Below are 57,671 nucleotides of genomic sequence, written 5' to 3'. Positions count from 1 at the left end.
TCATGGCGGCGTTTCTTTGCGGACGGCCACCATGGTTGATTCTTACGACGACTCCCTCGATACGGGAGAAAAAAGCAAATCCCAGGTTAAACGCGAGCTGCATGCTCTGGTTGACCTTGGCGAGCGCCTTACAACACTCAAGCCTGACTTGCTGGCAAAACTGCCCTTGACCGACGGAATGCGTCGGGCTCTGGCCGATGCGCCCAAGCACACCGCGAACATCGCGCGTAAACGGCACCTTCAGTTCATCGGCAAACTGATGCGCGATCAGGACACTGCCGCGATTCTGGTTTTGCTCGATCAACTCGATGCCTCCACCCGTCAATACAACGAACGCTTTCATAACCTGGAGCGCTGGCGCGATCGTCTGATCGCTGGCGACGATGCCGTTCTGGAAAAATTCGTCGTCGACTACCCGGACGCGGACCGCCAGCAATTGCGATCCCTGATCCGTCAGGCCCAGCATGAGGTTGCGCAAAACAAGCCTCCTGCTTCCAGCCGTAAAATCTTCAAGTACATCCGTGAGCTGGACGAGACTCAACGCGGTCTGCGCTGAGTAACGCCAATCCTCTGTAGGAGCAGCCTTCGGCAGCTCCTACAGAGGATGTCTTCATCCTTATGCGCCCGTGCCACCCACGGTGATCGCATCAATCTTCAGCGTTGGCTGGCCGACACCCACCGGCACCGATTGCCCATCCTTGCCACACGTGCCCACGCCGCTGTCCAGCGACAGGTCATTACCGACCATCGACACCTTGCTCATGGCTTCCGGCCCGTTGCCGATCAGGGTTGCGCCCTTGACCGGAGCGGTGATCTTGCCGTCCTCGATCAGGTACGCCTCGCTGGTGGAGAACACGAACTTGCCACTGGTGATGTCCACCTGACCGCCACCCAGGTTGGCGCAGTAGATGCCGCGCTTCACCGAGGCGATGATTTCCGCCGGGTCGCTTTCACCGGCGAGCATGTAGGTGTTGGTCATGCGCGGCATCGGCAGGTGCGCGTAGGATTCGCGACGGCCGTTACCGGTACGCGCCACGCCCATCAGGCGCGCGTTGAGCTTGTCCTGCATGTAGCCCTTGAGCACGCCGTTTTCGATCAGCGTAGTGCACTCGGTCGGCGTGCCTTCGTCATCGACACTCAATGAACCACGGCGACCGGCCAGGGTGCCGTCATCGACAATGGTGCAAAGCTTCGATGCGACCATCTCGCCCATGCGCCCGCTGTAAGCCGAGCTTCCTTTGCGGTTGAAGTCGCCTTCCAGGCCATGACCGACGGCTTCGTGCAACAGCACGCCCGACCAACCGGAACCAAGCACCACCGGCAAGGTACCGGCCGGCGCCGGAATGGCTTCAAGGTTGACCAGTGCCTGACGTAACGCTTCACGGGCATAGCCCATGGCGCGGTCTTCGCCGAGGAAGTAACGATAATCGGTCCGCCCGCCACCGCCATGGCCACCGCGCTCGCGGCGACCGTTCTGCTCGACGATCACGCTGACATTGAAACGCACCAGTGGCCGCACATCCGCCGCCAGACCGCCGTCGGTGGAAGCCACCAGAATCCGCTCCCAGACACCGGCCATGCTCACGGTGACTTGCTGGATGCGTGGGTCGAGGGCGCGGGTCGCGGCGTCGACTCGCTTGAGCAAATCGACTTTCTCGGCACGGGTCAGCACTTCCAGCGGATTGTCCGGCGCATACAACTGAGCGACGTCCTGGCTGGTGAACGCCTGTACGGTGCCGTGCTGCCCGGCCCGGGAAATCGAACGGGCGGCACGCGCCGCCGCGCCCAGGGCTTCAAGTGTGATGGCGTTGCTGTAGGCAAAACCGGTTTTTTCACCCGATTGCGCGCGCACGCCGACACCCTGGTCAAGGTTGAAGCTGCCTTCCTTGACGATGCCGTCTTCCAGCGCCCAGGACTCGGAGATCTGTCCCTGGAAATACAGGTCGGCGGCATCGATGCCCGGCCCGGCCAGATCGCCAAGCACGCCTTGCAGGCTCTCGATCGTGACGCCACCGGGCGCCAGCAGGTGTTCACTGACTGAGGACAACAACTCGCTCATATGCTTTACGCCTTAAATTCGTCGTTCTGATGCAGGTCGCTGGGCGCCCTGCGAGAAAAATCGCCGGTGACTGGACACCGGCATCCGCGCCCGGATGGACGCCTGTTCGCTGCTGTCGCGTTCGGCCAGCAGTACGGCCTCACCTTGATCCTGTTGCGCCAGCACACGCCCCCATGGGTCGACGATGGCGGCATGGCCAAAGGTTTCCCGCGGCCCCGGATGCGTCCCACCCTGGGCGGCCGCGAGCACATAACATTGCGTCTCGATGGCCCGCGCACGTATCAGCACATCCCAATGCGCCGCGCCGGTCACCGCGGTGAAGGCCGAAGGGGCAGTAATCAGTTCCGCGCCGGCGGCGCGCAATTCACTGTACAGCTCGGGAAAGCGCAGGTCATAGCAGACCGTCAGGCCAACCCGGCCGACGGGCGTGTCCGCCACGACCACTGCATTGCCATAAGCATAGTCATCGGATTCACGATAACGGCCACGATTGTCCGCCACGTCCACATCGAACAGGTGCAGCTTGTCGTAGCGCGCCACCGTATCGCCCTGGTCATCGACCAGCAACGAACAGGCATGGGCTTTCGCCGTCGGCTGATCCACCGGCGGCAACGGCAACGTGCCGGCCACAATCCATAACTTGAGGTCGCGTGCGGTCTGTTTCAACCAGGGCAGGATCGGGCCTTCGCCCAAGGCTTCGGCGCGCCCGATGTCGGCAACGTCGCGCCGGCCCATGGCGGCGAAGTTTTCCGGCAATACCGCGAGCTTCGCGCCACCGGCGGCCGCTTGCTCAAGCAGTCGACGGGCCTGGGCCAGATTAGCCAGCACATCGCTCTGGCTGACCATTTGAATCACCGCTACAGACATGGCGCACTCCTGGAATCGTATGCGGCCATGCTACTCCATAGGCTTGCCGAGTGCCTTTTGAAAAAGGACCTCAAAACGCCTTGTCGAAGGTGATTTTCGGTTCTTTCCACGGCCCTTGAACCGTGTACTTCACACTGGCGAAACGGGAGACGCGGTCACCGATCAGCTTGTCGATCAGGAACAGCGCTCCGCCGACCGCGGGTGCACCGACGATCAGTGCGGCAATCGGCAGGTTATTGGTCACCGGCAAGGTCACCAGCAGTTTCGCATCGATCTGATCGGCCACCATGTTCAGGGTGCCGTCGAGTTCAATGGTGCTCGAAGGGCCCGTCAGCCGGATCGGCTCACGGGTGACATACACGCCATTCGTCCCTATCAGCAGCCCCTTGACCCGGTCATAACTCAGACCTTTGCCGAACAGGTCGGAGAAGTCCAGGCGCAGGCGCCGGCCGATGGAGTTGAAGTTGAGCAAACCAAATACCCGCAACGCCTGGGCACTGCCTTCGACCTCGACGAACTGGCCCTGATTGAGCGTCGCATCGAGCGAGCCGGAGAAGCGTTTGGTCGCCACCCAGGCCGGCGAGCCGGGCCAGCGGCCATCGACATCCATATAAAAGTCCTGGCTGGTGACGCTCGGCGCAAACCCCCACCCTTTGAGCACATCGGCCAGGTTCTTGCCGCTGATGCGCCCCTTGTACCAGCTGTTGCTGGCGCCGGGCACGCCTTCCCAACCACCGCTGCCCACCAACAGTAGGCCCTTGAGGCCCAAGTCCAGCGAGTTGAACACGATGCCCTTGGGCGAAGGACGAATCTTCAGCGACCAGCCCCCTACCAGATCCTGTCCCTGGAATAACTGATTGATGGTGATGTCCATCGCGGGGATTTTCGTCGGGTCCACCGACGCCAGCGGATCCGGCGAGTTTTCATCGGCCAGCACGGCCGGGTCCGGTGCCGGCAGGCGCACGGTTTGCAGATTGATCGTGATCGGCGTGGCTTTCGCATCGGGCAGATTGGCACTGCCCTTGATCTGCTGGCTGTCGAGTTGCAGCGCCCAGGCGGAAGGCTTGCGCGCCAGCTGAATCGAGGCCTGGTCGAGCGTGGTGCCGACACCGCTAAGCTTGTCCACCTTGAAGTCCGCGCCGCTGAGCAATTGCCTGGCGCTGCCGCCGGGGTCCTCTCCGGCGTATTTATCCGCCAGATCCTTCCACGGACCAACGTCCAGCTCCGACAGTACGCCCCGTATCCGCAGGCCTTTGGCGCCAGGCAACACGGCTTCGCCGGAACCGAGGAACAATTCCCCGCGACCGTCAGCGAAATTGCTGGCCGGGGCCGCAAACGTGAAACTCGCCAGGTCCCCGTAGTTGACCCAATAACGCCGCTCGTCGCCCTGCAAGGTCATGCGCAACGTTGTGTCGCGCCCGGCATCGGCGGCCATGCCGAACGGTGCAGGCAAATCGACGGCTACGCCCTTGAGGTTGGAATTGACCAGCAATTGGCTGTCGGCGTCATTGAGGGTCAGTTGCAGTTGATAAGGGATCACGCCACTCACCGGCAGAGGCTGGGTCACCTTCAGCCAGTCGGTCAGTTTCCTGACCTCGACCTGGCCCGACGCGGTCACCCGGGTATTGAGCTTACCCGGGCTGCCGTCGGCAAAAATCCGTGCGGTGACCGGCTTGTCGAACGCCCGTGCGCTGATGCTCTGTCCACTCAGGCCCTTGGCACTGTCGAAACGGAAATCACCTTTGAGTTGGGTCAGCTCCAGCACAGGTTCAGCCAGTTTCAAGCGTGCCTTGGCGGTCTTGAAATCGACGAGGATCTTCGGCTCCTCGCCTTTGGCCAGCGCAATATCCAGCTTCAACTTGCCTTGCAGATCACCCTCGCCTTCCCATCCGGCAAAGGTTGCCCCAGTACCGATCGGCGCTTCCTGGAGGATTTTCAGGCCATCGCCCAAACCGCCGGCAAATCCGCCATCGAGGAACAAATGAACGTTCTGTCCGGCAGGCACATGGGGAATGTTGACGTAAACATCGTTGACCTGGGTATCGAGCAACTGGCCCTTGCTGGCCAGAATCCGCACGCCGCTGTCTTCGACAAACACATCGCCGCTGACCTTGCTGACATGGGGCCAGCCCGGCTGGAAGGCCAGTTCGGCATCGTGAACCTTGAAGTACAGGCTGATGCTGCGATCCTCTTCCGCGGCACCATGGTTGAGCGACCCTTGATACTGGAAGAAGCCTTGGTCCACCGCGCCCTTGAGAATTGCGGTACGCAGCCATTCGTCCAGCGCCGGGCTGAGGACTGTCGGCAAGTACTTGGCGGTGTAGCGACCGTCTCCGTCCACCATGCCAACCCGCAGGTCCATGTAGTCTTCCTGGGTGTGATCGAAATGCAGGCGAATCAGGAAGTCGCCGGCGATTTTGCCTTCCTCGCCCAGCACCTTCAGGTACGGCGCGATCAGGGTGAAACCTTCTTTATCGAGCTTCCAGGTCAGCCGCGCATTGGCCTGAATGTACTGCCATGGCTTGGCGAAAATCGGGTCCAGATGCAGCATGAAATCCTTGCTGTCCATGCGCAATTCGCCGCGACCCAGGTCACCACTGATGCTGCCGCTGACATTTCGCGCCGCCGGCGCACCGTGATAGGCATCGAAGCCTACCTGGTCGAGATTGGCGGCAAAGCCGAACTTGCTGTCGTCTGTCGCGTTGGGGCGCAAGTCGACCAGCACGTTACGCAGGCTGCCCGTGACTTTGAGCCGCTCGACGACCGTGGCCAAACCTTCTGGCAACGGCGCCAGAGCGTTGAGCAGCGGGGTCAGCGGAGTGAGATCGACCCGGTCGGCTTGCAGGTGCCAGAGCTCTTCGGTTTTATCAGTGGCCGCGTTTTGCTTGAGTTGCAAATGCGTTTCCCAGCGGGTCTCACCGAGGTTCATCGCCAGGGAATCGAGAGTAACCGACGCGCCTTCGGCACTGCGCTGAAAGTAGCCGTTCAGGGCCAGATTGTTGATCTGGATCTGCTTGCGCTCAGCGTAGGCACCCTTGAGTTGTGGTGCATTCAAACGGACCGCAGCACTTTGCAGGGCACCTTTGCCCCAGGTCAGCCAAAGCTCGCCGCCGGCTTTGATCTCAGTGAAACTCCACTCCTGGGTCACTCGCTCGGGCAACCATTTCGACCAGTCGCTTTGCGGCAGGCTCAGGTAGACCTCGGCTTCACCGTCCTGCCATTGACTGGCTCGAATGCGGGTGCGCAGACTCATCGCCACCGGCTGCCCGTCAGGCAGCGTCAGCCGCGCGTCGAGTCGCTGCCGCGACGCCCCGGTTTTCAGATTGAGGCCGACATAAGTCAGGGTCAGCGGCGACTGTGCAAACGGCTGCAAGGTCACCTGGCTGTCGAGCACCGACAGTTGCTGGATCATCTGCATACGATTGAGCAACTGTTCCGGATCGGTTGGTTGATCCTGTTGCACTGGCAAACCTTCCAGTGCCCATTGACCGTCGTTACCCTCCTTGACGCTGATCTTCAGGCCGCTGAGTTCCAGATGAGCGATGCGTACCTGTCGCGCCAGAAGACTGGCCCAAAGGTCCGGCACCGCACGCACCTGATCCAGGTGCAAGGCATTGGCACCCTCGCCGACCGTCACGTCGTGCGCCATCAATATGGGGGCGAATCCACTCCAGTTGCCTTCAAGCTCGCCGATCTGCAACGGCATGCCCAAGGCATCGCTGGCTTTGGTTTCGATGTCGGCACGGTACTCGGCGATTAACGGCGTCAGCTCCCGGCCGAGGCTGACGTAGAGCGCCATCAACACCAAAACCAACGCGCACAGGCCCAGACCCCAGCGGGTCAGTGCGGCCAAAATGCGTGTCAGACGGTCCATGTCAGGTGGCCCCCATGGCAAAAGTTTTGCAAAAAGCTGAGGCCAGCCATTGTCGAATAATCAAAGCGATAGGCTTCAGAGCAGCACCACGTCGTATTGTTCCTGGGAATACATGGTTTCGACCTGAAAGCGGATGGTGCGCCCGATAAACCCTTCCAGTTCGGCGACGTTGCCCGACTCTTCGTCGAGCAGGCGGTCCACCACTTTCTGGTTTGCCAATACACGATAGCCTTCCGCCTGATAGGCGCGTGCTTCACGCAGGATTTCGCGGAAGATTTCGTAGCAAACGGTTTCCGGGGTCTTGAGCTTGCCGCGCCCCTGACAGGCGTTGCACGGCTCGCACAACACTTGTTCAAGGCTTTCGCGGGTGCGCTTGCGGGTCATCTGCACCAGGCCCAGTTCGGTGATACCGATGATGTTGGTCTTGGCGTGATCGCGCTCCAGTTGCTTTTCGAGCGTGCGCAACACCTGGCGCTGGTGTTCTTCATCTTCCATGTCGATGAAGTCGATGATGATGATTCCGCCGAGGTTGCGCAGGCGCAATTGACGAGCGATGGCTGTCGCGGCTTCGAGGTTGGTCTTGAAGATGGTTTCTTCGAGGTTGCGATGGCCGACGAACGCGCCGGTGTTGACGTCGATGGTGCTCATGGCTTCAGCCGGGTCGACCACCAGGTAACCGCCGGACTTGAGCGGGACCTTGCGCTCGAGTGCCTTCTGGATTTCGTCTTCGACGCCATACAGGTCAAAAATCGGCCGCTCGCCCGGGTAATGCTCCAGACGGTCGGCAATCTCGGGCATCAATTCGGCGACGAATTGCGTGGTTTTCTGGAAGGTTTCCCGGGAGTCGATGCGGATCTTCTCGATTTTCGGGCTCACCAGATCACGCAGGGTGCGCAGCGCCAAACCGAGGTCTTCGTAGATCACGCTGGGCGCGCTGATGGTTTTGATCTGGGCGCTGATCTGATCCCAGAGCCTTCGCAGGTAGCGAATGTCCATGAGGATTTCATCGGCGCCGGCGCCTTCGGCTGCCGTGCGCAGAATGAAACCGCCAGCTTCCTTGATCCCTTCCTTGGCCACGCAATCGGTGACCACTTGCTTGAGGCGTTCGCGCTCGGCTTCGTCTTCGATCTTCAGGGAGATGCCGACATGGGCCGTGCGTGGCATGTACACCAGGTAACGCGAAGGGATCGACAGCTGAGTGGTCAGGCGTGCGCCCTTGGAACCGATCGGGTCCTTGGTCACTTGCACCACCAGGCTCTGGCCTTCGTGCACCAGTGCACTGATGCTCTCGACCGCCGGGCCTTCGCGCAGGGAAATTTCCGACGCATGAATGAATGCGGCGCGATCCAGGCCGATATCGACGAATGCCGCCTGCATCCCCGGCAATACCCGCACGACTTTGCCTTTATAGATGTTGCCGACGATCCCGCGCTTTTGCGTGCGCTCGACGTGGACCTCTTGCAGGACACCGTTTTCGACCACCGCCACGCGCGATTCCATCGGCGTGATGTTGATCAGGATCTCTTCACTCATGGCAGGGTCTCGTTCAGGCATGTTCACGATAATGGCCGCATCTGTTCAGGACGACGCTTAAAGCGCGTTCCGGGGTTGCCAACAGGGTATGCCGAAATGGCCGAGCAGTTCCGCGGTTTCGCAAAGCGGTAGTCCGACTACCGCTGAATAACTTCCATTGAGTCCGGCGACAAACACCGCACCCAGTCCTTGAATGCCATAACCGCCCGCCTTGTCCCGTGGTTCGCCGCTGGCCCAGTAGGCCGCGGCTTCATCGCGACTGATAGCACGAAATCGCACCCGACTGGTGACAATCCGGGACTCGCAACGTTCGCCATCGAGCACGGCAATCGCGGTCAGGACCTCATGCTCACACCCTGACAGCATCATCAGCATGGCGCACGCATCCGCTTGATCAACCGGTTTGCCGAGAATTTTTCCGCCCTGTACCACGGCGGTATCGGCGCCGAGCACGCAGAACGGTTCGTCAGACACGACGACGCCGCGCCCGGCCTCGGCCTTGTCGCGCGCCAGGCGCTCGACATAGGCCGATGGGGATTCTTGAGCTAAAGGAGTTTCATCGATGTCCGCACTGACGGCGGAGAACGGAACGCCGATCTGCGTGAGCAATTCACGCCGACGCGGCGAGCCAGAGGCGAGGTACAACCGTTTCATCAAGACCTCTCCCTGTCTAATGCCTGAGCGAATTAATTGATTTTGTAGCGTCGACGCAATCCGCGCAAACCGAAACTGATCCAGGGCCAGAGCAACGCGCTGACCAGTGCCGGCAGCACCAGCGCCAGCGTCGGCTGACGATTGCCGGTCAAGGCACTGAGCCATAGTTGTACAAGCTGGGCGAGGCCGAAGATCACCAGGATCACCAGGCTCTGTTGCCACATCGGGAACATCCGCAGACGTTGCTGCAGCGCCAGCACCAGATAGGTGATGAGCGTCAGGATCAAGGCGTTCTGACCCAGCAAGGTACCGTAGAGCACGTCTTCAGCCAGCCCCAGGCAAAACGCCGTCACCATCCCGACGGTTTGCGGCAGGTTCAACGCCCAGAATGCCAGCAACAAGGCCAGCCACAGCGGGCGCAGGATTTCCATGAATTGCGGCAGAGGCGAAACGCTCAGCAGCAGACCGACGGCGAACGTCAGCCAGACTATCCAGCCGTTTCGGGATGCTTTTACACCGCCCATTATTCTCTCCCCACTGGAGTGGCCGGCGCGGAGACTGGCGGTTTGGCGGCAGGCTTCGCGGCAGCGGGTTGCGCCGCTGGCGGTTTAGCCGCCGCAGGATGCGTGGCCGCAGGCTTGGCTGGCGTGGTGGTTGGCTTGGCTGGCGTGGTGGTTGGCTTGGCTGGCGCAGTGGCCGCGGGCGCCACCGTGGCAGGAGCGGCTGGTGCGGCGGGGGCTACCGGGTTGACCAGTTTCGGAACTGTCGCCGGAATGATCGGGCCACCGCCCTGTGCATCCAGGCTTTCCTGAGCCTGGGCGGCATCGTTGGCGCGCTCTTCGGCCGTACGGTTGTCGCTGAACACCAGCAGCAGGTAACGGCTGCGGTTCAAGGCAGCGGTCGGAATGGCGCGGACAATGGCGAACGGCTGGCCGGAATCGTGAATGACTTCCTTGACCGTCGCCACCGGATATCCGGCCGGGAAACGCTGACCGAGGCCGGAGCTGACCAGCAAATCGCCTTCCTTGATGTCGGCGGTATCGGCCACATGCCGCAACTCGAGACGTTCCGGGTTGCCGGTGCCGCTGGCAATCGCCCGCAACCCGTTGCGGTTCACCTGCACCGGAATGCTGTGGGTGGTATCGGTCAGCAGCAAGACGCGGGAGGTGTAGGGCATCAACTCGACCACCTGGCCCATCAGGCCACGGGCATCGAGTACCGGCTGACCGAGGACCACGCCGTCGCGCTCACCTTTATTGATGATGATGCGATGGGTGAACGGGTTGGGGTCCATGCCGATCAACTCGGCCACTTCGACCTTCTCGTTGACCAGGGCCGAGGAGTTGAGCAACTCGCGCAGCCGAACGTTCTGCTCGGTCAGGGCGGCAAGCTTCTGCATGCGCCCCTGCAACAGCAGGTTCTCGGTCTTGAGTTTTTCGTTTTCGGCGACGAGCTCGGTCCGGCTGCCGAACTGACTGGCAATACCTTCCCACAGTCGTCCAGGCAGGTCAGTGATCCAGTAGGCGTCCATCAGCACCAGCGACATCTGGCTGCGTGCAGGCTTGAGCAGACTGAAACGGGCATCGACCACCATCAGCGCGACCGATAGCACGACCAGCACCAACAGGCGCACGCCCAGTGAAGGGCCCTTGGTGAAAAGCGGTTTAATAAGCCGCTCCTTCCAGGCAAAAGTTCTGTTTATTCATGTGGCAGCAATCCGGCCTGGATGCAGACTGACAGAAGATAAACGCGAACAGGCAGCACCGCAAAGTGCCGCCTGCGCGCTCAACAGCATAGAGGCAATCCGGCGACTTATTCGCTGGAAAGCAGGTCCATGGTGTGTTTATCCATCATTTCCAATGCACGGCCACCGCCGCGAGCAACGCAGGTCAGCGGGTCTTCGGCAACGATCACCGGCAGACCGGTTTCCTGGGCCAGCAATTTGTCCAGGTCACGCAGCAAGGCGCCACCACCGGTCAATACCAGGCCACGCTCGGCGATGTCGGAAGCCAGTTCCGGAGGCGATTGCTCAAGGGCGCTTTTCACGGCCTGAACGATGGTCGCCAGGGACTCTTGCAGAGCTTCCAGCACTTCGTTGGAATTCAGGGTGAATGCGCGCGGAACGCCTTCGGCCAGGTTACGGCCGCGAACATCGACTTCGCGAACTTCGCCGCCCGGGTAGGCAGTACCGATTTCCTGCTTGATGCGCTCGGCGGTGGATTCGCCGATCAGGCTGCCGTAGTTGCGACGTACGTAGGTGATGATCGCTTCGTCGAAACGGTCGCCGCCAACGCGTACGGATTCGGCGTAAACCACGCCGTTCAGGGAGATCAGCGCGATTTCAGTGGTACCGCCACCGATATCCACTACCATCGAACCGCGAGCTTCTTCAACCGGCAGGCCGGCACCGATCGCAGCGGCCATCGGCTCCTCGATCAGGAACACTTCACGGGCACCGGCGCCAAGGGCCGATTCACGGATGGCACGACGCTCAACCTGGGTGGATTTGCATGGAACGCAGATCAACACGCGAGGGCTAGGCTGCAGGAAGCTGTTTTCGTGAACTTTGTTGATAAAGTACTGCAGCATTTTTTCGCACACGCTGAAGTCGGCGATCACGCCGTCCTTCATCGGACGAATGGCAGCAATGTTGCCCGGCGTACGGCCGAGCATGCGCTTGGCCTCGGTGCCGACAGCAACGACACTTTTCTGGTTACCGTGTGTCCGAATGGCCACAACGGAGGGCTCATTCAGGACGATACCGCGCTCGCGCACGTAAATAAGGGTGTTGGCAGTGCCCAGGTCAATGGAAAGATCGCTGGAAAACATGCCACGCAGTTTCTTGAACATGGGGAAAGGACCCTAGGCAACGCGTGGGTAAAAAAGTGCGGCAAACTCTAACAACGACAGGGATTTTGGGCAAGGCGCCAATATGTTAAATTGGCCGCTTTTCTGTGCACCAAGCCCCACAATCGCGGCCTTATGACCGTAGAAGTGCGGTAGTGTTCCGACAATCTAACACACGGACGCGGTCCGTTTTGTTTTCCACTGGAGAATCCCAATGGCGCTTGAACGCTCCGACGTGGAAAAAATCGCTCATCTGGCCTGCCTTGGCCTCAATGATGCCGATCTTCCACACATCACTTCGGCCCTCAACAGCATTCTCGGGCTGGTCGACGAAATGCAGGCGGTCAATACCGACGGTATCGAACCGCTGGCTCACCCACTGGAAGCCAGCCAGCGCCTGCGTGCAGACGTCGTGACCGAGACCAATAACCGCGAGGCCTACCAGTCCATCGCACCAGCGGTCGAAAACGGCCTGTACCTGGTTCCGAAAGTCATCGACTAAAGGGAAAGAGCCTGCAATGCATCAATTGACTCTGGCCGAGATCGCCCGCGGACTCGCCGATAAAAAGTTTTCCTCCGAAGAGCTGACCAAAGTCCTGCTGGCGCGCATCGCCCAGCTCGATCCGCAGCTCAACAGTTTCATCAGCCTCACCGAGGACCTGGCACTGACGCAGGCGAAAGCCGCTGACGCCCGTAGGGCCAATGGTGAGAGCGGCGCCCTGCTCGGCGCCCCGATCGCCCACAAGGACCTGTTCTGCACCCAGGGCATTCGCACCAGCTGCGGCTCGAAGATGCTCGACAACTTCAAGGCACCGTACGACGCCACCGTCGTCGCCAAGCTGGCCGCTGCCGGGGCGGTGACCCTGGGCAAGACCAACATGGACGAATTCGCCATGGGTTCGGCCAACGAGTCGAGCTACTACGGCGCGGTGAAAAACCCGTGGAACCTGGAATACGTTCCGGGCGGCTCGTCCGGCGGTTCGGCTGCTGCGGTTGCCGCTCGTCTGTTGCCGGCCGCGACCGCCACCGATACCGGCGGCTCGATCCGCCAACCGGCAGCGTTCACCAACCTCACCGGCCTGAAACCGACGTACGGTCGTGTTTCGCGCTGGGGCATGATCGCCTTCGCGTCTAGCCTCGATCAGGGCGGCCCATTGGCCCGCACCGCCGAAGACTGCGCGATCCTGCTGCAAGGCATGGCCGGTTTCGACCCGCAGGACTCCACCTGCATCGACGAGCCCGTGCCTGATTACAGCGCCAGCCTCAATGGTTCGCTGCAAGGCCTGCGCATTGGCGTGCCGAAGGAATACTTCAGCGCCGGTCTCGACCCGCGTATCGCCGACTTGGTCATGGCCAGCGTCGAAGAGCTGAAAAAGCTCGGCGCCGTGGTCAAGGAAATCAGCCTGCCAAACATGCAGCACGCAATCCCTGCGTACTACGTGATCGCTCCGGCGGAAGCGTCCTCTAACCTGTCGCGTTTCGACGGCGTGCGTTTCGGCTATCGCTGCGAAGCCCCGAAAAACCTGGAAGACCTGTACAAGCGTTCCCGTGGCGAAGGTTTCGGTGCGGAAGTGCAGCGCCGAATCATGGTCGGTGCTTATGCACTGTCGGCCGGTTACTACGATGCCTACTACCTGAAGGCGCAGAAGATCCGTCGCTTGATCAAGAACGACTTCATGGCGGCCTTCAATGAGGTCGACATCATCCTCGGCCCAACCACGCCGAACCCGGCCTGGAAGCTCGGCGCCAAGAACAGCGACCCGATCGCCGCGTACCTGGAAGACGTCTACACCGTCACCGCCAACCTCGCAGGTCTGCCTGGGTTGTCCATGCCAGCAGGTTTTGTCGATGGTCTGCCGGTTGGCGTGCAATTGCTCGCCCCGTATTTCCAGGAAGGCCGCTTGCTAAATGTTGCCCATCAGTACCAGCTGAACACTGACTGGCACACCCGCACCCCAACCGGCTTCTGAGGAGACACACATGCAATGGGAAGTCGTGATCGGGCTGGAGATACACACCCAGCTCACCACCCGGTCGAAAATCTTTTCCGGTAGTTCCACCACCTTCGGTTCCGAGCCGAACACCCAGGCCAGCCTGGTCGACCTCGGCATGCCCGGCGTATTGCCGGTGCTGAACCAGGAAGCGGTGCGCATGGCGGTGATGTTCGGTCTGGCCATTGATGCCGAGATCGGCCAGCACAACGTGTTCGCCCGTAAAAACTATTTCTACCCGGATCTGCCGAAGGGCTATCAGATCAGCCAGATGGAATTGCCAATCGTCGGCAAGGGCCACCTGGACATCGCCCTTGAAGACGGCACGGTCAAACGTGTCGGTATCACCCGCGCGCATCTGGAAGAAGACGCCGGCAAGAGCCTGCACGAAGAATTCAACGGCGCCAGCGGCATCGACCTGAACCGTGCCGGCACGCCGTTGCTGGAAATCGTCTCCGAGCCGGACATGCGCAGCGCCAAGGAAGCCGTGGCTTACGTCAAGGCGATCCATGCGCTGGTGCGCTACCTGGGCATCTGCGACGGCAACATGGCCGAAGGCTCGCTGCGTTGCGACTGCAACGTGTCGATCCGTCCGAAAGGCCAGGTCGAATTCGGCACCCGCTGCGAGATCAAGAACGTCAACTCGTTCCGTTTCATCGAGAAGGCGATCAACTCCGAGATCCAGCGTCAGATCGAGCTGATCGAAGACGGCGGAAAAGTGATCCAGCAGACCCGCCTGTACGATCCGAACAAGGACGAAACCCGTCCGATGCGCAGCAAAGAGGAAGCCAACGACTACCGTTACTTCCCCGATCCGGACCTGCTGCCGGTAGTCATCGAGAACTCGTTCCTCGACGACGTGCGCGCCACCCTGCCGGAACTGCCACCGCAGAAACGCGAGCGCTTCCAGGAGCAATTCGGTCTGTCGGTCTACGATGCCAGCGTCCTGGCCACCAGCCGTGAGCAAGCCGACTACTTCGAACAAGTCGCGAGCATCAGCGGCGACGCCAAACTGGCGGCGAACTGGGTGATGGTCGAGTTGGGCAGCCTGCTGAACAAGCAAGGCCTGGACATCGACCAGTCGCCGGTTTCGGCCGAGCAACTGGGCGGCATGCTGCTGCGCATCAAGGACAACACCATCTCCGGCAAGATCGCCAAGGTGGTGTTTGAAGCAATGGCCAACGGCGAAGGCAGCGCGGACGAGATCATCGACAAGCGCGGCCTCAAGCAAGTGACCGACACCGGCGCCATCTCGGCGGTGCTGGACGAAATGCTCGCGGCCAACGCCGAGCAGGTCGAGCAATACCGTGCGGCAGACGAAGCCAAGCGCGGCAAGATGTTCGGCTTCTTCGTCGGCCAGGCCATGAAAGCCTCCAAAGGCAAGGCCAACCCGCAACAAGTGAACGAATTGCTGAAAAGCAAGCTCGAAGGCTGATGAGGATGGAGCCAGTTCTTAAATCTGGCTCCATTCCCTGTGGGAGCGGGCTTTTGTGGCGAGGGGGCTTGCCCCCGTTGGGTCGCGAAGCGGCCCCAATTTCCGGATTCGGTTTGTATCTGACAAATCGTGTTCGAAATTTTGGGACTGCTGCGCAGTCCAACGGGGGCAAGCCCCCTCGCCACATTGGCTCTATCCCACATTTGTTTCGGGAAAACCTTGAATGAAACGCCTACTCAGCGCTTGCGCCCTCCTCTCGCTCCTGGCCGGTTGTGCCAGCACTGACACCGTCGATCCACACGGCTACGACAAAACCGGCGTGGCTTCGTATTACGGCGCCAAACACCAAGGCAAACGCACCGCCAACGGCGAGCGTTTCGACAAGAATTCCATGACCGCCGCCCATCGCCAGCTACCCTTCGGTACACGGGTGAAGGTGACCAATCTGAATAACGACAAATCCTGCGTGGTGCGCATCAATGATCGCGGACCGCACACCCGTGGCCGTCTGATCGACCTGTCCCACGAAGCCGCCGCGCGCCTGGGCATGCTCAAAAGCGGCACCGCACGGGTTCGCGTCCAGGCCCTCGACGACTGACCGATGGAGCCCCGACCATTTTCGGATTAGCCGATTTACCCCTGATCAGCGTGATCGAATTGCTCAGCGGATTGCTCCTGCTGATTGTCGGCGCCGAGTTGATGGTGCGCGCCGCCGTACGCATTGCCGCACGATTGCACATACGCCCGCTGATCATCGGCCTGACCATCGTCGCCCTCGGCAGCAGCGCCCCGCAGATGGCGGTCAGCCTGCAAGCCACCCTGGCGCACAACGCCGACATCGCGGTCGGCAGCGTGATCGGCAGCAGCATTTTCAACATCCTTGTCACCCTCGGGTTGTCCGCGCTGATCATTCCGTTGAGGGTTTCCCGACAACTGGTGCGTCTGGATATTCCGTTGATGATCGGCGCCAGCCTGTTGGTGTTCGTACTCGCCTGGAATGAAGAACTGACCCGGGCCGACGGCGTGATGTTGCTTGCGGCTCTGGCGATTTACCTGGGCTTGTTGCTGCGCCAGTCACGGCACTCGGCACGGCCGGTGTCGAGCCATGACCACCACCCGCAAGCGCCATGGCTGAGCAGCCTGCTGATGATCGTCGCCGGACTGGCGATGCTGGTGTACGCCGGGCACTTGCTGCTGGGTGCAGCGGTTGCGGTCGCCACCGATTTGGGGTTGTCGGAGCGGATCATCGGCCTGACCATCGTCGCTGTCAGCACGTCACTGCCCGAGCTCGCCACTTCGTTGATCGCCGCAATGCGCGGCGAGCGCGAGATTGCCGTGGGCAACGTGATCGGCAGCAACCTGTTCAACCTCTTGGGCGTGCTCGGCTTTACTGCACTGGTGGCGCCGTCGCCGCTGTCGGTGTCGCCCAACGCCCTGGATTTCGACCTGCCGGTGATGCTCGGCGTCGCGGCGCTGTGCCTGCCGGTGTTTTACTCCGGCTACCGGGTGACCCGCGCCGAAGGCCTGCTGTTTCTGGGTTTGTACCTGGCCTATGGACTGCACGTGGTGTCGTTCACCACTGGCATGCCACTGGCCGGCAAGCTGGAACACTTGATGCTGTTTTTCGTCCTGCCGGCGTTGGTGACGTTTTTGCTGTTCACGTCGCTACGCGCCTGGCGTCGCCAACACCATAAGAGGGAAGTCCCATGACCGAGAATAAAAAACCCGGCGTTGAAGTCCGCCGCCAAGTGATGGGCGACGCCTTCGTCGACCGCGCACTGGGCAACGCCACCGAGTTCACCCAGCCGCTGCAGGATTTCGTCAATGAACACGCCTGGGGCGGGGTGTGGAATCGCGAAGGTCTGCCGCTGAAGACCCGCAGCCTGATCACCCTCGCGGCCCTGACCGCACTCAAATGCCCGCAGGAATTGAAAGGTCACGTGCGCGGTGCGCTGAATAACGGCTGTACTGTGGATGAGATTCGCGAGGCCTTGTTGCATTGCGCGGTGTATGCCGGTGTGCCAGCGGCGATCGATGCGTTCAGGGCGGCGCAGGAAGTGATTGATAGTTACCAGAAGCCGAAATAACTGGAAAAATCTGCACTTTGTGGCGAGGGGGCTTGCCCCCGTTCGGCTGCGAAGCAGTCGTCAATCACTGATAACGCGGTGACAGGTTTTGGGATCGCTTCGCAATCCAACGGGGCGGTGCGGCGTTCCGACAAGCCCCCTCGCCACAGATTCCTGGCCAGCCTCAAAACACTCTAGATCCACCCACCCCACTGCAAAAAGAAGATCCCGACGTTGGTGGTGACCGCCGCCATCAGCGTGGTGATCACGATAATCGCCGCCGCCAACTCGTGATTGCCGTCCGCCGCCCGGGCCATGACGAAACTGGCAGCAGCGGTCGGGCTGCCGAAGTACAGGAACAGAATCCCCAGTTCCGCACCACGAAAGCCCCACAGCCATGCCCCCAGCGTCGCCAGCACCGGCAGGCCGATCATCTTCAACAGGCTTGAACTCAGCGCCATGTGGCCGCTTTTGCGCAGCGCCGCCAGCGACAGCGTGCCGCCAATGCAGATCAGCGCCAGCGGCAAGGTGGTTTGCGCCAGGTACCGGCCGGAGGTCTCCAGCCAACCGGGCAAGCCGATCTTGAAACAGGCGAAGGGTGCAGCCGCAATCACGCTGATGATCAGCGGATTGCTGAACACGCTTTTGCAGATGCTCCAAGGATCGGACTTGATCACCGGACTGTAGACCGCCAGCACGATGGTCGAGAGGGTGTTGTAAAACAGGATCACCAGCGCCGCGAGAATCGCCCCGAGGGAAATCCCGTAGTCGCCGTACATGCTGGCCGCCAGCGCCAGGCCGATGACCCCGTTGTTACCGCGAAAGGCGCCCTGGGTGTAGATCCCGCGATCTTCCCGCGGGCACTTCCAGATCGCCCAGCCCCAGGCAATGGCAAAACACAAAAGCGTCGCCACGGAGAAATAGATCAGCAGCGCCGGCTGCAATGCCGCGTTCAGGTCCGCATGCAGGATGCCCAGAAACAGCAACGCCGGCATGGTGACGTTGAACACCAGTGCCGACGCCGTGTGGATGAAGTTGTCGTTGATCCAGTCGATGCGTTTGAGCAACGCCCCCAGAAACAGCATGGCAAACACCGGCGCGGTGATGTTCAGGGTTTCGAGGAAAATTGCCAGCATGCCGGGGGTAACCTTGGTGGGCGTCGTTAGGTGGCTAATGATAAGCCACCGAGGACGTCGGCGTCTGGTAGACCGTCATCGCGGGCAAGCAATGAAACAATTGTGGCGAGGGAGCTTGCTCCCGTTGGGTCGCGAAGCGGCCCCAAAAAATGGGACTGCTACGCAGTCCAGCGGGAGCAAGCTCCCTCGCCACAGGATCAGGTGATCGGCGCCGGGTTGAACAGGGTGATGTCGTTATGCAGCTTGTGCTGCTCGGCCCAGGTCTGTTTCTTGCCGCTGGCCACATCCAGGTAGTAATGGAACAGCTCCCAGCCCAGTTCCTCGATCGATGCGCGGCCGGTGGCAATACGCCCGGCGTCGATGTCGATCAGGTCCGGCCAGCGTTGCGCCAGTTCGGTCCGGGTCGAGACCTTGACGACCGGGGCCATGGCCAACCCGTAAGGCGTACCACGACCGGTGGTGAATACATGCAGGTTCATCCCCGCCGCCAGCTGCAAGGTCCCGCAGACAAAGTCGCTGGCCGGGGTCGCGCAGAAGATCAGGCCTTTGCGTTTGAAACGCTCGCCTGGGCCAAGCACGCCATTGATCGCGCTGCTGCCGGACTTGACGATCGAGCCCAAGGACTTCTCGACAATGTTCGACAATCCGCCCTTCTTGTTGCCCGGCGTGGTGTTGGCACTGCGATCCGCCTCGCCCTTTGCCAGGTAGCGGTCGTACCAGTCCATTTCCCGCACCAGTTCCTGGGCGACGGCCTGGTTTTCCGCGCGAGAGGTCAGCAGATAAATGGCATCGCGCACTTCGGTGACTTCGGAAAACATCACCGTCGCACCGGCCCGCAGCAGCAGGTCCGAGGCATAACCGAGCGCCGGGTTGGCGGTGATGCCGGAGAACGCATCACTGCCGCCGCATTGCATGCCAAGGATCAGCTCGGACGCCGGCACGGTTTCCCGACGGCGCTGATCGAGTTTCTTCAAACGCGTCTCGGCCAGCGCCATGATCTGCTCGATCATCTCGCTGAAGCCGTGGCTGGAATCCTGCAAGCGGTACAACCAAGGCTCGCTGAGATCCACCGAGCTGTCGTTGTCGTGCATCACCTGCCCGGCCTGCAATTTCTCGCAGCCCAGGCTGATCACCAGGGCTTCGCCGCCCAGGTTCGGGTTGCGCGCCAGATTGCGCACGGTGCGGATCGGGATGTAGGCGTCGGTGGCGGTGATCGCCACGCCACAGCCGTAGCTGTGGGTCAGCGCCACCACGTCATCGACGTGCGGGTACTTGGGCAGCAACTCATCCTTGATGCGCTTGACCGCATGATCGAGCACCCCGGTCACGCATTGCACCGTGGTGGTGATGCCGAGAATATTGCGCGTGCCGACAGTGCCGTCGGCGTTGCGATAACCCTCGAAGGTGAAGCCTTCCAGCGGTGCCTGCGCGGCCGGCACATCGGTGGACAGCGGCAGGCTGTCCAGCGGTGGCGCAGTCGGCATGCGCAGTTGATCTTCCTTGACCCAACTGCCGCGGGGAATCGGCTGCAAGGCGTAGCCAATGACCTGGCCGTAACGAATCACCTGGCCACCTTCGGGAATGTCCTCCAGGGTGACCTTGTGGCTCTGCGGCACGAAGTCCACGGTGACCAGGCCGTCCGAAAATTCGGTACCGGCTGGTACGCCCTGATCATTGACCACGATGACCACGTTATCCCGCTCGTGCAGGCGGATGTAGCGCGGCGAGTCGGAATGTTCAATCAACTGCATGACGCCGCTCCTCAGGAATGCGCTTGAGACAATTTGCCAGGGGCTTCAGTACCGTTCGCTGGTGGCTCTTTGAGCACCACACGCTTGATCGGGCCCACGATGACCAGATAGCTGAACACCGCGACCAGTGCGTTGCAACCGACGAACACCAGTGCCCATTTGAACGAACCGGTGGAGCTGATGATGTAGCCGATGACGATCGGGGTGGTGATGGAAGCGAGGTTACCGAAGGTGTTGAACAGGCCACCGCTCAGGCCGGCGATCTGTTTCGGCGAGGTGTCGGACACCACCGCCCAACCCAGTGCACCCACGCCTTTGCCGAAGAACGCCAGGGCCATGAAGCCGACCACCATCCATTCAACATCCACGTAGTTGCAGGCCACGATGCTGCTGGAAACCAGCAGGCCGGCAATGATCGGCGCCTTGCGGGCGAAGGTCAGGGAATGGCCTTTGCGCAGCAGGTAATCGGAAATCACCCCGCCGAGCACACCACCGATGAAACCGCAGATCGCCGGCAAGGACGCGATGAAACCGGCCTTGAGAATGGTCATGCCGCGTTCCTGCACCAGGTACACCGGGAACCAGGTCAGGAAAAAGTAGGTGATGCCGTTGATGCAGTATTGGCCCAGGTATACGCCGAGCATCATGCGGTTGGTCAGCAACTGCCGGATGTAGTCCCACTTCGGACCATCGGTCTTTTTACCTTTGCCCTTGTCCTGGTCCATGTCGACCATGCCGCCGTTGTCGGCGATGTGCTTGAACTCGGCATCATTGATCATCGGGTGCTGACGCGGGCTGTGGATAACCTTCAGCCAGATCCCGGAGAAGATGATGCCGATCACGCCCATGACGATGAACACGTGCTGCCAGCCGAAGCTGTAGACGATCCAGCCCATCAGCGGTGCGAACAGCACGGTGGCGAAGTACTGTGCCGAGTTGAAGATCGCCGAGGCAGTGCCGCGCTCGGCGGTCGGGAACCAGGCGGCCACGATACGTGCGTTGCCAGGGAAGGATGGCGCTTCAGCCAGGCCCACAAGGAAGCGCAGCATGAACAGCGCAACCACTGCCGTGGACATGCCGAACTCGCCGACATAACCCTGCAGCACGGTGAACAGCGACCAGGTGAAGATACTCAACGCGTAGATTTTTTTCGAGCCGAAACGGTCCAGCAGCCAGCCACCGGGGATTTGCCCGGCCACGTAGGCCCAACCGAATGCGGAGAAGATGTAGCCGAGGGTAACGGCATCAATGCCCAGGTCTTTCTGCAGGCTGGAGCCGGCGATTGCGATGGTAGCCCGGTCGGCGTAGTTGATCGTGGTCACCAGAAACAGCATGAGCAGGATCAAATAGCGGACGTGAGTCGGCTTTTGGGTCGATTGCATGTAGATGTACTCCCACTGATTATTTTTATGCGGGGTGAATCTTTGGTTGTTCCCTGTAGGAGCTGTCGAGTGAAACGAGGCTGCGATCTTTTGATTTTTAAAAGCAAAGATCGCAGCCTGCGGCAGCTCCTACAGGGGTATTGCGGTGAATCAACCGATGTAGGCAGTCTTCACAACGGTGTAAAACTCTTGCGCATAGCGACCTTGCTCACGTGATCCATAGGATGAACCTTTACGCCCACCGAACGGAACGTGGTAATCCACACCGGCGGTCGGCAGGTTGACCATCACCATCCCGGCCTGGGAGTGGCGCTTGAAGTGGTTGGCGTACTTCAAGGACGTGGTGGCAATGCCCGCCGACAGCCCGAACTCGGTGTCGTTGGCCATGGCCAGCGCAGCTTCGTAATCGGCGACGCGGACGATGTTGGCCACCGGGCCGAAGATCTCTTCACGGCTGATGCGCATCGAGGCTTCGCTGTCGGCAAACAGGGTTGGCGCGAGGAAGTAACCCTCGGTGTCGCACGTCACCAGACCACCGCCGCTGACCAGACGCGCACCTTCGGACTGGCCGATGTCGATGTACTTCATGTCCTGTTCAAGCTGAGCCTGGGAAACCACCGGACCGATATCGGTACCGGCTTTCAAGGCGTGACCGACCTTGATCGACTTCATGCGCTCGGCCATGGCTTCGACGAACTGGTCGTGGATGCCAGCGGTGACGATAAAGCGGCTGGAAGCGGTGCAACGCTGGCCGGTGGAGTAGAACGCGCTCTGTACTGACAGTTCGACCGCTTGCTTGAGGTCGGCGTCGTCGAGAATGATCTGCGGGTTCTTGCCACCCATTTCCAGCTGAACCTTGGCCTGGCGCGACACGCAGTTGACGGCGATCTGACGACCCACGCCCACGGAACCGGTGAAGCTGATGCCATCGACTTTCGGGCTGTTGACCAGTGCATCGCCCACCACGCGACCGCTGCCCATCACCAGGTTGAACACACCGGCCGGGAAGCCTGCGCGGGAGATGATTTCGGCCAGGGCCCAGGCGCAACCCGGAACCAGGTCCGCCGGCTTGAGCACGACGCAGTTGCCATAGGCCAGGGCAGGAGCGATTTTCCATGCCGGGATGGCAATCGGGAAGTTCCACGGGGTGATCAGACCGACCACGCCCAGGGCTTCGCGAGTGACTTCAACGTTGACGCCCGGACGCACCGACGGCAGGTAGTCGCCGGACAGGCGCAGGCACTCGCCGGCGAAGAACTTGAAGATATTGCCGGCGCGGGTCACTTCACCGACGGCTTCAGGCAGGGTCTTGCCCTCTTCCCGGGCCAGCAGGGTACCGAGCTCTTCGCGACGGGCGAGGATCTCGGTACCGACTTTGTCCAGGGAATCGTGACGCGCCTGAATGCCGGAAGTTGACCAGGCCGGGAACGCGGCACGGGCGGCGTCGATGGCGGCGTGGACCTGCGCCAGATCAGCCTTGGCGTAGTCGCCGATGGCATCGCTCAGTTCGGACGGGTTGATGTTGGTCGAATAGTCGCCGCCGGCAACCCATTCGCCGTTGATGTAGTTATCGAAACGCTTTGCATCTGCCACTTTGAGATCTCCTCACGCAAAAGCCGCTGATTGCTCAGCGGCCTTACTTAAACGGATGTGTTACTGCGCACCCTGCTTGTCGATCAGCGCGGCGAGCATTTCGTACTCTTCGCCGGTCAGATCGGTCAGCGGTGCGCGCACAGGACCTGCGTCGTAGCCGGCAATTTTTGCTCCGGCCTTGACGATGCTCACGGCATAACCGGCCTTGCGGTTACGGATGTCCAGGTACGGCAGGAAGAAGTCGTCGATGATCTTGCCGACGGTGGCGTGATCTTCACGAGCGATCGCGTGGTAGAAGTCCATCGCGGTTTTCGGGATGAAGTTGAACACCGCCGAGGAGTAGACCGGTACGCCCAGGGCCTTGTAGGCGGCGGCGTAGACTTCGGCGGTCGGCAAGCCACCCAGGTAGCTGAAGCGATCACCGAGGCGGCGACGGATCGACACCATCAACTCGATATCACCCAGGCCATCCTTGTAGCCGATCAGGTTCGGGCAGCGCTCGGCCAGACGTTCCAGCAGCGGCGCGGTCAGGCGGCAGACGTTACGGTTGTAGACCACCACACCGATGTTGACCGATTTGCACACGGCTTCAACGTGGGCGGCAACGCCGTCCTGGCTGGCTTCGGTCAGGTAGTGCGGCAGCAGCAACAGACCTTTGGCGCCCAGACGCTCGGCTTCCTGAGCGTATTCGATGGCTTGACGGGTCGAACCGCCCACGCCAGCCAGAATCGGCACGCTGGTGGCGCAGGTGTCGACGGCGGTCTTGATGATTTCCGAATACTCGCTGGCCGCCAGAGAGAAGAACTCACCGGTGCCGCCCGCGGCGAACAGTGCCGTGGCGCCGTATGGGGCCAGCCATTCGAGACGCTTGATGTAACCCGCGCGATGGAAATCGCCCTGAGCATTGAAATCGGTGACCGGGAAAGACAGCAGACCGGCAGAGAGGATGGACTTCAGTTCTTGTGGATTCATTATTCGAACACCCTGGATAGCGACGTTGTGTGAGTAAACCGTTCAGCCCGCGCTGAAGTTGTAGGTCATCGTACAACTTAAAATACAACCGTCAACTGCATTTCATCGTCGGGGGTGAAAATTGTTCGACAAGAAGAACGGCGAGCCCGTGTTTTATTGGCTTTTAGCGCAGGCAAGCAGGATGGAAGCGCCTGAATAAACTAGCGCTTCAGAGATACGTTGTCGGAAGATAGATGTTTGGATCGGGGGTGGCGGTATGGCTTGAGACCCCATCGCGAGCAGGCTCGCTCCTACAATGAATCGCGTGCGAACACTAGATTTGTGAACATCCGCATTCAACTGTAGGAGCGAGCCTGCTCGCGATGACGGCTTATCAGACGATGAGTCGCCTGAGGCAGTAAGTCTAAACCCGCTGCGCCTCAGCCTCTTCATGCGCATGACGCAATCGCTCACGGCTGTTGGTCAGATGCAAACGCATGGCGGCCCGGGCCGCATCGGAATCCTGACGGGCAATGGCGTCGTAGATTTCCTCGTGCTCACGGCTGAGGCGACTCATGTAGTGCTGCTGGTCATCATGGGCCAGGCGCGCGGAGTTCAGCCGTGTGCGCGGAATGATGCTGGTGCCCAGGTGGGTCATGATGTCGGTGAAGTAGCGGTTGCCGGTGGACAGCGCGATTTCGAGGTGGAAGGCGAAGTCCGAAGCCACGGCGTCACTGGCATGAGCGGCGCTTTCGTTCAACGCATCGAGAGCGGCGCGCATGTTGGCCAGTTGTTCCGGAGTGCGGCGTTGCGCCGCCAATCCGGCAGACTCCACTTCGAGGCTGATGCGCAGCTCCAGGATCGCCAGCACGTCGCGCAAGGTCACCACGGTCGCCGGGTCGATACGAAAACCGCTCGGGCTCGGCGTGTCGAGCACGAAGGTGCCGATACCGTGGCGGGTTTCCACTTGCCCTGCCGCCTGCAAACGGGAAATCGCTTCGCGCACCACGGTGCGGCTGACGCCATGGGCATCCATGATGGCCGACTCGGTAGGCAACTTGTCGCCACGCTTGAGATGACCGTCGCGGATCTGCTCGGACAGCACCGTCACCAGTTCCTGAGCGAGGCTGCGGCGCTTGCGTGGGAGGCGTGGTACGTCGTTCAGGTTTTCCATGGTGAACATCTGTCTCGAAAAGTTCGGCTGCTGATAGCGCATCATAGCGCAACGCGGTTGTACGATCACCACCACCCCTGTAGGAGCTGCCGCAGGCTGCGATCTTTTGACTTTGATTTTTCAAGATCAAAAGATCGCAGCCTGCGGCAGCTCCTACTGGATTTGCGGTGTTCAGGCGGTCACGGTCTGGTCCACCAGATGGCCATTCTCGATACGAATGTGCCGTGGGTGGAAGCGCTTCAGGCTGCTGCGATGGCCGACGCTGACAATGCTCAGCCCCGGCAACTCGTCGATCAGCGCCTGATACAGCGTGGCCTCGTCCTCTTCGTCCATCGCCGAGGTCGCTTCGTCCATGTACAGCCATTGCGGTGCATAAAGCAGCGCACGGGCAAACGCCAGGCGCTGCTGCTCACCCGGCGACAACATGCGCTGCCAGTGGTTGGCTTCGTCGAGACGGGCAGTCAGGTGCGGCAAGCGACAGTTTTCCAGGACCTGCACGTAGCGTTCGTTCGGATAGATATCGCCAGCCTGTGGATAACTGAGAACATCACGCAGGGTGCCAATCGGCAAATACGGTTTTTGCGGCAGGAACAGGTAACGCGCCGCTGGCAGGCGAATACTGCCGTGGCCGGCCGGCCACAGATGGCCCATCGCCCGCAGCAGGGTCGACTTGCCGCTGCCGGAACGACCGCTGAGCATCACACGGTCGCCCTCCTCCACGGTCATGTCGGCGTTGGTCAGCAGGTGACGACCTTCAGCCAGGTCGAGGCCGAGGTTGTGCACCTTCAGCACCGAGCCCGAATTCTGTACGTCGATGGCCGGCGCACGCTCTTCGTTGTCACGCATGGCCTGGTGGAAGCTCAGCAGACGATCGCAGGTGGCGCGCCAGGAAGCGAGGCTCTGGTACGCACTGATAAACCAGCTGAAGCTTTCCTGCACATTACCGAATGCCGAGCTGATTTGCATCAGTTCGCCCAGTTCGATCTTGCCGGTGAGGTAACGCGGCGCGGCAACCATGAACGGGAAAATGATGGCGGCCTGACCGTAACCTGCAGTGAAGAACGTCAGGCGCTTGGACACCTTCATGATGTCCCAGTAGTTATGCCAGACCATCCCGAAGCGACTGCTCAAGCGGCGATTTTCGTTCGGTTCGCCGTTGTACAACGCAATACTTTCGGCATTTTCGCGAATTCGCACCATGGAGAAACGCAGGTCGGCTTCGAAGCGTTGTTGCTGGTTGTTCAGGCCGATCAGGCGACGACCGATCAAATGCGTCAGCCAACTGCCCACCACGGCGTAAACCAGGACGCACCAGAACATGTAGCCGGGAATGGTGATGCCGAATACTTCAATGCTGCCCGACACGCCCCACAGAATGATCGAGAACGACACCAGGCTGACGATATTGCGCAGCAACCCGATCCCCAACTCAAGGGTGTTGGAGGTGAAATTGTTGAGGTCTTCGGAAATCCGCTGGTCCGGGTTATCGGTGTAACCGCCCTGCTCCAGCTGGTAGTAGTTTTTATCACCCAACCAGCGGGCGAAATGCTTTTCGGTGAGCCACGCCCGCCAGCGGATCGTCAGCATCTGCGTCAGGTAGAGCCGATACACCGCACCGACGATCGCCACCGCCGCAATCGCGCAGAAGTACAGGATCAGTTGCCAGAACGCCGCTTCGTCCTTCTTTTGCAGGGCGTTGTAGAAATCCTTGTACCAGGTGTTGAACCACACCGAGATCCCCACGCTGATCAGCGACAATGCAATCACCGCGATCAGCAATGTCCAGGCCTTGACCTTCTCTTCACTGCGCCAGTAAGGCGTGATCATCGCCCACACTTTGCGAAAAAACTGCCCGCGCACGGCGTCGTTGACCGCGGAGTACTCAGCGTTCTGATTCATGGATAAGGCTCGATAGAGAAAAGAACACAAACGAACCGATCATAGATGATCGGTTCGATTTGTCGCGAGATATGGCCCGCATTCGTTCAGCGCAGGTTCAGCGGCGAACGGGACGCTTCTGCAGTTTGCGCTGCAGGGTGCGGCGGTGCATGCCCAGGGCACGGGCGGTGGCCGAGATGTTGCCTTCGTGCTCGGTCAGCACGCGCTGGATGTGCTCCCACTGCAGGCGGTCCACGGACATCGGGTTTTCCGGCACCAGGCTGTCGAGGTCAGCGTGTTCGGACAACAGCGCCGCCAGCACGTCATCGGCGTCCGCCGGCTTGCACAGGTAGTTGCAGGCACCGCGCTTGATCGCCTCGACGGCGGTGGCAATGCTCGAATATCCGGTGAGGATCACCACGCGCATTTCCGGGTCCATCTCCAGCAATTTGGGCAGCAGCACCAGGCCGGAATCGCCGTCCATCTTCAGGTCCAGAGCGGCGTAATCCGGCGGGTCGGCCTTGGCCAGCTCCAGGCCTTCTTCGGCGGAACCGGCAGTGCTGACACGAAAACCGCGGCGGGCCATGGCGCGGGCCATAACGCGGGTGAACGTGGCGTCGTCATCGACCAGCAGCAAATGCGGCAGTTCTTCGCCTTCGACTTGGATCTCTTCACTCATGTTCGTCTCCTCGGGCGACACGGGGCAGGCGCAGCTCGGTGAGCGTGCCGCCTTCCTCATGGCTGTAGAGTTTCACTGAGCCGCCGGCGCGTGTCACGCTGGCCTTGCTCAAAAACAGGCCCAGGCCGAAGCCTTTGCCCTTGGTGGTAAAAAACGGTTTGCCGATTTGCTCGGCGATGGCCAGCGGCACACCGGCACCATGATCACGAATGCTGATGGTGAGGTTTTCCCAATCCCAGTCCAGCGTCACTTGCAGCCCTTCGGGGCAGGCATCGGCGGCGTTGTTCAACAGATTCAGCAAAGCCTGGGTCAGGTCTGGCGGCGGCGCCATGCGTGGGACCGGCCCCTGGCCGAGGCGCTGGAAGCGATAACTGGCTTCCGGGCGCATCAGGTGCCAGCGATTGAGGGCTTCATCAAGCCAATCGGTAACGTCCTGCATCTCCACCGCCAACCGGCGATTGGCCTCGGCGGCGCGCACCAGATGCTGCAAGGTCTCTTTACACAACTTGACCTGATCCTGCAGCACGCTCAGGTCATCCTGCAACATCGGGTCATGGTGGTCCTGACGCATTTCCTTGAGTAGCACACTCATGGTCGCCAGCGGCGTACCCAGTTCATGGGCCGCACCGGCGGCCTGGGTGGCGACGGCCAGCAGTTGCTGATCGCGCAGGCCTTCTTCGCGACGAATGGCGCGCAGCTCTTCCTGACGGCGCAGCTCTTCGGCCATGCGCGCGGCGAAGAACGTGATCACCGCAGCCGCAAGGGCAAAGCTCAACCACATCCCGTACACCTGCAGGTTTTCCCGAGCGATCGGGAAGGTTTGCAGCGGGTAGAACTGCGCCAGCAACAGCGTGTACATCGTCAGTGCGATACCCGACAGGATCACCGAATAACGCCATGGCAACGTCACCGCGGCAATGGTCAGCGGCACCAGGTAATAGGAGACGAAGGGGTTGGTCGAGCCACCGGAGAAATACAGCAAGGCGCTGTGGATAAACAGGTCGCAGGCCAGTTGCACGGCGTATTCGAGCTCGGTCACCGGCCACGAGGTACGCAGGCGAATCGCCGTGAACAGGCACAACAGCATCGAACAACCGAGGGTCGCAGCCAGTTGAAACCAGGGCAGCGGCAACAATTCGAGCCAGTAGGCCAGGCCCACGGAGCCGGCCTGTGCGGCGAGCACCAAGGTGCGGATGAACGTCAGCCGCCAGAGGTTCTGGCGAGTGGCGGAAGTGATTTGAACGGGGGCGAGCATGAGCTCTCCTGATGAGCGCTCCAGGCGGATCGCAGGGAGTATAACCAAGCGCGGGGGCTGACAGGCAAAAGTGCGGCAAACGGCCACAGCCCTGAAGCGATAATCGGCGCGCAGAGAACCCTGTGGCGAGGGGGCAAGCCCCCTCGCCACAGAGCCACCTGCGCACCATCTGTATAGAAGTTGTATCTGTGCGAACCGGAACTTAAAAGCTAGAGTCTGATGGTTTCACGCAGGCCCGGACCATACCCCTGCGCACCTTTCAAGGAGCCTTCATGTACAGATTCCGCCGCAGCGCCGCCCTCCTCGCCCTGAGTGTTGGCACCGTCGCCAGCCTCCCGGCCCTGGCCGCCGACGAGCTGCATTACAACCAGATTTCCCTGCGCGCCGAAGTCAGTCAGGAAGTGGCCCGCGACTTGATGATCGTGACCCTCTACACCGAAGAACAGGACAGCGACCCGGCCAAACTCGCCGCCGACGTCAGCACTGCAATGAACAAGGCGCTGGCCCAGGCCAGGAAAGTCAAGGACATCACCCTGCGTCAGGGCAGCCGCAACAGCTACCCGATCTACGATACCAAGGGCCAGAAAATCACCGGCTGGCGCGAGCGTGCCGAATTGCGCCTGGAAAGCTCGGACTTCGCCGCGCTGTCGAAGCTGACCGGCGAACTGCTCACCGACCTGAAAATGGGCGGCATGGACTTCGCCATCGCCACCCCGACCCGCAAAGCCAGCGAAGACGCCTTGCTCAAGGACGCCGTGACCGCCTTCAAGGCCCGCGCCCAACTGGCCACCGACGCCCTCGGCGGCAAGAGCTACAAAATCGTCAACCTGAACCTCAACAGCAACGGTTATCCACAGCCTTACCTGCGCGCGCCGATGATGATGAAAGCCGCCGCCATGGACGCCGCACCGGTGACGCCAGATGTTGAAGCCGGCACCAGCCAGGTCAGCATGACCGCCGATGGATCGATTGAAGTGCTGATGCCTTGAATCGATAGCCTCTGAATAAAAAACGGCGATCACTCACATGATCGCCTTTTTTTATTCAGAAGCTATTTTCAGGCATGAGCTATAACTGAAGAGCCCACTGAGAAAAGCCGACAGTTGCACCGGGTGCAACTGAGATTGATTGGCCACTATCGGTGCAACAATAACCACTCTTATTTACGCCATACCCACCTCACAAAACGGGGTATAAATAAGTAACACCTCGCCCTGATCGGGAGCACCCTGCGTTCAGGACGCACCGTGAAAGTGCGTCGTTTGCACCGTGAAAATGCCGCGCAAACGGTTAAATGCGGCGAGTTTTATACAAATGCGACATTAAGGTACGTTCGTACCACCGTTTCAGGCTTGTAGTCACTCTGGATCTTGCATTGGGTATGGCCCCTGCATAAGTATCCGCAGGCACGACTCACGAGGTCGTCCTCTAATTCCAAAAATGACAACAAATCATGAGGCCACCATGCTTAAACACGCGGTCATTCCGTTTTTAGTTGGCGCAAGCTTGCTAGCCAGCGCACCGTTCGCCCAAGCAGCGACTAACCTGGTGTTCTGCTCCGAAGGGAGCCCGGCCGGTTTCGATCCAGGTCAATACACCACCGGAACCGACTTCGACGCCTCTGCAGAAACCATGTTCAACCGCCTGACGCAGTTCGAGCGCGGCGGCACCGCCGTTATTCCTGGTCTGGCAACCAGTTGGGACGTCTCCGATGACGGCCTGACCTACACCTTCCACTTGCGTGAAGGCGTCAAGTTCCACACCACCCCGTATTTCAAGCCGACTCGTGAATTCAACGCCGACGACGTGCTGTTCACCTTTAATCGCATGATTAACAAGGATGATCCGTTCCGCAAAGCCTACCCGACCGAATTCCCGTACTTCACCGACATGGGGATGGATACCAACATCACCAAGATCGATAAAGTCGACGACAAAACCGTCAAGTTCACTCTCAAAGACGTTGATGCCGCGTTCATCCAGAACATGGCCATGAGCTTCGCCTCGATCCAGTCCGCCGAGTACGCTGCCCAGCTGCTCAAGGAAGGCAAGGCTGCCGACATCAACCAGAAGCCGGTCGGTACCGGCCCCTTCGTATTCAAGAGCTACCAGAAAGACTCCAACATCCGCTACACCGGGAACAAGGACTACTGGAAGCCTGACGACGTGAAGATCGACAACCTGATCTTCGCCATCACCACCGACCCGTCGGTACGTATCCAGAAGCTGAAGAAGAACGAGTGCCAGGTCACCCTGTTCCCTCGTCCGGCCGACCTGAAGGCGCTGCGTGAAGACAAAACCCTGAAGCTGCCTGACCAGGCTGGTTTCAACCTGGGTTACATCGCCTACAACGTGATGCCCAAGGTCAAGGGACAAACCGACGCGAACCCGCTGGCTGACCTGAAGGTACGCCAGGCAATGGACATGGCGGTCAACAAGCAACAGATCATCGACTCCGTGTACCAGGGCGCAGGCCAACTGGCCGTCAACGCCATGCCGCCAACCCAGTGGTCCTACGACACCACCATCAAGGACGCACCTTACAACCCTGAGAAAGCCAAAGCGCTGCTCAAGGAAGCCGGCGTCAAAGAGGGCACCGAAATCGTTCTCTGGGCGATGCCGGTACAGCGTCCTTACAACCCGAACGCCAAACTGATGGCAGAAATGCTGCAATCCGACTGGTCCAAGATCGGCCTCAAGGTCAAGATCCAGAGCTACGAGTGGGGCGAGTACATCAAGCGTTCCAAAGGTGGCGAGAACCAGGCGATGCTGATTGGCTGGAGCGGTGACAATGGTGATCCGGACAACTGGCTGAACGTGCTGTTCGGCTGCGACTCGCTGGAAGGCAACAACTTCTCCAAATGGTGCGACAAGAAGTTTGACGACATCGTCAAGCAAGCCAAGCGCACCTCAGACCAAAGCAAGCGCACCGAGCTCTATAAACAAGCGCAACACGTGCTCAAAGATGCTGTGCCTATGACACCTATCGCTCACTCGACGGTGTTCCAACCCATGCGCGCCAACGTGCAGGACTTCAAGATCAGCCCATTTGGCTTGAACTCCTTCTACGGCGTCAGCGTCAGCAAGTAAGGCATTGCTACGGCGACGTTTCTGACGTCGCCGTAGCTTTATCTACCGAGAAAGCAGGAATTTGCCTACATCCAAATCCGCAGCTGACTACAGCATCGGGGGAGGACGCGTCGCCATTTCCTACGAGCCTTTAGGACTTTACGCATTTACTGCCGGACCCATGGCTCATACCGTCGGGATCCGACCAGTGCATGCGTGGGTCATCGGTTACTGCTGCGTGCATGGCTTGAAGTCAATGATGCCCCTACGTCCGCGGACGGGACGACGGCTCATTGACAACACTTTGAGAGAAAAGGAAGCGTTATGCGCCATACCTTGATTTTATCCGCATTGCTGGGCACCGGCCTGTTGGCCGCCACTTCCATCAGCCAGGCCGCCAACAACAGCCTGGTGTTCTGCTCCGAAGGCAGCCCCGCCGGTTTCGACACGGCGCAGTACACCACTGCGACCGACAACGACGCCGCCGAACCGCTGTACAACCGGTTGGCAGAGTTTGAAAAAGGCGCGACCAACGTCGTACCGGGCCTGGCCACGAGCTGGGATATTTCCGAGGACGGCCTCAAATACACCTTTCACCTGCGCGAAGGGGTGAAGTTTCATACCACCAAGTACTTCACGCCGACCCGCGATTTCAATGCCGATGACGTGCTGTTCACGTTCAATCGCATGCTCGATCCGCAACAACCTTTCCGTAAGGCTTATCCGACAGAGTTTCCGTACTTCAACGGCATGAGCCTGAACAAGAACATCGCCAAGGTCGAAAAGACCGGGCCGCTGACCGTGGTCATGACGCTCAACAGCGTGGACGCCGCGTTCATCCAGAACATCGCCATGAGCTTCGCCGCGATCCTCTCCGCCGAGTACGCCGACAAGCTGCTGGCAGAAGGCAAGCCGAGCGACATCAACCAGAAGCCGATCGGCACCGGGCCGTTCGTGTTCAAGAGCTACCAGAAAGACTCGAACATCCGTTACACCGGCAACAAGCATTACTGGGACCCGAGCCGGGTCAGGCTCGACAACCTGATTTTCGCCATCAACACCGACGCCTCGGTGCGCGTGCAGAAACTCAAGGCCGGCGAGTGCCAGATCACCCTGCACCCGCGCCCTGCCGATGTGACCGCGCTGAAGAACGACCCGGCCCTGCAACTGATCGAGAAGCCTGGTTTCAACCTCGGCTACATCGCCTACAACGTGCGCCACAAGCCGTTCGACCAGCTCGAAGTGCGCCAGGCGCTGGACATGGCGGTGAACAAGCAAGGCATTCTCAATGCCGTCTACCAGGGCGCGGGGCAACTGGCGGTCAACGCCATGCCGCCGACCCAATGGTCCTACGACGAGACCATCAAGGACGCCGCCTACAACCCGGAAAAAGCCAAGGAACTGCTCAAGGCTGCCGGCGTCAAGGAAGGCACTGAAATCACCCTCTGGGCCATGCCGGTCCAGCGTCCGTACAACCCCAACGCCAAGTTGATGGCCGAGATGCTCCAGGCTGACTGGGCGAAGATCGGCCTCAAGGTGAAGATCGTCAGCTATGAGTGGGGCGAGTACATCAAGCGCACCAAGAATGGCGAACACGACATCAGCCTGATCGGCTGGACCGGTGACAACGGTGATCCGGACAACTGGCTGGGCACGCTCTACAGCTGCGACGCCATTGGCGGCAACAACTACTCGATGTGGTGTGATCCGGCCTACGACAAGCTGATCAAGCAGGCCAAGGTCGTCACCGACCGCGACCAGCGCACCGTGCTCTACAAACAGGCGCAGCAGTTGCTCAAGCAGCAAGTGCCGATCACGCCAGTCGCCCACTCAACGGTCAACCAGCCGCTGAGCGCCAAAATCGAAGGGTTCAAGGTGAGCCCGTTCGGCCGCAATGTTTTCTCGGGTGTCAGCATAGAAAAATAACCGATTAGCCAGAAATGCCAGGGGGCGGATTTTCCGCCCTCACGCAGACGCTTTGCCGTCTTTCGCCAATTTTGCCAACAGCAAACGTTTGCGAAGCCGTGAATGAGTTCAAAACCAATAGCCGGATCACAAAAAAAGACCGGCATAAAAAAAGAAAGTAAGGAGCTTTACCCATGAAACTGAGCAGCAGCGCGTTATTGGCCTTGGCCATAAGCAGCGTAACCGCCACGGCTTACGCAGAAACCCAAAGCCAGGCTTTCACCCCGGTTACCGTGAACGAGAAAAGCGCCCAAAGCGAAGCCACCGGTTTCGTCGAAGGCCAGTCGATCACCGGCACCACGCGTAACTGGTACGCCAATGAGCAACTGCATCGCGGTGGCAAGTTCGCCTACAAGAAGAATGGCGTTTCGACCCCGACCGATCGCCGGATCAACTGGGTCCAGGGCACCATCCTCAAGTACAACTCGGGCTTCACCGAAGGCACCGTAGGCTTCAGCACTGAAGTGGCGGCGTACAACGCCATCGCCCTGGACCGGGACCGCAAAGACCTGGCGTCCAACAACGGCGGCGCACCGGGCAGTCGTTCAGGCGCGGGCAACAACCGCACCCTGACCAAAGAGGGCGGTGACGCTCAAGGCCAGTGGAGCAAACTGGGCCTGGCCAACGTCAAGGCCCGTGTCTCCAACAGCACCCTGACCGCCGGCCGCATGAACTTCAGCAGCCCGATGGTCGACGTGATCGGTAACCGTGCACTGCCTTCGAGCTTCCAGGGCGTGGCCCTCCACAGCGAAGAACTGAACAACCTGGCCTTCGACCTGGCCACCTTCGACCGCAACTCACCGCGTACCGAAGAAAGCCTGCGCAAATTCCGCACCGAATACGCCAACGGCATCGTCGAAACCGACCACGTTCACACTGGCGGTATCACCTACACCCCATTTGCCAGCCTGACCACCAGCCTCTGGGCGACCCAGGCTGAAGACATCTGGAACCAGTACTACTTCGGCGCCTCTCACGTTCTGGGCGACAGCCAGGCACTGAGCCTGACCACCGGCCTGAACTACTACAAAACCAAGGAAACCGGTAAAGCCCTGATCGGCGATATCGACAACGACACCTACTCGCTGTCGTTCGGCCTGACCCACCAGGCCCATACCCTGACCCTCTCGTACCAGGAAGTGAACGGTAACGAGTACTTCGACTACCTGCACGAAACCAACGGCATCTACCTGGCCAACTCCCTGCTGTCGGACTTCAACGGCCCGAACGAAAAATCGTTCCAGGTTGCCTACGGTCTGAACATGGCCGAATACGGCGTGCCAGGCCTGAAGTTCAACATCTACCAGGCTCGCGGCTGGGGTATCGACGGTACTCACTACACCGGCAATGGCGGCGTGGCCGGCAAGGGTTACGACGGCATCCAGTCCCAGGATGGCGAACACCACTATGAATACGGCATCGGCGCAACCTACGCCGTGCAGAGCGGCCCGCTCAAGGCCACCACGATCCGCGGCACCTACACCGCTCACCGTGCCAGCGAAAACCAGGCTGACGGCAGCATCAACGAGTTCCGCCTCGTGACCACGGTTCCGTTCAACATCCTGTAATACCGCTGCCGAACAGCTGATTCAATGACGAATCGGCGGTTCGGCTTTTGTCCTTTAACCGATTGCAGAGGGTTCTTGATGAAAATGCTTCCCCTACGTGCGGCCATCGCGGCTGCGTTGCTCAGTGTCGCTGTCGGTGTCTCGGCCAAACCCCTGGTGGTTTGTACCGAAAACAGCCCCGAAGGCTTCGACATGGTCCAGTACACGACTGCAGTCACAGCCGATGCGGTGGCCGAAACCATCTTCAATCGCCTGGCAGACTTCAAGCCCGGCACCACCGACGTGATTCCGGCACTGGCTGAGTCCTGGGACATCAGCGAAGACGGCCTGAGCTACACGTTCCATCTGCGCAAAGGCGTCAAGTTCCACACCACCGAATACTTCAAGCCGACCCGCGACATGAATGCCGACGACGTGGTCTGGAGCTTCCAGCGCCAGCTGGACCCGAATCATCCGTGGCACAAACTGTCGAGCGTGGGCTTCCCGTACTTTGAAAGCATGGGCTTCAAGGAGCTGCTCAAGAGCGTCGAGAAAGTCGACGACAACACGGTCAAGTTCACCCTGACCCGTCCTGAAGCACCGTTCCTGGCCGACCTCGCCATGGCGTTCTCCTCGATCTATTCCGCCGAGTATGCCGACCAGTTGCTCAAGGCGAACAAGACCGGTGAACTGAACAACAAGCCGGTCGGCACCGGCCCGTTTGTCTTCCAGCGTTACAACAAGGACGCCCAGGTTCGCTTCAAGGCCAACCCGGACTACTTCCGCGGCAAGCCTCCGGCTGATGCGCTGATCCTGGCCATCGCCACCGACAACAACGTGCGCCTGCAGAAGCTCAAGGCAAACGAGTGCCAGGTCGCGCTGTATCCGAAACCGGATGACATTCCGAGCATCAAGAAAGACGACAAGCTGAAAGTCGATGAGCTGAATGCGATGACCGTCGCCTACATCGCCATCAACACCACGCACAAGTACCTGAGCGATGTACGGGTGCGTAAAGCCATCGACATCGCCTTCGACAAGGAAGCGGCTGTCAACGCGCTGTTCGGCAAGGGCAATGCAACAGCCGCCGTAAACCCGTTCCCGGACACCCTGCTGGGCTACAACCACACACTGAAGAACCCGGCCCGTGACCTGGAGAAGGCCCGTGCCCTGCTCAAGGAAGCCGGCGTACCGGAAGGCACCACCTTCACCCTGTTCACCCGCAACGGAGGCGGTGCAACCAACCCGAACCCGATGCTCGGTGCGCAGATGATGCAGGCCGACCTGGCCAAGGTCGGGATCAAGATCGACATTCGCGTGATGGAATGGGGCGAAATGCTCAAGCGTGCGAAAAACGGCGAGCACGACATGGTTTCCGCCGGATGGGCGGGCGATAACGGCGATCCGGATAACTTCCTGACGCCTATGCTCAGTTGTGAGGCGGCCAAGAACGGCGAAAACTACGCACGCTGGTGCAATGACAAGTTCCAGGCCCTGATCGATCAGGCCCGGGAAAAAACCGACCCGGCCGAGCGTGCAGCCCTGTACGAGCAGGCCCAGGTTATTTTCAACCAGGACCAGCCGTGGATCAGTTTGGCGCACACTAGAATGTTTACCGCAATGCGCAACAACGTAGAGGGCTATCACATTAGTCCCCTCACCACGAATAACTTCGCCACCACCCAGGTGAAGTAATAAGAAAACTCCCGGCATGCCTGACCCAGGCATGCCGGGCACGCCTAACCGGCTGATGAGGTACAACACACGATGTTTAGTTTTATTGCCCGCCGACTGGGGTTACTGATCCCCACGTTCTTCGGTATCACCTTGCTGACTTTCGCGTTGATTCGCATGATCCCGGGCGACCCCGTGGAAGTCATGATGGGAGAACGTAGGGTCGATCCCGAAATGCACGCTCAGGCAATGGAACGCCTAGGTCTGAACAAACCCCTGTATGCCCAATACCTGGATTACATCGGCAAACTGGCCCACGGCGATCTCGGTGAATCCCTGCGTACCCGTGAAAGCGTCTGGACCGAATTCACCTCTCTGTTCCCCGCGACCCTGGAACTGTCCTCGGCCGCGCTGTTGTTCGCCGGTGTCCTGGGCCTCCTGGCCGGAGTGATCGCGGCACTCAAGCGAGGATCCCTGTTCGACCATGGGGTGATGGGCATCTCCCTGGCGGGATATTCGATGCCGATCTTCTGGTGGGGCCTGATCCTGATCATGTTCTTCTCGGTGTCGCTGGGCTGGACCCCGGTGTCCGGGCGGATCGACCTGCTCTACGACATCGAGCCACGCACCGGCTTCATGCTGATCGATACGCTGCTGGCCGATGACGTCGGTGCGTTCCTCGATGCCCTGCATCACCTGATCCTGCCGGCCATCGTGCTGGGCACCATCCCGCTGGCGGTAATCGCGCGGATGACCCGATCCTCGATGCTCGAAGTGCTGCGCGAAGACTACATCCGCACCGCCAAGGCCAAAGGCCTGTCGCCGTCGCGCGTGGTGTTCGTGCACGGTCTGCGTAACGCGCTGATTCCGGTACTGACGGTGGTCGGCCTGCAAGTCGGCACCCTGCTGGCCGGTGCGGTCCTGACCGAAACCATCTTCTCGTGGCCCGGCATCGGCAAATGGCTGATCGAGGCCATTGGCGCCCGCGACTATCCAGTCGTACAAAACGGCATCCTGTTAATCGCCTGCCTGGTGATTCTGGTCAACTTCGTAGTGGACATCCTCTACGGCTTTGTCAACCCACGCATCCGTCATCAGCGCTGAGATCATGACCATGACCATGACCACTCCAATTCCATCGGTAGCAGTCGATCAAAGCCTGCTGTACCCGTCTCCGTACAAAGAATTCTGGCAAGCGTTCTCCAGGAACAAAGGCGCCGTCGCCGGCCTGATGTTCATGCTGCTGGTGATTTTCTGCGCGATCTTCGCCCCGTGGGTTGCCCCCCATGACCCGAGCGAGCAATTCCGCGACTTCCTGCTGACCCCGCCGGCCTGGCTGGAAGGTGGGCAACTGCAATTCCTGCTCGGCACCGATGAGCTGGGCCGCGACCTGCTGTCGCGTCTGATCACTGGCTCGCGCCTGTCCTTGATGATCGGCTTGTCCTCGGTGGTGATGTCGCTGATTCCGGGGATCCTGCTGGGCCTGTTCGCCGGGTTCTTCCCGCGCGTGCTCGGCCCGACCATCATGCGCCTGATGGACATCATGCTGGCCCTGCCGTCCCTGCTGCTGGCCGTGGCGATCGTCGCCATCCTCGGCCCTGGCCTGATCAACACCGTGATCGCCATTGCCGTGGTGTCCCTGCCGTCCTACGTTCGTCTGACCCGCGCTGCGGTGATGGGCGAGCTGAACCGCGACTATGTGACCGCCGCGCGCCTGGCCGGTGCCGGCCTGCCACGCCTGATGTTCGTCACCGTGCTGCCCAATTGCATGGCGCCGCTGATCGTTCAGGCCACCCTGAGCTTCTCCTCGGCGATCCTCGATGCCGCCGCACTGGGCTTCCTCGGCCTTGGCGTACAACCGCCAACCCCTGAGTGGGGCACCATGCTGGCTTCGGCCCGCGACTACATCGAACGCGCCTGGTGGGTGGTGAGCCTGCCTGGTTTGACCATTTTGCTCAGCGTGCTGGCAATCAACTTGATGGGTGACGGCCTGCGCGACGCGCTGGACCCGAAACTCAAGAACGCCGCCTGAGGAGATTCCCATGTCACTGTTAGAAATCAAGAATCTCAACGTTCGCTTCGGCGACAAAAACGCCACGCCAGTGGTCGATGGCCTCGACCTGCAAGTGGACAAGGGCGAAGTGCTGGCCATCGTTGGCGAATCGGGTTCCGGCAAGTCCGTGACCATGATGGCGCTGATGGGCCTGATCGAGCATCCGGGGATCGTCACCGCCGACGCCCTGAATTTCGACGGCAAGAACATGCTCAAGCTCAACAACCGCCAGCGTCGGCAGATCGTCGGTAAAGACCTGTCCATGGTCTTCCAGGATCCGATGACCGCGCTGAACCCGAGCTACACCGTGGGTTTCCAGATCGAAGAAGTGCTGCGCCTGCACCTGAAAATGTCCGGCAAGGCCGCCCGCAAGCGCGCCATCGAACTGCTGGAAAAAGTTGAAATCCCGGGTGCCGCCAGCCGTATGGACGCCTACCCGCATCAACTGTCCGGTGGCATGAGCCAGCGTGTCGCGATTGCCATGGCGATTGCCGGCGAACCGAAACTGCTGATCGCCGACGAACCGACCACGGCGCTGGACGTGACCATTCAGGCGCAGATCATGGACCTGCTGCTGGCGCTGCAGAAAGAGCGGAACATGGGCCTGGTGCTGATCACCCACGACCTCGCCGTCGTGGCCGAAACCGCCCAGCGCGTGTGCGTGATGTACGCCGGCCAAGCGGTCGAAGTCGGCCAGGTGCCGCAACTGTTCGACATCCCTGCGCACCCGTACAGCGAAGCGCTGCTCAAGGCGATTCCGGAACACAGCCTGGGCGCCTCGCGCCTGTCGACTCTGCCGGGCATCGTTCCCGGTCGCTACGACCGTCCGCAGGGTTGCCTGCTGTCGCCGCGCTGCCCTTACGTGAAAGACAACTGCCGTCAACAACGTCCGGCACTAGACCAGAAAAGCAACAGCCTCGCTCGCTGCTTCTACCCGCTGAACCAGGAGGTGGCGTAATGGCCGTCGTTCTTACCGCCCGCGACCTGACCCGTCACTACGAGGTGTCCCGAGGCCTGTTCAAGGGTCACGCCACTGTGCGCGCCCTCAACGGCGTGTCATTCGAACTGGAAGCCGGCAAGACCCTTGCCGTCGTCGGCGAGTCGGGTTGCGGCAAGTCCACCCTGGCCCGTGCCCTGACCCTGATCGAAGAGCCGTCCTCCGGCTCCTTGAAAATCGCCGGGCAGGAAGTCGCCGGTGCCGACAAGGCCCAGCGCAAACAACTGCGCAAAGACGTGCAGATGGTGTTCCAGAGCCCGTACGCATCGTTGAACCCGCGGCAAAAAGTCGGTGATCAACTGGGTGAGCCGCTGCTGATCAACACTAACCTGAGCGCCTCGGAACGTCGCGAGAAAGTCCAGGCGATGATGAAGCAGGTGGGCTTGCGTCCCGAGCATTACCAGCGTTATCCGCACATGTTCTCCGGCGGTCAACGCCAGCGGATCGCCCTGGCCCGCGCGATGATGCTGCAACCGAAAGTGCTGGTAGCGGACGAACCGACCTCGGCGCTGGACGTGTCGATTCAGGCGCAGGTGCTCAACCTGTTCATGGATTTGCAGCAAGAGTTCAACACCGCCTATGTGTTCATCTCGCACAACCTGGCGGTGGTACGCCACGTTGCCGACCACGTGATGGTGATGTACCTCGGTCGTCCGGTGGAAATGGGCCCGAAAGAGGACATTTACTCCCGTCCTCTGCACCCTTACACCCAGGCGCTGTTGTCGGCGACGCCAGCCATCCACCCGGATCCGAACAAGCCGAAAATCAAGATCGTCGGCGAATTGCCCAACCCGCTGAACCCGCCGTCCGGCTGCGCTTTCCACAAGCGCTGCCCGTACGCCACCGAGCGTTGCAGCACTGAAGAGCCGGCCCTGCGCTTGCTCGACACTCGCCAGGTGGCTTGCCACTACGCCGAGCAATTCCTCGACGGCGCGGCATAAAAAACTGTAGGAGCCAACCTGCTGGCGATAGCGGCAGACCAGTCAACATTTCTGTTTACTGGCACACCGCAATCGCCAGCAGGCTAGCTCCCACAGGGATTGAGTTGCTCAAATTCTTGATGCATTGACCAAACCCCTTCCGCCTCGATTGCGCATCAGTCAGGCTGAAGGGGTTTTCTTTTACCCGCCATTGAGCGACTACGTCTGGCTGTCACCTTCTTCCTCATCGGAGTCCGGCTCGTCGGTGGTCGAGTCATCGTCGTTGTCAGCGCCCCCCTGCCCCTGATCTCCCGGTTCCGATTCGGACTTGGCAAGCATCAACCCCGCATAACCCGCCTGCCCGCTCGAGGCCTGCTCTCCATGATCAATACACTCGGCCCACGCAATCGAGGTTCCGAGCGAGAGCATCACCAACACCTTCAACAGCAGTAAAGCGCGTAACAATCTGTTCATAGCCGATTCCTTCCTTTCGTGGAGTGCCTGTCTGGCGCTGAGTCAAATCTAGTTCCGATCAGTCGGGTTCTCCAGATTGGACGTTGTCGAACCCGCGGAAATGCCCTTGGATTGGAGACTGGTTTGGAATAAAGGTTATGCCGAAAAGATCAAAGCGTGTTCCGCCTTCCAGAACGCTTGTACACCCGCAGAATTCCTCGCAGGATTCGCGGGACATACGCAGGACAGAACTTCCCGCGATCGGCACGTTTAATCAAAGGACACAGCATGATCAGCAGCGCCTTCGCACCGATGCAATCACTCGCCACCACCCTGCTGCCCCACGCTCTGGAACCCTCGGAAGACGGCGCTCACGACCTTTCGCACCTGCAACGGGTCTGGCACAACGCCCACTTGATTCAGGCACAGGAAGGTGGCGATCTTGAGGTGCTGCTGGCGGCGGTGCTGTTGCATGATTGTGTAGCAGTGGAAAAGAACTCGCCGTTGCGCTCGCAGGCATCGCAATTGGCAGCGCGCAAAGCGTCAGGGATATTGGCGAAGATGGATTGGCGCGAGACAAAAATCGCCGCCGTCGCCCACGCCATCGAAGCCCATAGCTTTTCCGCCAACATCCCGCCGACCTCGCTGGAAGCGAAAATCGTGCAGGACGCCGACCGCCTCGACTCCCTGGGTATGCTCGGCGTCGCCCGCACCTTTTACGTTGCCGGGCGCATGGGCAGCGCCCTCTACGACCCGCATGACCCACAGGCCAATAACCGCGACTATGACGACACTCGCTTCTGCATCGACCATTTCCAGACCAAGCTGCTGCACTTGGCAGACGGTTTCCAGACTGCGACAGGGCAACGTCTGGCACAGGTTCGTCATGAGCGTTTGAAGGGGTTTCTGGAGCAGTTCAAGGAAGAGATCGGGATTGGCTGATACGCCAGGAGAACCTGCATAACTCAGGAAAGGACAAGCGCCATGGATCTGTCGCAAACACTGCTGCAACTTGAACGACGCCTCCTGTCACACACGACTCGACGAAATGCTGAAGAAATCTCACGCCTGCTCGCGGATGACTTTATCGAGTTCAGCGCCAGTGGCGGCATCTGGAGCAAGGCCGAAGTGGTCGAGCAGTTGCCCCATGAGTCGTTTATCCAACGGAGCATCAGCCATTTTGCCATCAAGCCATTGTCAGAAGAGACCGCCTTGGTGACTTATCATTGTTACGTCGACAGCCACGGCCATCCCGGCGCAGTCCACAGTCTGCGCAGTTCCATCTGGCGTAATCGGGACGAGCAGTGGCAGATGGTTTTCCACCAGGGGACATTGATTCCCAGTGAACAATGACGCAGGCATTCATGGCGAATCCGGATCCCTCGCGAGTCAGAGAGTGTTGTGAACACCCCGGATTACTGTAGGAGCGAGCCTGCTCGCGATGGACGTCAACGATGACGTGCGCAGCCTGAATAAACGCGGCGGGTCTGAGTTCTTCGCGAGCAGGCTCGCTCCTACAGGGGATTGCGTCAGGTAACAAAAAACCCCGCAGCTTTCGCGACGGGGTTTCTGGCCTTTCAGCTCAGTGCTTAATGGTGTTCACGGGTCGCACGGAATTTAACATCCGGCCAGCGCTCTTCCATCAGGGCCAGGTTGACCCGCGTAGGCGCGAGGTAGGTCAGGTGACCGCCGCCGTCCAGTGCCAGGTTTTCCACTGCCTTGTTGGAGAATTCCTCAAGCTTCTTCTTGTCGCTGCATTCGATCCAGCGCGCGGAATAAACGGTGATCGGCTCGTAGGAGCATTCGACCTTGTATTCCTCTTTCAAACGGCTGGCGACCACATCGAACTGCAGCACACCGACGGCGCCGAGGATGATGTCGTTGCTGCGCTCCGGAAAGAACACCTGGGTCGCACCTTCTTCGGCCAACTGCTGCAAGCCCTGGCGCAGTTGCTTGGATTTCAGCGGATCCTTCAGGCGTACGCGGCGGAACAGTTCCGGGGCGAAGTGCGGGATGCCGGTGAAACCCAGGACTTCGCCTTCGCTGAAGGTGTCGCCGATCTGGATGGTGCCGTGGTTGTGCAGGCCAATGATGTCGCCGGCGAACGCTTCTTCCAGTTGCTCACGTTCGGAGGAGAAGAAGGTCAGCGCGTCGCCGATCCGCACGTCCTTGCCGGTGCGCACATGGCGCATCTTCATGCCTTTTTCGTATTTGCCGGAGCAGATACGCATGAAGGCGATGCGGTCGCGGTGTTTCGGGTCCATGTTCGCCTGGATCTTGAAGATGAAGCCCGAGAACTTCTCTTCCACCGGCTCCACGGTGCGCTCGTTGGCCACGCGTGCCAGTGGGCGCGGCGCCCAATCAACGACGGCGTCGAGTACGTGGTCGACACCGAAGTTGCCCAGTGCCGTACCGAAGAACACCGGGGTCAGCTGACCGTCGAGGAACTCCTGCTGGTTGAATTCGTGGCAGGCGCCCTGCACCAGTTCCAGCTGTTCGATGAAACGCTCGTACTCGTCACCCAGATGGGCGCGGGCTTCATCGGAGTCGAGCTTCTCGATGATTTTCACATCGGTGCGCTCATGACCGTGACCAGCGGTGTACACGATGATGTAGTCATCGGCGAGGTGATACACGCCTTTGAAGTCGCGGTAGCAACCAATCGGCCAGGTGATCGGCGCAGCCTTGATCTTGAGGACGGCTTCGATTTCGTCGAGCAGTTCGATCGGATCACGGATGTCACGGTCGAGTTTGTTGATGAAGCTGACGATCGGCGTGTCACGCAGACGGCAGACGTCCATCAGGGCGATGGTCCGTGGCTCTACACCTTTACCGCCGTCGAGCACCATCAACGCCGAGTCCACCGCGGTCAGGGTGCGGTAGGTATCTTCGGAGAAGTCTTCGTGGCCCGGGGTGTCGAGCAGGTTGATCATGTGCTCGCGATACGGGAACTGCATGACCGACGTGGTAATGGAGATACCACGCTGCTTTTCCATTTCCATCCAGTCGGAGGTGGCATGGCGGTCGGATTTACGCGATTTCACCGTACCGGCTACCGCAATCGCCTTGCCCATCAGCAAGAGCTTCTCGGTGATGGTGGTCTTACCGGCATCGGGGTGGGAAATAATGGCGAAAGTGCGGCGTTTCGCGACTTCGGCGGCCTGTTTGGTCATGGGAAATCGCCTGGCAGGTGATTCAAAAAAGGGCGGCGAGTATAGCGCAAATGCAGTCTTACGGACCACCGCCCGTAGGACACGATCCGCCGTAGGAGCTGCCGCAGGCTGCGATCTTTTGGCGATTTAAACCACGCCGAAGATCAAAAGATCGCAGCCTTCGGCAGCTCCTGCGGGTGGCCAAACGGTGTGGAACGTGGGAACCTTTTAAAGCACGGAGACGTCCACTCCCCCGTTACGACCACTCGTCGGGGGCCTGAAACACCTGCAATTCGGCCTGACGAGGCTGTGCTCATGGCTCGATAGCCGTGCGCCTACCCTCTGTAGGAGCGAGCTCGCTCGCGAAAAACGTCCAGACAACGCGTACGCTCAGGTACCCAGCGTTATCGTTGACGTCCATCGCGAGCAAGCTCGCTCCTACAGTGGAACGCGCTCGGCATGAGCTGCTTATCGCGAACACTTTTTCGGCCGCCAGGAATGGCGTTGCCACACGAAAGAGTGTTCGCCGACTGAAAAAAGGAGTCCGCCTGTGGCTATCCACTATGGCAAAGGGCTGATAGGAGGCGCGTTGGTAATCGCCCTTCTGGCCCTGCTGATCCACTGGATCGGCATCGACACGATCGAACTTTACCGCGACGATTTGTTGTTTTACCTGCAAGCCCATCTGGTTCTCGTCCTCGCTTCCATGCTGGCCGCCCTTGTCGTGGGCATTCCTGCCGGCATCCTCCTCAGCCGCCCGTCCATGGTCGGCCGTGCCGAACGCTTCATGCAGTTCTTCAACATCGGCAACACCGTTCCGCCCCTGGCCGTCCTGGCCATCGCCCTCGGTATCCTCGGCATCGGCAGTGGCCCGGCCATCTTCGCCCTGTTCCTCGCCTCGCTACTGCCCATCGTGCGCAACACCTATGAAGGCCTGAAAAACGTTCAGGGTTCGCTCAAGGAAGCTGCCGTCGGCATTGGCATGACCCCGTTCCAGGTGCTGTGGAAAGTCGAATTGCCCAACGCCGTGCCGATCATCATCGGCGGTGTGCGCGTGGCTCTGGCGATCAATGTCGGGACGGCGCCGCTGGCGTTCCTGATCGGCGCCAACAGTCTTGGCAGCCTGATATTCCCCGGCATTGCCCTGAACAATCAGCCGCAGTTGCTGCTCGGTGCCGCGTGCACCGCGTTACTGGCCCTGCTGCTGGACGGCGTGGTCACTCTCGGCAGTCGCCTCTGGCTCGAACGCGGTTTGCGCCTGTCTTAAGCCCCGGCAAAGGAATCGTCATGAAAACATCAAGCTTATTACTAGGCTGCGTCCTGCTGTGCGCAGGATTTGCCCAAGCCGCTGACAAACCCTTGATCCGCATCGGGGCCCGGGTGTTCACCGAACAGACCCTGCTGGCGGAGATCACCTCGCAGTACCTGCGTACCAAGGGTTACGAGGTGCAAGTGACCGGCGGCCTGGGCAGCAATCTGGCCCGCAGCGCCCACGAAAGTGGCCAGCTGGACATGCTCTGGGAATACACCGGTGTGTCGCTGGTGGCCTACAACCATGTCACTGAAAAACTCGACAGCGAACAGTCCTACGCCCGAGTGAAAGAACTCGATGCGAAAAAAGGCCTGATCTGGCTCACCCCGTCGAAATTCAGCAACACCTACGCCCTCGCCCTGCCGAAGAAGGTCGCCGACCAATACCCGCAAATCAACACCATCAGTGAACTGAACACGGTGCTGCGCAAGGAAGCCGAGACCAACAACCTGGTGGCGCTGGATACCGAGTTCGCCAACCGTTCGGACGGCCTTGATGGCATGGTCCAGCTCTACGACATGAACCTGAACCGCAAGAACATCCGGCAGATGGACGCCGGCCTGGTCTATACCGCGCTACGCAACGGCCAGGTGTTTGCCGGTCTGGTCTACACCACCGACGGCCGCCTGAACGCCTTCAAGCTCAAGTTGCTGGAAGACGACAAGCACTACTTCCCCGACTACACCGCCGCACCGGTGGTACGTCAGGCCTACCTCGATGCGCACCCGCAATTGGCCGCACAGCTCAAGCCGCTGGCTGAACTGTTCGACGACAGCACCATGCGCGAACTCAACGCGCAGGTCGACGTCGAGCATCAGAGCCCTTCAGCCGTTGCCGCCGATTTCCTGCGCCAACACCCGATCAATTAAGGAGGAAAAGTCATGGAATTCCTGAACGCCTTTTCCCATCTCGACTGGCAGCAACTGATCCACCTGACCTGGCAGCACATCACGCTGGTCGGTATCGCCGTCACCCTGGCGATTCTGGTCGGCGTGCCGCTGGGCATTCTGATGACACGTTTCCCGAGCCTCGCCGGGCCTTTGCAAGCCAGCGCCACGGTGCTGCTGACCGTGCCGTCGATTGCCCTGTTCGGCCTGCTGCTGCCGTTCTACTCAAAGTTCGGCCAGGGCCTGGGGCCGATGCCGGCGATTACCGCGGTTTTCCTGTACTCGCTGCTGCCGATCATGCGTAACACCTACCTGGCGCTGACCAATGTCGAGCCGGGCATCCGCGAAGCCGCGCGCGGCATCGGCATGACGTTCGGCCAGCGCCTGCGCATGGTCGAACTGCCCATCGCCGTACCGGTGATCCTCGCCGGTGTGCGCACTGCAGTGGTGATGAACATCGGTGTCATGACCATCGCCGCCACCATCGGCGCCGGAGGCCTCGGCGTACTCATCCTCGCTTCCATCAGCCGCAGCGACATGTCGATGCTGATTGTCGGCGCCATGCTGGTCAGTGTGCTGGCGATCTTCGCCGACCTGCTTCTGCAATGGCTGCAACGTTCGCTGACTCCAAAAGGACTGCTCAAATGATCGAACTTCAAAACCTCAGCAAGACCTTCCAAAGCAACGGCAAAGATGTGAAAGCCGTGGACTCGGTGAGCCTGACCGTCAATGAAGGCGAAATCTGTGTGTTCCTCGGACCATCGGGTTGCGGCAAAAGCACCACGCTGAAAATGATCAACCGCCTGATCACTCCGACCTCGGGCAAGATCCTGATCAACGGCGAAGACACCACCGGCCTCGACGAAGTAACACTGCGCCGCAACATCGGCTACGTGATCCAGCAGATCGGCCTGTTCCCGAACATGACCATCGAAGAGAACATCGTGGTCGTGCCGAAACTGCTCGGCTGGGACAAGCAGAAATGCCACGACCGCGCCCGCGAGTTGATGGGCATGATCAAGCTCGAACCCAAGCAGTATTTGCATCGCTATCCGCGGGAGCTGTCCGGTGGCCAACAACAGCGGATCGGCGTGATTCGCGCACTGGCCGCCGATGCGCCGCTGCTGTTGATGGACGAACCCTTCGGCGCGGTCGACCCGATCAACCGCGAGATGATCCAGAACGAGTTCTTCGAAATGCAGCGGGCGCTGAACAAGACCGTGATCATGGTCAGCCATGACATCGACGAGGCGATCAAGCTCGGCGACAAGATCACGATCTTCCGCGCCGGCAAGCTGTTGCAGATCGATCACCCGGACACGTTGCTCGCGCACCCGGCGGATGAGTTTGTCAGCAACTTCGTCGGCCAGGACAGCACACTCAAGCGCCTGCTGCTGGTGAAAGCCGAAGACGCAGCCGACAACGCGCCATCCGTCAGCCCGCATACCCCGGTGGCCGAAGCGCTGGAATTGATGGACGAGCATGACCGACGCTATGTGGTGGTCACTTGTGCCGAGAATAAAGCCCTGGGTTACGTACGACGTCGCGACCTGCACCGTCAGACCGGCACCTGCGCGCAGTACCAACGCGAGTTCAACGCCACGGCGGCGTACGACGAACATTTGCGCATCCTGCTGTCGCGCATGTACGAGTTCAATCGGGCGTGGTTGCCGGTGATGGATGCCGAGCGGGTGTTTTTGGGTGAGGTGACGCAGGAGTCGATCGCAGCGTACTTGAGCTCCGGCCGATCGCGCGGGATGAAGACGAATATCGTCTCGCCTGCCGAGGCAGTGATCGCCTGATCACCCATATCGCCAGGTAAAAAACGCAAAACCTGTAGGAGTGAGCCTGCTCGCGATAGCGCAATATCAGTCAACGACGATGTTGGCAGTGAAAATGCCATCGCGAGCAGGCTCGCTCCTACAAGGTTTGTGCAATTTTTGGGTAATCGGCAGACCGGAAAAAAATATCAACAGTCGAGTCTGCAATAGCTATCCGAAAACACGTTCTGAAATAGTCAATTCCCCTTTCAGCCCACCTTTTCGCAGCCAACGTCGCCGATGTTGACGCTATCGTAGTTCCTAGCGACTTGGCTTACAAAAGCGTCGAACGTGCAGGTATTTTTAACACTTCACAATTGCTCGGGAACATCCGACTGTCATCTGTGTCGGTTACAAAGAGCAATGCTCGCAACGCACGTCAGAAGAGTGCAAAAACGCGACATTTTTTGTTGATCTCAAGCCCCTCACGCCCTAAAGTTCGCGCCGAACGTCCATGCTGGAAACGATCCATCCGGCTCAAGTACTGACGACGAGACAGCAAGGCCAAGGGAAAGCTGCACTTCCCATGGCCTTTTTGCTTTCGGCGACATGCCTTGGGAAGTAGGCGAACCAAAGTGGGGATACGGAGGACGTTCATTTGCACCCATTGATTAACAACGTTTGCCTTTAGGAGCTCCCAAGTATGCCGATCCAGGTCGAAGATTATTTCGCGCGCGCCACTTTTGACAAAATGAAGGCGTTCGCCGACAAGCAGGAAACCCCGTTCGTGGTGATCGACACCGCGATGATCAGCCAGGCCTATGACGACCTGCGCGCCGGTTTCGAATTCGCCAAGGTCTACTACGCGGTCAAGGCCAACCCGGCCGTCGAGATCATCGACCTGCTCAAGGAGAAAGGCTCGAGCTTCGACATCGCCTCGATCTATGAACTGGACAAAGTGATGGATCGCGGCGTCAGCGCCGACCGTATCAGCTACGGCAACACCATCAAGAAATCCAAGGACATCCGCTACTTCTACGAGAAGGGCGTGCGCCTGTTTTCCACCGACTCCGAAGCCGACCTGCGCAACATCGCCAAGGCCGCACCGGGTTCGAAAGTCTACGTGCGCATCCTGACCGAAGGCTCGACCACTGCCGACTGGCCGTTGTCGCGCAAATTCGGCTGCCAGACCGACATGGCCATGGACCTGCTGATCCTCGCCCGTGACCTGGGCCTGGTGCCTTACGGCATTTCGTTCCACGTGGGCTCGCAGCAGCGCGACATCAGCGTCTGGGACGCGGCCATCGCCAAGGTCAAAGTGATCTTCGAACGCCTGAAGGAAGAAGACGGCATTCACCTGAAGCTGATCAACATGGGCGGTGGCTTCCCGGCCAACTACATCACTCGCACCAACAGCCTGGAAACCTACGCCGAGGAAATCATCCGCTTCCTCAAGGAAGACTTCGGTGATGACCTGCCGGAAATCATCTTGGAACCGGGCCGTTCGCTGATCGCCAACGCCGGCATCCTGGTCAGTGAAGTCGTGCTGGTCGCGCGTAAATCCCGTACTGCTGTCGAGCGCTGGGTGTACACGGATGTGGGCAAGTTCTCCGGCCTGATCGAAACCATGGACGAAGCCATCAAGTTCCCGATCTGGACCGAGAAAAAGGGCGAGATGGAAGAAGTGGTCATCGCCGGCCCGACCTGCGACAGCGCCGACATCATGTACGAAAACTACAAGTACGGCCTGCCGCTGAACCTGGCCATCGGTGATCGCCTGTACTGGCTGTCGACCGGTGCGTACACCACCAGCTACAGCGCCGTCGAGTTCAATGGCTTCCCGCCGCTGAAGTCGTTCTACGTGTAAATACATCGCGTAGAAATCCAAAAGCCCATGACGTGTCATGGGCTTTTTTGTGTCTGCTGACTCGTCCCGGTAGGAGCTGCCGCAGGCTGCGATCTTTTGATCTTGCTGCTGAAAAAATCAAGATCAAAAGATCGCAGCCTTCGGCAGCTCCTACATGGATTGAGTTCGCTGTAGATCGGCGCAGCGGCGAGCGTAATCGTGGGCCAGCGCCTGAATCCTCGGATCGGTCGCGCTCGACAGCGCCTGACTCGCCACTCGCAGAAAATTCAAATTCCCCCCGGCCAATGCCTTGCGCAGCCAGCCCAGCGCTTCATCGACACGACCGTCATCGGTCAGCACCGCCGCATAACTGAACTGCCCTCGAAAATCCCCACCCTCCGCCGAACGCCGATACCAGTCGCGAGCCGCTGCCGGATCCGCCGGACAGACCCGCCCTTCCTCCATATACCGACCCAACAGATTCATCGATTTCGCGTGGCCCATCTCAGCAGCACGGCGATAAAGACTCAACGCCTGCAACTGATCCTCAACCACCCCGCGCCCGGTCGCCAGCAGATTGGCGTAGTTGTACATCGCCCAATCCAGCCCTGCCGCAGCGGCAAGTCGGTAATGCCTGGCCGCTAGCGATGCATCGGCCGCACAACCCCAACCATGCTCATGACAACGGCCGAGCATGTTGCGCGCCATCACATGCCCGCGTCGCGCAGCGATGTCGAACCAACGCAACGCCAGCGGCCGATCCTGAGCAATGCCCTGCCCGTCCAGCAAAACCTGCCCGAGCAACGCCTGCGCATCGAGGACATCTTCGCGGGCCGCGATCAGAATCGCCTGGGCCGCGCGGGCCGGACTCTCGTCGAGCATCGCGCGCAGACGCTCACCGTCGAGCGTTTCCTCGCGGCGCAAACGAAAATCCGCCACTTACACCTCGACCCAGCGACGCAGCAGATTGTGATAAGTGCCGGTCAGGCGGATCAGCGATGGATGATCGGGTACATCGCGGGTCAGTTGCTGGATGGCCCCGTCCATCTCGAACAACAGGGCGCGCTGGCTGTCTTCGCGCACCAGGCTTTGCGTCCAGAAAAACGAGGCGAGTCGCGTTCCCCGCGTCACCGCATTGACCTTGTGCAGGCTGGTGCCGGGGTACAGCAGCATGTCACCGGCAGGCAGCTTCACCCGTTGGGTGCCGAAGGTGTCCTGGATTTCCAGTTCGCCACCGTCGTAATCCTCGGGCTCACTGAAGAACAGCGTGGCGGACAAGTCCGTGCGTACCCGTTCGATACTGCCTTTGGGCTGACGCACCGCATTGTCGATATGGAAGTCGAAACTGCCACCGGCGGTGTAACAGTTCACCAACGGAGGAAAGACTTTGTGCGGCAGTGCAGCCGACATGAACAGCGGGTTTTTCCACAGCCGCTCCAGCATCGCCGCGCCGATCTCCTTGGCCAGCGGATGCCCTTCAGGCAGCTGTAAATTGTGCTTGGCCTTGGCCGACTGGTAGCCGGCGGTGATCTTGCCATCAGCCCAATCGGCGTGTTCCAGAGCCTCGCGAATGCGCTGCACCTCGTCTTTTTCGAACAGACCGGGAATGTGCAGCAGCATGACAAAGGCACCTGAAACCAAAGGGGCGCCAATGGTATTGATTCTTATTTCCCTTGTAAAACACATCTGACGAGTGAGTCAGCAAAAACCGTAAGGGTAAATTGTAAAGAATGTAAATTTAGTGCGAATGGTAATATTTCGCAATTGTTACAAATACGTATTTACCCTATATTCCGCCGCCTCAAATCCTTGGGGAGGGGAACTCAAATGTCGCGTCAACAACCACAAGTACCGGTCAGTTCACCACGTCTGCTCGCATCGGCCATCGGCATGGCGATTACTGCCGGCTCTGCGGGCCACATGGTTTTCGCGGCGGAAAAAACCGACGAAAAAGCACCGGACAAAGTGATTTCGCTGGGCGCCACCGCCATCACCGGTGAAGCCCAGGACGAGACGACCTACAACGTCGAGAAAGCCTCCTCGCCCAAGTACACTGCACCGCTGATCGACACACCGCGCTCGGTGACCGTTGTTCCGCAACAAGTCCTGAAAGACACCGGCTCGCTCAACTTGCAGGACGCGTTGCGCACCGTTCCGGGCATCACCTTCGGTGCCGGTGAAGGCGGTAACCCGCAGGGCGACCGCCCGTTCATCCGCGGCTTCGACGCCCAGGGCGACACCTATCTGGACGGCGTGCGCGATACCGGTTCCCAGAGCCGCGAGATCTTCGCCGTTGAATCGATCGAAGTCAGCAAAGGCCCGAACTCCGCGATCGGCGGTCGTGGCGCCGCGGGCGGCAGCATCAACCTGGTCAGCAAGAAAGCGCACCTGGGCGATTCGCTCGACGGTGGTTTCACCTGGGGCTCCGACCAGACCCAGCGCTACACCTTCGACGGCAACTATCAGTTCACCGACACCGCCGCTGGCCGTCTGAACCTGCTGAGCCACGAGAGCAACGTCGCCGGACGTGACAGCGTCGATTACGACCGCTGGGGTGTGGCACCGTCTCTGGCCTTCGGCCTGGGCACTGATACTCGCGTCAACCTCGACTACTACCACCTCGAAAGCAACGACACGCCGGACTCGGGCATCCCTTACTCCATCCCGGCCGCAGGCTCGGCTGCCCGTACCAAGGCCAACCCGGACAAGCCGAATGACGGCGGCAACAGCAGTAATTTCTATGGCCTGACCGACCGCGACTTCCGCAAGACCCGCACCGACACCGCGACCTTCGCCATCGAGCACGACCTGAGCGACGCACTGACCATCAAGAACACCCTGCGTCACGGCACCAGCATGCAGGATTACATCCTGACCCAGCCGGACGACAGTAAAGGCAACGTCAACAACGGCAGCGTCTGGCGCCGGGCGAATACCCGCGTGAGCAACACCCAGACCACCACCAACCAGACCGACCTGTTTGGTGATGTCTACATCGCCGGGTTCAAGAACAGCTTCTCCACTGGCGTTGAATACACCCACGAGGAAGCTGAAAAGTCCTCGTACAACGTCAATACGGACACCACTCCGGGAACGGCAGCGGTGACCACCAACTGCTCGCCGGCACTGATCGGCGCACCAAGCGGCTTCAACTGCACCTCGCTGTCCAACCCGACCCCGAATGATCCGTGGAGCGGCGCCATCTCGCGCAACTATGCCGGTACCGACACCAAGGCCAACACCTACGCACTGTATGTGTTCGACACCCTGACGTTGTCCGAGCAGTGGCTGGTGAACATGGGCCTGCGCTACGACCATTTCGACACCGAATACAAGACCTTCAACGGTTCCAGCGTGACCACGTCCAAGGGCGATGACACCAGCGAATTCGTCACCGGTCAGTTCGGTGTGGTGTACAAACCAGCGGAAAACGGCAGCATCTATGCCTCCTACGCGACGTCTGCCACTCCGCCGGGCAACACCCTTGGCGAAGGTTCGGAAGGCAACCCGTTGGGTGGCACGCCGGATCGCAACGGCAACCTGCTCAAAAGCGACATGGAGCCGGAAACCACCAAGAACTACGAAATCGGTACCAAGTGGGATCTGTTGAACAATCGCCTGTCGTTGACCGCCGATATCTTCCGCACCGAGAAAGACAACGCTCGTGTGCAGACCAACACCACCACCTTCGAAAACGTCGGCAAAACCCGCGTTCAAGGTGTCGAACTGTCGGCCAGCGGCAAGCTCACCGACAAATGGCAAGTCTTCGCCGGCTACGCCTACATGGACAGCGAGCAAGTCGATGGCGGTGACCTGCCGGCAAACAAAGCCAACGATGGCAACGAGTTGCCCAACACACCGAAAAACAGCGCCAGCCTGTGGACGACCTATCAGGTCACGCCAAGGCTGACCGTCGGTGGCGGTGCGTTCTATGTCGATGACGTGTTCGGCAACGTAGCCAACACCACCATGGTTGATTCCTACGTTCGTTACGACGCGATGGCCGCCTACAAGCTGAGCAAAAACGTCGACCTGCAACTGAACGTGCAGAACCTGACCGACGAAACCTATTACGACAAGGCGTTCTCGACTCACTTCGCCAACCAGGCGGCCGGTCGTACCGCTTTGCTGAGCACCAACTTCCACTTCTGATGTTGTAGGAGCGAGCTTGCTCGCGATGGACCGGAGAACGACGCGGGGTGTCAGGCTTTACGCGTCATCGTTGACGACCATCGCGAGCGAGCTCGCTCCTACAGGAGGGGTGAAGGTTGAAATCAGCGGCAAGGCCCCGTTCATACAGGTGAACGGGGCCTTTGTGCGTAAAAAAGAATGCTTCTCGACAACCCCACGGCATAATGCGCGCCGTGATGAATCAATTTGAACGAACAAGGCGAGTGACGTGTTGAAGAAAACCCTGTTCCAGTTGCACTGGTTTTTCGGCATCAGCGCCGGGCTGGTCCTGGCCCTGATGGGCATCACCGGGGCGACGGTGTCGTTTCAGGATGAAATCCTGAGCACACTCAACCCTTCCGTGTTGCAGGTCGAAAAACAGGTCGCCGGTGTCCTGCCGCCCGCCGAACTGGTGGAGCACATCGAAGCCGCGTCGGGCAAAAAAGTCTCGATGCTCACGGTGGAAACCGACAGCGGCAACGCCGCCAAAGTGTGGTTCACCCCACCACCGGGTGAACGCCGTGGCGAGATGCGCTACTTCGATCCGTACACGGCCGAGTTCCTTGGCAATGCCACCGGCCAGGACTTCTTCGGCCTGATGCTGCAACTGCACCGCTTCCTGGCCATGGGCGACACGGGTCGGCAGATCACCGGCGCCTGCACACTGATTCTGGTGTTCTTCTGTCTTTCCGGGCTGTATCTGCGCTGGCCTCGCCAGTGGAAAAGCTGGCGCGCCTGGCTGACCCTGGACTGGAAGAAAAAGGGTCGCAGTTTCATTTGGGACCTGCACTCGGTGGCTGGCACCTGGTGCCTGGTGTTTTACCTCCTGGCAGCGTTGACCGGGTTGTCCTGGTCCTACGAGTGGTACAACAAAGGCCTGACCCGATTGCTCTCCGACTCACCGCAGAACGAGCGCGTTCGCGGCGGACGTGGCCCGGCGCCGGAAGGTCCGGCACCAACAGCCGATTACGCGGCCATGTGGAGCAGCATTTATAGCGCGGCCGGCCCGCAACTCAGTTCTTATAACGTGCGCATGCCGCCAGCGGCCGGCCAACCAGCGACCGTTTACTTCCTGCTGAAAACCTCGCCTCACGACCGCGCCCTGAACCAGATCACCCTCGACCCGGCCACCGGCGTGGTCAAACGGGTTGACCGCTACAGCGACAAGAGCCTCAAGGCGCAACTGCTGACCAGCATTTATGCGCTGCACGTCGGCAGTTACTTCGGCATCGTCGGTCGGATCATCCTGACCCTCACTGCGCTGAGCATGCCGCTGTTCTTCGTCACCGGCTGGTTGCTGTACCTGGATCGTCGCCGCAAAAAACGCCAGATCAAAGATGCACGCCAAGGCCTTGTACAACCAGGCAGCGATGCACCGGCATGGCTGATCGGTTTCGCCAGCCAAAGCGGGTTCGCCGAGCAACTGGCCTGGCAGACCGCCGGGCAATTGCAGGCCGCAGGGCTACCGGTAAAGGTGCAGCCGCTGGCGGACGTCAGCGAGCAGGACTTGCAGGACTCGAACAACGCACTGTTCGTCGTCAGCACCTTCGGTGACGGCGAAGCGCCGGACAGCGCCAGGGGTTTCGAACGCAAGGTACTGGGCCGCACGCCAAGTCTGGAGCACCTGAACTACGCGGTCCTCGGCCTCGGCGACCGGCAATATCAACACTTCTGCGGATTCGCCAAACGCCTGCACGCCTGGCTCGGCGAGCACGGCAGCAAGACCTTGTTCGCCCCGGTGGAAGTCGACAGCGGCGATCCTTACGCCCTGCGCCACTGGCAACAGCAACTGGGCCAACTGACCGGTCACGCGCCAGTCGACACCTGGCAAGCGCCCGGCTACGACAACTGGACCCTGGCCCGTCGTGAGCTGCTGAACCCGGACAGCAGCGGATCCCCCGCGTACTTGCTGGGCCTCAGCGCACCAACCACCAGCAGTTGGCTGGCAGGCGACCTGGTGGAAGTGTTGCCGCGCAATTGCCCGTGGGCTATCGAGCATTTCCTCGACGGCCTGGGAATTCACGGTGAGACCAAGGTGCACCTCAACGGCCTGGAGGAAACCCTCGAACAGGCCCTGGCCAGCCGCCAGTTGCCGGAGAACCGCACCCATCTGGTCGGCCTGCACGCGCAAGCGCTGGCAGAGGCCCTCGTACCGTTGGCCATGCGCGAGTACTCCATTGCGTCGATCCCGGCCGATGGCCTGCTCGAACTGATCGTGCGCCAGCAAGTGCATGCCGACGGCAACCTCGGCGTCGGTTCCGGCTGGTTGACCGAACACGCGCCTGTAGGCAGCTCCATCAGCCTGCGCGTACGGCGCAACAGTGGTTTCCATCTGCCGGCCCAACCGGCGCCGATGATCCTGCTAGGCAATGGCACGGGGCTGGCCGGGTTGCGCAGCCTGCTCAAGGCGCGGATTGCCGACGGTCAGCAACGTCACTGGCTGCTGTTTGGCGAGCGCCATCGCGAGCACGACTACCTGTGCCGAAAGGAGCTGGAGGAGTGGCTGATCAATGGTGATCTGGCGCGCCTCGACCTGGCGTTTTCCCGCGATCAGGCCGAAAAGATTTACGTACAGGATCGCCTGCGCGAATCGGCAGCCGAGCTCAAGAAGTGGCTGGCAGACGGTGCGGTGATCTACATCTGCGGCAGCCTTCAAGGCATGGCTTCGGGCGTGGACCAGGTGCTCGACGAAGTGCTGGGCGCCGCCGAAGTGGAGCGCCTGATCGAACAGGGCCGCTACC

46 protein-coding genes (1 of these 46 only partly in view) are annotated in these 57,671 nt (G+C 60.2%); 25 read left to right on the top strand and 21 right to left on the bottom strand.

The genetic code is table 11. The annotated features are described in order from the left end of the window. Positions 1–31: 31 nt before the first annotated feature. A complete protein-coding gene (gene yjgA / locus KW849_RS10215; RefSeq protein ID WP_056728351.1) occupies positions 32–556 on the top strand; it encodes a ribosome biogenesis factor YjgA in 525 nt (174 codons plus the stop codon). A 60-nt stretch (positions 557–616) separates the two neighbouring features. Here the strand turns inward: yjgA and tldD are convergent, their stop codons facing one another. The 8 genes from tldD to mreB all read right to left on the bottom strand — a co-directional run bounded on the left by tldD (position 617) and on the right by mreB (position 11,837). Beyond that, positions 617–2,059, bottom strand: coding sequence for a metalloprotease TldD (tldD, locus tag KW849_RS10210; protein WP_218429285.1), 1,443 nt, complete (start codon positions 2,057–2,059; stop codon positions 617–619). 12 nt (positions 2,060–2,071) lie between these two features. After that, a complete protein-coding gene (locus KW849_RS10205) occupies positions 2,072–2,926 on the bottom strand; it encodes a carbon-nitrogen hydrolase family protein (RefSeq protein ID WP_218429283.1) in 855 nt (284 codons plus the stop codon). 70 nt (positions 2,927–2,996) lie between these two features. Continuing rightward, positions 2,997–6,800, bottom strand: a complete 3,804-nt coding sequence (locus KW849_RS10200; RefSeq protein ID WP_218429281.1) for a YhdP family protein — start codon at positions 6,798–6,800, stop codon at positions 2,997–2,999. Between the two features lie 75 nt (positions 6,801–6,875). Continuing rightward, positions 6,876–8,333 (bottom strand): ribonuclease G, encoded by a 1,458-nt coding sequence (gene rng / locus KW849_RS10195; RefSeq protein WP_007970246.1) that lies wholly within the window; start codon positions 8,331–8,333, stop codon positions 6,876–6,878. A gap of 57 nt (positions 8,334–8,390) precedes the next feature. Further along, entirely contained in the window at positions 8,391–8,987 is a 597-nt protein-coding gene (locus KW849_RS10190) for a nucleoside triphosphate pyrophosphatase (protein WP_218429279.1), read from the bottom strand. A 32-nt stretch (positions 8,988–9,019) separates the two neighbouring features. Beyond that, a complete protein-coding gene (mreD, locus tag KW849_RS10185; protein ID WP_007970244.1) occupies positions 9,020–9,511 on the bottom strand; it encodes a rod shape-determining protein MreD in 492 nt (163 codons plus the stop codon). Beyond that, the gene (mreC, locus tag KW849_RS10180; RefSeq protein WP_218429506.1) at positions 9,511–10,656 is read right to left on the bottom strand and encodes a rod shape-determining protein MreC; all 1,146 of its coding nucleotides are present in this window, start codon (positions 10,654–10,656) and stop codon (positions 9,511–9,513) included. The genes mreD and mreC overlap by 1 nt, the downstream gene beginning before the upstream one ends. A gap of 143 nt (positions 10,657–10,799) precedes the next feature. Continuing rightward, positions 10,800–11,837 (bottom strand): rod shape-determining protein MreB, encoded by a 1,038-nt coding sequence (mreB, locus tag KW849_RS10175; RefSeq protein WP_002555108.1) that lies wholly within the window; start codon positions 11,835–11,837, stop codon positions 10,800–10,802. A gap of 211 nt (positions 11,838–12,048) precedes the next feature. On the opposite strand from mreB, the gene gatC reads away from it, so the two are divergent. The 6 genes from gatC (at position 12,049) to KW849_RS10145 (ending at position 17,347) form a co-directional block, all read left to right on the top strand. Beyond that, positions 12,049–12,336, top strand: a complete 288-nt coding sequence (gene gatC / locus KW849_RS10170) for an Asp-tRNA(Asn)/Glu-tRNA(Gln) amidotransferase subunit GatC (protein WP_007976465.1) — start codon at positions 12,049–12,051, stop codon at positions 12,334–12,336. A 16-nt stretch (positions 12,337–12,352) separates the two neighbouring features. Then, on the top strand, positions 12,353–13,804 hold the full coding sequence (gene gatA, locus KW849_RS10165; protein WP_218429277.1) for an Asp-tRNA(Asn)/Glu-tRNA(Gln) amidotransferase subunit GatA: 1,452 nt from the start codon (positions 12,353–12,355) through the stop codon (positions 13,802–13,804). Between the two features lie 10 nt (positions 13,805–13,814). Continuing rightward, on the top strand, positions 13,815–15,260 hold the full coding sequence (gene gatB / locus KW849_RS10160; RefSeq protein WP_218429276.1) for an Asp-tRNA(Asn)/Glu-tRNA(Gln) amidotransferase subunit GatB: 1,446 nt from the start codon (positions 13,815–13,817) through the stop codon (positions 15,258–15,260). A 223-nt stretch (positions 15,261–15,483) separates the two neighbouring features. Further along, entirely contained in the window at positions 15,484–15,858 is a 375-nt protein-coding gene (locus KW849_RS10155) for a septal ring lytic transglycosylase RlpA family protein (RefSeq protein ID WP_218429275.1), read from the top strand. Positions 15,859–15,908: 50 nt separating this feature from the next. Then, on the top strand, positions 15,909–16,970 hold the full coding sequence (locus tag KW849_RS10150) for a calcium/sodium antiporter (protein ID WP_218429273.1): 1,062 nt from the start codon (positions 15,909–15,911) through the stop codon (positions 16,968–16,970). Continuing rightward, a complete protein-coding gene (locus KW849_RS10145; RefSeq protein ID WP_218429271.1) occupies positions 16,967–17,347 on the top strand; it encodes a carboxymuconolactone decarboxylase family protein in 381 nt (126 codons plus the stop codon). Before KW849_RS10150 ends, KW849_RS10145 begins: the two co-directional genes overlap by 4 nt. Before the next feature lie 173 nt (positions 17,348–17,520). Here KW849_RS10145 and KW849_RS10140 read toward each other — a convergent pair whose 3' ends face one another. From KW849_RS10140 to KW849_RS10100, 9 genes are all read right to left on the bottom strand, one after another. Continuing rightward, positions 17,521–18,462, bottom strand: a complete 942-nt coding sequence (locus KW849_RS10140) for an AEC family transporter (protein WP_218429269.1) — start codon at positions 18,460–18,462, stop codon at positions 17,521–17,523. A gap of 197 nt (positions 18,463–18,659) precedes the next feature. Further along, entirely contained in the window at positions 18,660–20,213 is a 1,554-nt protein-coding gene (gene garD / locus KW849_RS10135; RefSeq protein ID WP_218429267.1) for a galactarate dehydratase, read from the bottom strand. 11 nt (positions 20,214–20,224) lie between these two features. Further along, complete coding sequence (locus tag KW849_RS10130; protein WP_108218184.1) at positions 20,225–21,595, bottom strand: MFS transporter; 1,371 nt, start codon at positions 21,593–21,595, stop codon at positions 20,225–20,227. Between the two features lie 150 nt (positions 21,596–21,745). Then, positions 21,746–23,188 carry an aldehyde dehydrogenase family protein gene (locus KW849_RS10125; protein WP_218429265.1) on the bottom strand — a complete coding sequence of 481 codons (1,443 nt, stop codon included), beginning with the start codon at positions 23,186–23,188 and terminating at the stop codon, positions 21,746–21,748. Positions 23,189–23,248: 60 nt separating this feature from the next. Further along, positions 23,249–24,160 carry a 5-dehydro-4-deoxyglucarate dehydratase gene (kdgD, locus tag KW849_RS10120; RefSeq protein ID WP_218429263.1) on the bottom strand — a complete coding sequence of 304 codons (912 nt, stop codon included), beginning with the start codon at positions 24,158–24,160 and terminating at the stop codon, positions 23,249–23,251. 403 nt (positions 24,161–24,563) lie between these two features. After that, positions 24,564–25,313, bottom strand: a complete 750-nt coding sequence (locus KW849_RS10115; protein WP_218429262.1) for a FadR/GntR family transcriptional regulator — start codon at positions 25,311–25,313, stop codon at positions 24,564–24,566. 171 nt (positions 25,314–25,484) lie between these two features. Next, on the bottom strand, positions 25,485–27,212 hold the full coding sequence (locus KW849_RS10110; protein WP_218429261.1) for an ABC transporter ATP-binding protein/permease: 1,728 nt from the start codon (positions 27,210–27,212) through the stop codon (positions 25,485–25,487). 97 nt (positions 27,213–27,309) lie between these two features. Then, positions 27,310–27,870: a response regulator transcription factor gene (locus KW849_RS10105; protein WP_218429259.1), complete on the bottom strand. Its 561-nt coding sequence runs from the start codon at positions 27,868–27,870 to the stop codon at positions 27,310–27,312. Further along, complete coding sequence (locus tag KW849_RS10100) at positions 27,863–29,125, bottom strand: ATP-binding protein (RefSeq protein ID WP_218429257.1); 1,263 nt, start codon at positions 29,123–29,125, stop codon at positions 27,863–27,865. The genes KW849_RS10105 and KW849_RS10100 overlap by 8 nt, the downstream gene beginning before the upstream one ends. 272 nt (positions 29,126–29,397) lie before the next feature. Here KW849_RS10100 and KW849_RS10095 point away from each other — a divergent pair, with 272 nt between their 5' ends. The 9 genes from KW849_RS10095 to KW849_RS10055 all read left to right on the top strand — a co-directional run bounded on the left by KW849_RS10095 (position 29,398) and on the right by KW849_RS10055 (position 41,371). Further along, positions 29,398–30,114 (top strand): SIMPL domain-containing protein, encoded by a 717-nt coding sequence (locus KW849_RS10095; protein WP_218429256.1) that lies wholly within the window; start codon positions 29,398–29,400, stop codon positions 30,112–30,114. A 475-nt stretch (positions 30,115–30,589) separates the two neighbouring features. After that, positions 30,590–32,215, top strand: coding sequence for an ABC transporter substrate-binding protein (locus KW849_RS10090; RefSeq protein WP_218429255.1), 1,626 nt, complete (start codon positions 30,590–30,592; stop codon positions 32,213–32,215). A gap of 303 nt (positions 32,216–32,518) precedes the next feature. Next, complete coding sequence (locus KW849_RS10085; RefSeq protein WP_218429253.1) at positions 32,519–34,120, top strand: ABC transporter substrate-binding protein; 1,602 nt, start codon at positions 32,519–32,521, stop codon at positions 34,118–34,120. A 173-nt stretch (positions 34,121–34,293) separates the two neighbouring features. Then, on the top strand, positions 34,294–35,727 hold the full coding sequence (locus KW849_RS10080; protein WP_218429251.1) for an OprD family porin: 1,434 nt from the start codon (positions 34,294–34,296) through the stop codon (positions 35,725–35,727). A 78-nt stretch (positions 35,728–35,805) separates the two neighbouring features. Beyond that, a complete protein-coding gene (locus tag KW849_RS10075; RefSeq protein WP_218429249.1) occupies positions 35,806–37,401 on the top strand; it encodes an ABC transporter substrate-binding protein in 1,596 nt (531 codons plus the stop codon). Between the two features lie 72 nt (positions 37,402–37,473). Next, on the top strand, positions 37,474–38,484 hold the full coding sequence (locus tag KW849_RS10070; RefSeq protein WP_218429248.1) for an ABC transporter permease subunit: 1,011 nt from the start codon (positions 37,474–37,476) through the stop codon (positions 38,482–38,484). 16 nt (positions 38,485–38,500) lie between these two features. Then, positions 38,501–39,412, top strand: coding sequence for an ABC transporter permease subunit (locus tag KW849_RS10065; RefSeq protein ID WP_218429247.1), 912 nt, complete (start codon positions 38,501–38,503; stop codon positions 39,410–39,412). A 10-nt stretch (positions 39,413–39,422) separates the two neighbouring features. Further along, positions 39,423–40,391, top strand: coding sequence for an ABC transporter ATP-binding protein (locus KW849_RS10060; protein ID WP_218429245.1), 969 nt, complete (start codon positions 39,423–39,425; stop codon positions 40,389–40,391). After that, positions 40,391–41,371: a peptide ABC transporter ATP-binding protein gene (locus tag KW849_RS10055; RefSeq protein ID WP_218429244.1), complete on the top strand. Its 981-nt coding sequence runs from the start codon at positions 40,391–40,393 to the stop codon at positions 41,369–41,371. The genes KW849_RS10060 and KW849_RS10055 overlap by 1 nt, the downstream gene beginning before the upstream one ends. Before the next feature lie 198 nt (positions 41,372–41,569). On the opposite strand, the gene KW849_RS10050 is transcribed toward KW849_RS10055, so the two are convergent. Further along, the gene (locus tag KW849_RS10050) at positions 41,570–41,824 is read right to left on the bottom strand and encodes a hypothetical protein (protein ID WP_218429242.1); all 255 of its coding nucleotides are present in this window, start codon (positions 41,822–41,824) and stop codon (positions 41,570–41,572) included. A gap of 267 nt (positions 41,825–42,091) precedes the next feature. Here KW849_RS10050 and KW849_RS10045 point away from each other — a divergent pair, with 267 nt between their 5' ends. Further along, on the top strand, positions 42,092–42,745 hold the full coding sequence (locus KW849_RS10045; RefSeq protein WP_218429240.1) for an HD domain-containing protein: 654 nt from the start codon (positions 42,092–42,094) through the stop codon (positions 42,743–42,745). Between the two features lie 42 nt (positions 42,746–42,787). Then, the gene (locus tag KW849_RS10040) at positions 42,788–43,156 is read left to right on the top strand and encodes a DUF4440 domain-containing protein (protein ID WP_218429238.1); all 369 of its coding nucleotides are present in this window, start codon (positions 42,788–42,790) and stop codon (positions 43,154–43,156) included. 236 nt (positions 43,157–43,392) lie between these two features. Here the strand turns inward: KW849_RS10040 and KW849_RS10035 are convergent, their stop codons facing one another. Beyond that, positions 43,393–44,976: a peptide chain release factor 3 gene (locus tag KW849_RS10035; RefSeq protein ID WP_095942377.1), complete on the bottom strand. Its 1,584-nt coding sequence runs from the start codon at positions 44,974–44,976 to the stop codon at positions 43,393–43,395. A gap of 529 nt (positions 44,977–45,505) precedes the next feature. On the opposite strand from KW849_RS10035, the gene KW849_RS10030 reads away from it, so the two are divergent. From KW849_RS10030 to KW849_RS10010, 5 genes are all read left to right on the top strand, one after another. Continuing rightward, entirely contained in the window at positions 45,506–46,222 is a 717-nt protein-coding gene (locus tag KW849_RS10030) for an ABC transporter permease (protein ID WP_218429236.1), read from the top strand. Positions 46,223–46,242: 20 nt separating this feature from the next. Then, positions 46,243–47,136 carry a glycine betaine ABC transporter substrate-binding protein gene (locus KW849_RS10025; RefSeq protein WP_218429234.1) on the top strand — a complete coding sequence of 298 codons (894 nt, stop codon included), beginning with the start codon at positions 46,243–46,245 and terminating at the stop codon, positions 47,134–47,136. Positions 47,137–47,148: 12 nt separating this feature from the next. Next, complete coding sequence (locus tag KW849_RS10020) at positions 47,149–47,802, top strand: ABC transporter permease (RefSeq protein ID WP_218429233.1); 654 nt, start codon at positions 47,149–47,151, stop codon at positions 47,800–47,802. Next, a complete protein-coding gene (locus KW849_RS10015; RefSeq protein WP_218429232.1) occupies positions 47,799–48,956 on the top strand; it encodes a betaine/proline/choline family ABC transporter ATP-binding protein in 1,158 nt (385 codons plus the stop codon). The genes KW849_RS10020 and KW849_RS10015 overlap by 4 nt, the downstream gene beginning before the upstream one ends. A gap of 661 nt (positions 48,957–49,617) precedes the next feature. After that, complete coding sequence (locus tag KW849_RS10010; RefSeq protein WP_108218162.1) at positions 49,618–50,781, top strand: type III PLP-dependent enzyme; 1,164 nt, start codon at positions 49,618–49,620, stop codon at positions 50,779–50,781. 150 nt (positions 50,782–50,931) lie between these two features. On the opposite strand, the gene KW849_RS10005 is transcribed toward KW849_RS10010, so the two are convergent. Together KW849_RS10005 and KW849_RS10000 are read right to left on the bottom strand one after the other, a co-directional pair. After that, entirely contained in the window at positions 50,932–51,642 is a 711-nt protein-coding gene (locus KW849_RS10005) for a tetratricopeptide repeat protein (RefSeq protein WP_218429505.1), read from the bottom strand. A 57-nt stretch (positions 51,643–51,699) separates the two neighbouring features. Next, positions 51,700–52,380, bottom strand: coding sequence for a Fe2+-dependent dioxygenase (locus tag KW849_RS10000; RefSeq protein ID WP_218429231.1), 681 nt, complete (start codon positions 52,378–52,380; stop codon positions 51,700–51,702). 207 nt (positions 52,381–52,587) lie between these two features. Here KW849_RS10000 and KW849_RS09995 point away from each other — a divergent pair, with 207 nt between their 5' ends. Together KW849_RS09995 and KW849_RS09990 are read left to right on the top strand one after the other, a co-directional pair. Continuing rightward, positions 52,588–54,912, top strand: a complete 2,325-nt coding sequence (locus tag KW849_RS09995) for a TonB-dependent siderophore receptor (RefSeq protein ID WP_218429230.1) — start codon at positions 52,588–52,590, stop codon at positions 54,910–54,912. A gap of 247 nt (positions 54,913–55,159) precedes the next feature. Continuing rightward, positions 55,160–57,671 carry the 5' portion of a sulfite reductase flavoprotein subunit alpha gene (locus tag KW849_RS09990; RefSeq protein ID WP_218429229.1) on the top strand. 17 nt of this gene lie beyond the right edge of the window, so 2,512 of the gene's 2,529 nt are visible here — the first part of the coding sequence; its start codon is at positions 55,160–55,162; the stop codon falls past the right edge of the window.

This window comes from Pseudomonas sp. PDM26, assembly GCF_019219185.1.
In the GTDB taxonomy this organism is placed as follows: Bacteria; Pseudomonadota; Gammaproteobacteria; order Pseudomonadales; family Pseudomonadaceae; genus Aquipseudomonas.
This window is presented reverse-complemented; position numbering and strand designations above follow the sequence as displayed.

What these genes read in the sequence shown, in the direction of transcription:
- KW849_RS10010 (WP_108218162.1), top strand. Translation starts at nt 49,618, where the DNA reads ATGCCGATCCAGGTCGAAGATTATTTCGCGCGCGCCACTTTTGACAAA.
- KW849_RS09995 (WP_218429230.1), top strand. Translation starts at nt 52,588, where the DNA reads ATGTCGCGTCAACAACCACAAGTACCGGTCAGTTCACCACGTCTGCTC.
- KW849_RS10015 (WP_218429232.1), top strand. Translation starts at nt 47,799, where the DNA reads ATGATCGAACTTCAAAACCTCAGCAAGACCTTCCAAAGCAACGGCAAA.
- KW849_RS10115 (WP_218429262.1), bottom strand. Translation starts at nt 25,313, where the DNA reads ATGGAAAACCTGAACGACGTACCACGCCTCCCACGCAAGCGCCGCAGC.
- KW849_RS10025 (WP_218429234.1), top strand. Translation starts at nt 46,243, where the DNA reads ATGAAAACATCAAGCTTATTACTAGGCTGCGTCCTGCTGTGCGCAGGA.
- KW849_RS10130 (WP_108218184.1), bottom strand. Translation starts at nt 21,595, where the DNA reads ATGCAATCGACCCAAAAGCCGACTCACGTCCGCTATTTGATCCTGCTC.
- KW849_RS10140 (WP_218429269.1), bottom strand. Translation starts at nt 18,462, where the DNA reads ATGCTGGCAATTTTCCTCGAAACCCTGAACATCACCGCGCCGGTGTTT.
- garD (WP_218429267.1), bottom strand. Translation starts at nt 20,213, where the DNA reads ATGCAGTTGATTGAACATTCCGACTCGCCGCGCTACATCCGCCTGCAC.
- gatB (WP_218429276.1), top strand. Translation starts at nt 13,815, where the DNA reads ATGCAATGGGAAGTCGTGATCGGGCTGGAGATACACACCCAGCTCACC.
- gatA (WP_218429277.1), top strand. Translation starts at nt 12,353, where the DNA reads ATGCATCAATTGACTCTGGCCGAGATCGCCCGCGGACTCGCCGATAAA.
- yjgA (WP_056728351.1), top strand. Translation starts at nt 32, where the DNA reads ATGGTTGATTCTTACGACGACTCCCTCGATACGGGAGAAAAAAGCAAA.
- KW849_RS10035 (WP_095942377.1), bottom strand. Translation starts at nt 44,976, where the DNA reads ATGACCAAACAGGCCGCCGAAGTCGCGAAACGCCGCACTTTCGCCATT.
- KW849_RS10200 (WP_218429281.1), bottom strand. Translation starts at nt 6,800, where the DNA reads ATGGACCGTCTGACACGCATTTTGGCCGCACTGACCCGCTGGGGTCTG.
- KW849_RS10065 (WP_218429247.1), top strand. Translation starts at nt 38,501, where the DNA reads ATGACCACTCCAATTCCATCGGTAGCAGTCGATCAAAGCCTGCTGTAC.
- KW849_RS10020 (WP_218429233.1), top strand. Translation starts at nt 47,149, where the DNA reads ATGGAATTCCTGAACGCCTTTTCCCATCTCGACTGGCAGCAACTGATC.
- KW849_RS10070 (WP_218429248.1), top strand. Translation starts at nt 37,474, where the DNA reads ATGTTTAGTTTTATTGCCCGCCGACTGGGGTTACTGATCCCCACGTTC.
- KW849_RS10055 (WP_218429244.1), top strand. Translation starts at nt 40,391, where the DNA reads ATGGCCGTCGTTCTTACCGCCCGCGACCTGACCCGTCACTACGAGGTG.
- rng (WP_007970246.1), bottom strand. Translation starts at nt 8,333, where the DNA reads ATGAGTGAAGAGATCCTGATCAACATCACGCCGATGGAATCGCGCGTG.
- mreB (WP_002555108.1), bottom strand. Translation starts at nt 11,837, where the DNA reads ATGTTCAAGAAACTGCGTGGCATGTTTTCCAGCGATCTTTCCATTGAC.
- KW849_RS10205 (WP_218429283.1), bottom strand. Translation starts at nt 2,926, where the DNA reads ATGTCTGTAGCGGTGATTCAAATGGTCAGCCAGAGCGATGTGCTGGCT.
- KW849_RS10050 (WP_218429242.1), bottom strand. Translation starts at nt 41,824, where the DNA reads ATGAACAGATTGTTACGCGCTTTACTGCTGTTGAAGGTGTTGGTGATG.
- KW849_RS10045 (WP_218429240.1), top strand. Translation starts at nt 42,092, where the DNA reads ATGATCAGCAGCGCCTTCGCACCGATGCAATCACTCGCCACCACCCTG.
- mreD (WP_007970244.1), bottom strand. Translation starts at nt 9,511, where the DNA reads ATGGGCGGTGTAAAAGCATCCCGAAACGGCTGGATAGTCTGGCTGACG.
- KW849_RS10100 (WP_218429257.1), bottom strand. Translation starts at nt 29,125, where the DNA reads ATGCTCGCCCCCGTTCAAATCACTTCCGCCACTCGCCAGAACCTCTGG.
- KW849_RS10060 (WP_218429245.1), top strand. Translation starts at nt 39,423, where the DNA reads ATGTCACTGTTAGAAATCAAGAATCTCAACGTTCGCTTCGGCGACAAA.
- KW849_RS10075 (WP_218429249.1), top strand. Translation starts at nt 35,806, where the DNA reads ATGAAAATGCTTCCCCTACGTGCGGCCATCGCGGCTGCGTTGCTCAGT.
- tldD (WP_218429285.1), bottom strand. Translation starts at nt 2,059, where the DNA reads ATGAGCGAGTTGTTGTCCTCAGTCAGTGAACACCTGCTGGCGCCCGGT.
- KW849_RS10110 (WP_218429261.1), bottom strand. Translation starts at nt 27,212, where the DNA reads ATGAATCAGAACGCTGAGTACTCCGCGGTCAACGACGCCGTGCGCGGG.
- KW849_RS10085 (WP_218429253.1), top strand. Translation starts at nt 32,519, where the DNA reads ATGCGCCATACCTTGATTTTATCCGCATTGCTGGGCACCGGCCTGTTG.
- KW849_RS10000 (WP_218429231.1), bottom strand. Translation starts at nt 52,380, where the DNA reads ATGCTGCTGCACATTCCCGGTCTGTTCGAAAAAGACGAGGTGCAGCGC.
- KW849_RS10040 (WP_218429238.1), top strand. Translation starts at nt 42,788, where the DNA reads ATGGATCTGTCGCAAACACTGCTGCAACTTGAACGACGCCTCCTGTCA.
- KW849_RS10190 (WP_218429279.1), bottom strand. Translation starts at nt 8,987, where the DNA reads ATGAAACGGTTGTACCTCGCCTCTGGCTCGCCGCGTCGGCGTGAATTG.
- kdgD (WP_218429263.1), bottom strand. Translation starts at nt 24,160, where the DNA reads ATGAATCCACAAGAACTGAAGTCCATCCTCTCTGCCGGTCTGCTGTCT.
- gatC (WP_007976465.1), top strand. Translation starts at nt 12,049, where the DNA reads ATGGCGCTTGAACGCTCCGACGTGGAAAAAATCGCTCATCTGGCCTGC.
- KW849_RS10145 (WP_218429271.1), top strand. Translation starts at nt 16,967, where the DNA reads ATGACCGAGAATAAAAAACCCGGCGTTGAAGTCCGCCGCCAAGTGATG.
- KW849_RS10155 (WP_218429275.1), top strand. Translation starts at nt 15,484, where the DNA reads ATGAAACGCCTACTCAGCGCTTGCGCCCTCCTCTCGCTCCTGGCCGGT.
- KW849_RS10105 (WP_218429259.1), bottom strand. Translation starts at nt 27,870, where the DNA reads ATGAGTGAAGAGATCCAAGTCGAAGGCGAAGAACTGCCGCATTTGCTG.
- KW849_RS10005 (WP_218429505.1), bottom strand. Translation starts at nt 51,642, where the DNA reads ATGCTCGACGAGAGTCCGGCCCGCGCGGCCCAGGCGATTCTGATCGCG.
- KW849_RS10090 (WP_218429255.1), top strand. Translation starts at nt 30,590, where the DNA reads ATGCTTAAACACGCGGTCATTCCGTTTTTAGTTGGCGCAAGCTTGCTA.
- KW849_RS10080 (WP_218429251.1), top strand. Translation starts at nt 34,294, where the DNA reads ATGAAACTGAGCAGCAGCGCGTTATTGGCCTTGGCCATAAGCAGCGTA.
- KW849_RS10095 (WP_218429256.1), top strand. Translation starts at nt 29,398, where the DNA reads ATGTACAGATTCCGCCGCAGCGCCGCCCTCCTCGCCCTGAGTGTTGGC.